At 53.2% G+C, this 57671-nt stretch carries 48 protein-coding genes, 1 tRNA gene and 1 pseudogene (2 of these 50 running past the window's edge); 23 read left to right on the forward strand and 27 right to left on the reverse strand.

Translation table 11 applies throughout. The features are described from left to right. A protein-coding gene (gene mtgA / locus C1N58_RS15715; RefSeq protein WP_033739165.1) for a monofunctional biosynthetic peptidoglycan transglycosylase crosses the window boundary here: on the reverse strand, nucleotides 1-717 show its 5' portion. 3 nt of this gene lie to the left of the window's left edge; only the first 717 of its 720 coding nucleotides appear in the window; the start codon lies at nucleotides 715-717; the stop codon falls past the left edge of the window. A gap of 873 nt (nucleotides 718-1590) precedes the next feature. After that, nucleotides 1591-3927 carry an aerobic respiration two-component sensor histidine kinase ArcB gene (gene arcB / locus C1N58_RS15720; protein WP_033739163.1) on the reverse strand — a complete coding sequence of 779 codons (2337 nt, stop codon included), beginning with the start codon at nucleotides 3925-3927 and terminating at the stop codon, nucleotides 1591-1593. 892 nt (nucleotides 3928-4819) lie between these two features. Here arcB and C1N58_RS15725 point away from each other — a divergent pair. Together C1N58_RS15725 and C1N58_RS15730 are read left to right on the forward strand one after the other, a co-directional pair. Next, nucleotides 4820-10351: a glutamate synthase-related protein gene (locus C1N58_RS15725; protein WP_394564318.1), complete on the forward strand. Its 5532-nt coding sequence runs from the start codon at nucleotides 4820-4822 to the stop codon at nucleotides 10349-10351. A 178-nt stretch (nucleotides 10352-10529) separates the two neighbouring features. Next, nucleotides 10530-12287 carry a sulfite reductase subunit alpha gene (locus C1N58_RS15730; RefSeq protein ID WP_006121726.1) on the forward strand — a complete coding sequence of 586 codons (1758 nt, stop codon included), beginning with the start codon at nucleotides 10530-10532 and terminating at the stop codon, nucleotides 12285-12287. Between the two features lie 107 nt (nucleotides 12288-12394). Here the strand turns inward: C1N58_RS15730 and sspB are convergent, their stop codons facing one another. The 5 genes from sspB to zapE form a co-directional block, all read right to left on the reverse strand. Further along, nucleotides 12395-12880: a ClpXP protease specificity-enhancing factor gene (sspB, locus tag C1N58_RS15735; RefSeq protein WP_058707932.1), complete on the reverse strand. Its 486-nt coding sequence runs from the start codon at nucleotides 12878-12880 to the stop codon at nucleotides 12395-12397. A gap of 3 nt (nucleotides 12881-12883) precedes the next feature. Continuing rightward, nucleotides 12884-13525: a stringent starvation protein SspA gene (sspA, locus tag C1N58_RS15740; protein WP_033739161.1), complete on the reverse strand. Its 642-nt coding sequence runs from the start codon at nucleotides 13523-13525 to the stop codon at nucleotides 12884-12886. Between the two features lie 316 nt (nucleotides 13526-13841). Further along, complete coding sequence (gene rpsI / locus C1N58_RS15745; RefSeq protein WP_006121723.1) at nucleotides 13842-14234, reverse strand: 30S ribosomal protein S9; 393 nt, start codon at nucleotides 14232-14234, stop codon at nucleotides 13842-13844. Nucleotides 14235-14249: 15 nt separating this feature from the next. Further along, on the reverse strand, nucleotides 14250-14678 hold the full coding sequence (gene rplM, locus C1N58_RS15750; protein ID WP_006121722.1) for a 50S ribosomal protein L13: 429 nt from the start codon (nucleotides 14676-14678) through the stop codon (nucleotides 14250-14252). A 225-nt stretch (nucleotides 14679-14903) separates the two neighbouring features. After that, entirely contained in the window at nucleotides 14904-16031 is a 1128-nt protein-coding gene (gene zapE / locus C1N58_RS15755) for a cell division protein ZapE (protein WP_058702619.1), read from the reverse strand. Between the two features lie 177 nt (nucleotides 16032-16208). Between zapE and zapG the strand changes: the two genes are divergently transcribed. The 3 genes from zapG (at nucleotide 16209) to degS (ending at nucleotide 19247) form a co-directional block, all read left to right on the forward strand. Next, nucleotides 16209-16610 carry a Z-ring associated protein ZapG gene (zapG, locus tag C1N58_RS15760; protein ID WP_394515292.1) on the forward strand — a complete coding sequence of 134 codons (402 nt, stop codon included), beginning with the start codon at nucleotides 16209-16211 and terminating at the stop codon, nucleotides 16608-16610. Between the two features lie 109 nt (nucleotides 16611-16719). Continuing rightward, nucleotides 16720-18096: a serine endoprotease DegQ gene (gene degQ / locus C1N58_RS15765; RefSeq protein ID WP_039338905.1), complete on the forward strand. Its 1377-nt coding sequence runs from the start codon at nucleotides 16720-16722 to the stop codon at nucleotides 18094-18096. 89 nt (nucleotides 18097-18185) lie between these two features. Next, nucleotides 18186-19247: an outer membrane-stress sensor serine endopeptidase DegS gene (gene degS, locus C1N58_RS15770; RefSeq protein ID WP_033739158.1), complete on the forward strand. Its 1062-nt coding sequence runs from the start codon at nucleotides 18186-18188 to the stop codon at nucleotides 19245-19247. A 126-nt stretch (nucleotides 19248-19373) separates the two neighbouring features. On the opposite strand, the gene epmA is transcribed toward degS, so the two are convergent. Further along, complete coding sequence (gene epmA / locus C1N58_RS15775; RefSeq protein WP_033739156.1) at nucleotides 19374-20351, reverse strand: elongation factor P--(R)-beta-lysine ligase; 978 nt, start codon at nucleotides 20349-20351, stop codon at nucleotides 19374-19376. A 134-nt stretch (nucleotides 20352-20485) separates the two neighbouring features. Between epmA and C1N58_RS15780 the strand changes: the two genes are divergently transcribed. After that, the gene (locus tag C1N58_RS15780; protein ID WP_054634606.1) at nucleotides 20486-21010 is read left to right on the forward strand and encodes a lipocalin family protein; all 525 of its coding nucleotides are present in this window, start codon (nucleotides 20486-20488) and stop codon (nucleotides 21008-21010) included. 49 nt (nucleotides 21011-21059) lie between these two features. Here C1N58_RS15780 and C1N58_RS15785 read toward each other — a convergent pair whose 3' ends face one another. The 3 genes from C1N58_RS15785 to efp all read right to left on the reverse strand — a co-directional run bounded on the left by C1N58_RS15785 (nucleotide 21060) and on the right by efp (nucleotide 22048). Further along, on the reverse strand, nucleotides 21060-21194 hold the full coding sequence (locus tag C1N58_RS15785; protein ID WP_006121715.1) for an entericidin A/B family lipoprotein: 135 nt from the start codon (nucleotides 21192-21194) through the stop codon (nucleotides 21060-21062). A 106-nt stretch (nucleotides 21195-21300) separates the two neighbouring features. Further along, a complete protein-coding gene (locus C1N58_RS15790; protein ID WP_006121714.1) occupies nucleotides 21301-21432 on the reverse strand; it encodes an entericidin A/B family lipoprotein in 132 nt (43 codons plus the stop codon). Between the two features lie 49 nt (nucleotides 21433-21481). After that, entirely contained in the window at nucleotides 21482-22048 is a 567-nt protein-coding gene (gene efp, locus C1N58_RS15795) for an elongation factor P (protein ID WP_006121713.1), read from the reverse strand. Between the two features lie 40 nt (nucleotides 22049-22088). On the opposite strand from efp, the gene epmB reads away from it, so the two are divergent. Next, complete coding sequence (epmB, locus tag C1N58_RS15800; RefSeq protein ID WP_162286127.1) at nucleotides 22089-23117, forward strand: EF-P beta-lysylation protein EpmB; 1029 nt, start codon at nucleotides 22089-22091, stop codon at nucleotides 23115-23117. Nucleotides 23118-23272: 155 nt separating this feature from the next. Here epmB and C1N58_RS15805 read toward each other — a convergent pair whose 3' ends face one another. The 4 genes from C1N58_RS15805 to C1N58_RS15820 form a co-directional block, all read right to left on the reverse strand. Then, nucleotides 23273-23623 (reverse strand): DUF4156 domain-containing protein, encoded by a 351-nt coding sequence (locus C1N58_RS15805; protein ID WP_006121711.1) that lies wholly within the window; start codon nucleotides 23621-23623, stop codon nucleotides 23273-23275. Between the two features lie 193 nt (nucleotides 23624-23816). Beyond that, entirely contained in the window at nucleotides 23817-25466 is a 1650-nt protein-coding gene (gene groL, locus C1N58_RS15810) for a chaperonin GroEL (RefSeq protein WP_006121710.1), read from the reverse strand. Between the two features lie 48 nt (nucleotides 25467-25514). Next, a complete protein-coding gene (locus C1N58_RS15815) occupies nucleotides 25515-25808 on the reverse strand; it encodes a co-chaperone GroES (RefSeq protein ID WP_006121709.1) in 294 nt (97 codons plus the stop codon). 229 nt (nucleotides 25809-26037) lie between these two features. Further along, entirely contained in the window at nucleotides 26038-26499 is a 462-nt protein-coding gene (locus C1N58_RS15820) for an FxsA family protein (protein ID WP_283788085.1), read from the reverse strand. 329 nt (nucleotides 26500-26828) lie between these two features. Here C1N58_RS15820 and aspA point away from each other — a divergent pair, with 329 nt between their 5' ends. The 6 genes and pseudogenes from aspA to C1N58_RS15850 all read left to right on the forward strand — a co-directional run bounded on the left by aspA (nucleotide 26829) and on the right by C1N58_RS15850 (nucleotide 32541). Beyond that, on the forward strand, nucleotides 26829-28265 hold the full coding sequence (gene aspA, locus C1N58_RS15825) for an aspartate ammonia-lyase (protein WP_033739147.1): 1437 nt from the start codon (nucleotides 26829-26831) through the stop codon (nucleotides 28263-28265). A gap of 114 nt (nucleotides 28266-28379) precedes the next feature. Beyond that, a pseudogene (locus C1N58_RS15830) lies at nucleotides 28380-29668 on the forward strand (anaerobic C4-dicarboxylate transporter). A 57-nt stretch (nucleotides 29669-29725) separates the two neighbouring features. Then, nucleotides 29726-30040, forward strand: coding sequence for a divalent cation tolerance protein CutA (gene cutA / locus C1N58_RS15835; protein ID WP_006121705.1), 315 nt, complete (start codon nucleotides 29726-29728; stop codon nucleotides 30038-30040). Continuing rightward, nucleotides 30016-31716 carry a protein-disulfide reductase DsbD gene (locus tag C1N58_RS15840; RefSeq protein ID WP_394564319.1) on the forward strand — a complete coding sequence of 567 codons (1701 nt, stop codon included), beginning with the start codon at nucleotides 30016-30018 and terminating at the stop codon, nucleotides 31714-31716. The genes cutA and C1N58_RS15840 overlap by 25 nt, the downstream gene beginning before the upstream one ends. Before the next feature lie 64 nt (nucleotides 31717-31780). After that, nucleotides 31781-32359 carry a division control transcriptional repressor DicD gene (locus C1N58_RS15845; RefSeq protein WP_006121703.1) on the forward strand — a complete coding sequence of 193 codons (579 nt, stop codon included), beginning with the start codon at nucleotides 31781-31783 and terminating at the stop codon, nucleotides 32357-32359. A gap of 106 nt (nucleotides 32360-32465) precedes the next feature. Further along, nucleotides 32466-32541, forward strand: a tRNA-Phe gene (locus C1N58_RS15850). Nucleotides 32542-32715: 174 nt separating this feature from the next. On the opposite strand, the gene C1N58_RS15855 is transcribed toward C1N58_RS15850, so the two are convergent. Beyond that, nucleotides 32716-33708 (reverse strand): OmpA family protein, encoded by a 993-nt coding sequence (locus tag C1N58_RS15855; protein ID WP_394564320.1) that lies wholly within the window; start codon nucleotides 33706-33708, stop codon nucleotides 32716-32718. Nucleotides 33709-34233: 525 nt separating this feature from the next. Further along, nucleotides 34234-34653, reverse strand: a complete 420-nt coding sequence (locus tag C1N58_RS15860) for a putative periplasmic lipoprotein (RefSeq protein WP_054634609.1) — start codon at nucleotides 34651-34653, stop codon at nucleotides 34234-34236. Nucleotides 34654-35462: 809 nt separating this feature from the next. Between C1N58_RS15860 and C1N58_RS15865 the strand changes: the two genes are divergently transcribed. After that, the gene (locus C1N58_RS15865; RefSeq protein WP_054634610.1) at nucleotides 35463-36170 is read left to right on the forward strand and encodes a DJ-1/PfpI family protein; all 708 of its coding nucleotides are present in this window, start codon (nucleotides 35463-35465) and stop codon (nucleotides 36168-36170) included. A gap of 837 nt (nucleotides 36171-37007) precedes the next feature. On the opposite strand, the gene C1N58_RS15870 is transcribed toward C1N58_RS15865, so the two are convergent. The 5 genes from C1N58_RS15870 to C1N58_RS15890 all read right to left on the reverse strand — a co-directional run bounded on the left by C1N58_RS15870 (nucleotide 37008) and on the right by C1N58_RS15890 (nucleotide 44023). Next, a complete protein-coding gene (locus C1N58_RS15870; RefSeq protein ID WP_394564321.1) occupies nucleotides 37008-38003 on the reverse strand; it encodes a glycosyltransferase in 996 nt (331 codons plus the stop codon). Nucleotides 38004-38374: 371 nt separating this feature from the next. Beyond that, a complete protein-coding gene (locus C1N58_RS15875; RefSeq protein WP_039338998.1) occupies nucleotides 38375-39679 on the reverse strand; it encodes an oligosaccharide flippase family protein in 1305 nt (434 codons plus the stop codon). Continuing rightward, nucleotides 39676-40674, reverse strand: a complete 999-nt coding sequence (locus C1N58_RS15880) for a glycosyltransferase family 2 protein (protein ID WP_394564322.1) — start codon at nucleotides 40672-40674, stop codon at nucleotides 39676-39678. Before C1N58_RS15880 ends, C1N58_RS15875 begins: the two co-directional genes overlap by 4 nt. A gap of 791 nt (nucleotides 40675-41465) precedes the next feature. Further along, nucleotides 41466-43799 (reverse strand): Fe(2+) transporter permease subunit FeoB, encoded by a 2334-nt coding sequence (gene feoB, locus C1N58_RS15885; RefSeq protein WP_394564323.1) that lies wholly within the window; start codon nucleotides 43797-43799, stop codon nucleotides 41466-41468. Continuing rightward, nucleotides 43799-44023 (reverse strand): FeoA domain-containing protein, encoded by a 225-nt coding sequence (locus tag C1N58_RS15890; RefSeq protein WP_033739127.1) that lies wholly within the window; start codon nucleotides 44021-44023, stop codon nucleotides 43799-43801. The genes feoB and C1N58_RS15890 overlap by 1 nt, the downstream gene beginning before the upstream one ends. A gap of 607 nt (nucleotides 44024-44630) precedes the next feature. Here C1N58_RS15890 and C1N58_RS15895 point away from each other — a divergent pair. Next, on the forward strand, nucleotides 44631-46292 hold the full coding sequence (locus C1N58_RS15895) for a methyl-accepting chemotaxis protein (RefSeq protein WP_058707857.1): 1662 nt from the start codon (nucleotides 44631-44633) through the stop codon (nucleotides 46290-46292). A gap of 43 nt (nucleotides 46293-46335) precedes the next feature. Here the strand turns inward: C1N58_RS15895 and C1N58_RS15900 are convergent, their stop codons facing one another. From C1N58_RS15900 to C1N58_RS15910, 3 genes are read right to left on the reverse strand one after another with little or no spacing between them, the layout of a single operon-like run. After that, entirely contained in the window at nucleotides 46336-46662 is a 327-nt protein-coding gene (locus tag C1N58_RS15900; RefSeq protein WP_054688363.1) for a YciI family protein, read from the reverse strand. A gap of 16 nt (nucleotides 46663-46678) precedes the next feature. Further along, complete coding sequence (locus C1N58_RS15905; protein ID WP_205950994.1) at nucleotides 46679-47305, reverse strand: FMN-dependent NADH-azoreductase; 627 nt, start codon at nucleotides 47303-47305, stop codon at nucleotides 46679-46681. Nucleotides 47306-47329: 24 nt separating this feature from the next. Then, nucleotides 47330-48106 carry an alpha/beta fold hydrolase gene (locus C1N58_RS15910; RefSeq protein WP_394564893.1) on the reverse strand — a complete coding sequence of 259 codons (777 nt, stop codon included), beginning with the start codon at nucleotides 48104-48106 and terminating at the stop codon, nucleotides 47330-47332. Nucleotides 48107-48222: 116 nt separating this feature from the next. On the opposite strand from C1N58_RS15910, the gene C1N58_RS15915 reads away from it, so the two are divergent. After that, the gene (locus C1N58_RS15915; RefSeq protein WP_394564324.1) at nucleotides 48223-49227 is read left to right on the forward strand and encodes a GlxA family transcriptional regulator; all 1005 of its coding nucleotides are present in this window, start codon (nucleotides 48223-48225) and stop codon (nucleotides 49225-49227) included. On the opposite strand, the gene C1N58_RS15920 is transcribed toward C1N58_RS15915, so the two are convergent. Beyond that, a complete protein-coding gene (locus C1N58_RS15920; RefSeq protein WP_394564325.1) occupies nucleotides 49228-50334 on the reverse strand; it encodes an endo-1,4-beta-xylanase in 1107 nt (368 codons plus the stop codon). Between the two features lie 347 nt (nucleotides 50335-50681). Between C1N58_RS15920 and C1N58_RS15925 the strand changes: the two genes are divergently transcribed. The 5 genes from C1N58_RS15925 (at nucleotide 50682) to C1N58_RS15945 (ending at nucleotide 54928) form a co-directional block, all read left to right on the forward strand. Continuing rightward, complete coding sequence (locus C1N58_RS15925; RefSeq protein WP_033739115.1) at nucleotides 50682-51644, forward strand: aldo/keto reductase; 963 nt, start codon at nucleotides 50682-50684, stop codon at nucleotides 51642-51644. 211 nt (nucleotides 51645-51855) lie between these two features. Continuing rightward, complete coding sequence (locus tag C1N58_RS15930) at nucleotides 51856-53190, forward strand: carbohydrate porin (RefSeq protein ID WP_033739112.1); 1335 nt, start codon at nucleotides 51856-51858, stop codon at nucleotides 53188-53190. Nucleotides 53191-53365: 175 nt separating this feature from the next. Continuing rightward, the gene (locus C1N58_RS15935) at nucleotides 53366-53677 is read left to right on the forward strand and encodes a cupin domain-containing protein (RefSeq protein ID WP_006121617.1); all 312 of its coding nucleotides are present in this window, start codon (nucleotides 53366-53368) and stop codon (nucleotides 53675-53677) included. 87 nt (nucleotides 53678-53764) lie between these two features. Then, the gene (locus tag C1N58_RS15940) at nucleotides 53765-54343 is read left to right on the forward strand and encodes a P-loop NTPase family protein (protein ID WP_394564326.1); all 579 of its coding nucleotides are present in this window, start codon (nucleotides 53765-53767) and stop codon (nucleotides 54341-54343) included. Between the two features lie 60 nt (nucleotides 54344-54403). Continuing rightward, the gene (locus C1N58_RS15945; RefSeq protein ID WP_033739108.1) at nucleotides 54404-54928 is read left to right on the forward strand and encodes a GNAT family N-acetyltransferase; all 525 of its coding nucleotides are present in this window, start codon (nucleotides 54404-54406) and stop codon (nucleotides 54926-54928) included. 36 nt (nucleotides 54929-54964) lie between these two features. On the opposite strand, the gene C1N58_RS15950 is transcribed toward C1N58_RS15945, so the two are convergent. Continuing rightward, nucleotides 54965-55777, reverse strand: coding sequence for an IclR family transcriptional regulator (locus C1N58_RS15950; RefSeq protein WP_006121620.1), 813 nt, complete (start codon nucleotides 55775-55777; stop codon nucleotides 54965-54967). A gap of 319 nt (nucleotides 55778-56096) precedes the next feature. Between C1N58_RS15950 and C1N58_RS15955 the strand changes: the two genes are divergently transcribed. Together C1N58_RS15955 and C1N58_RS15960 are read left to right on the forward strand one after the other, a co-directional pair. Continuing rightward, on the forward strand, nucleotides 56097-57623 hold the full coding sequence (locus C1N58_RS15955) for a sugar ABC transporter ATP-binding protein (RefSeq protein ID WP_006121621.1): 1527 nt from the start codon (nucleotides 56097-56099) through the stop codon (nucleotides 57621-57623). Nucleotides 57624-57645: 22 nt separating this feature from the next. After that, on the forward strand, nucleotides 57646-57671 hold the beginning of the coding sequence (locus C1N58_RS15960) for an ABC transporter permease (protein ID WP_394550077.1). Its footprint extends 1075 nt past the window's final position; the window shows 26 of its 1101 coding nt (coding positions 1-26); its start codon is at nucleotides 57646-57648; its stop codon lies beyond the right edge, outside the window.

Raw genomic sequence — 57671 nt, forward strand, 5'->3', positions numbered from 1 at the left:
GTCCAGATGATTGCGCTGCAGGAAGCCCTCTCCTCCCAGTTGGCGCATCTGTCGGAGTATCCATTGCTGGCGCTGGCGCACATAGCCTGACGGCGCGTCGGCACGAAAGCGCAGCGGGTTAGGTAAAACGGCCGCCAGTAACGCCGCTTCTGACATGGTTAAGCGACTGGCAGGCTTGTTGAAAAAACGCCGGGACGCCGCCTCAACACCAAAGGTCCCTTTACCAAACTCCGCGATATTCAGGTAAACCGTTAAGATACGGCGTTTAGTCCAAACGGTTTCCAGGCCGACCGTCAGACCCGCTTCCAGTCCTTTACGCATCCAGCTACGTCCATCCCACAAAAACAGATTTTTAGCCGTTTGCTGTGACAGCGTTGACGCACCGCGCATCCGGTTATCATCGCTGTCCAGTACAGACTGAATGGCTGCCACATCAAAGCCCCAGTGGTGAGGAAAGTTTTGATCTTCCGACGCGATAACGGCCAGCCTTATCCAGGGCGACATCGCCTGTGTCCCCACCCAATCCGAATGTGAGACATAGCTGAAATCGCCACGCAACCAGGCACCGATTTGGCGTTCAGCCATCACGGCAGAGAAAGGCACCGGGAGAAAGGAAAAAAGTAAAATACCTGCCAGCCACAGCCCTGCCCAAATCAGCAGAATGCGCAGCACAATGCGCTTTACACCCTGCCAAAGCTTCCCTTTATGCTTACTCATACAATCGTCTCATCATTATGTCGTTTTTTAATTAATTTCAGGTGTAATCACCCCTGATGATAAAAAGCGTTCCTGAAAAATTCGCCGTCCGGGCCTGTCACCTTTATGATATGGCAAAGAAAATGCATCTGCGATGCAACAATAGTATGAATGAGTTCAATAAGTTCCCTTAAAAAGGAATCGGTTCCATTTACGAAGTCTCACACCATTCCTTGCAGGGCGATGAGACTAATTCGTGATAATTGCAGCCATCAATGTTTCATAAAACTTATATTTTATTTCGGGCGCGCCTGAACACAGGTTGCAGCAATGCGGCAGGCATTAACGTACTTATGGCATTTCTTCACCGCAATACATGTTTTTTTATTAATACATTTCCCCAAACATTACAAACTTTTCTATTGGTAAAACCTTTTAAGCGCCAGGGCGGATGACGTTTTCCGAAACGTTTTGGACCTTCCTGACCCGATCCTTTCATTATTCTTTATTATCATAAGCTTATAGCCAATTTAGTTCGCATCAGTGACGAATCATTTGTGTTAAGAGGCTTAACACAGGCTTTGTTAACAAATTTGGGTTAAACCCGTACAAAAAACAGAACTTTTGTTCAAAAAACAATCAATGCAACGGTAAAATTGATTCCTTTCTTGACTATGTTGGCAAATTAATGTTTCCTGTATTTAAACGCTGTTCAACATCACAAATTTTAATGAATCTTGTCACAAGCTAATTCGAATTTGATAAGGTGTTGCATGTGTTAACCAATACCCGTTGTTGCCGTGAAAAACACTAAGCATAGCAGCAGCGACTTTTTCCCTGGTGTTGGCGCAGTATTAGCGCACCCCGGCCTCGGCTGGGGTCATTTTTTTTGGATCACCGCTGTTTCTCAGCCACCCACTCGCGCAATATCTGCACATCGTGCCGCCATTCACGCTTCAGCTCTTCCACCCATTCGCCCACGTTATCCCACCAGGCCGGTAATTCTGGGCTTTGAATTTGTTTCGCGATCTGTTGAAGATGCTGTAAGCCAACGGACCCTGCGGCACCTTTGATTTTGTGGCCCTCTTCAGCAATGCCTTTTTCGTCGCGTGCCATCAGGTTGGAGTCCAGTACCTCCAGGTAGCCCGGCATCATCTGTTCGAAGATGGTCAGGCTTTGCGTAATCAGACCGGGTCCCACCAGTTCCAGATACTGTTCAAGCATTGGAATGTCCAGCAAGGTATCGGACTGACGACTGCCCGGCGTCATAACGGCCTGATCATCGTTTCCGGGTTGGTCATCCCAAAACTTTTTGATGATGGCCGTTAACGCAGGTACGGCAAGCGGTTTACTGAGCACATCGTCCATGCCCGCATCAAAATACTCTTTTTTATCTTTCAATACGTTGGCGGTTAAGGCAACCAGCGGCGGCAAATGCGCATCAGGATACCGTTGACGAATGGCACGCGACACGTCCATGCCGGTCATATCCGGTAACTGAATATCCAGTAGCACCAAATCGAACTCCAGCGGGTCAAACATCTCAAGCGCTGCTTGCCCCGTCATGGCAACGTCAACGCTGCATCCCAGTTTTTCCAGAACCGAGCGTGCAACAATGACGTTCAGCTCAATGTCTTCCACCAACAGCACGTGCAGGGCCGGAAGCGGCAGCGTATCGTCAACGCCTTCATCTTCTACTTCCTCGGCAATACGCGGCGCTTTAATCACCACGGTAAAACAGGAGCCCTGGCCCGGTGCACTACTGACGCTGATATCCCCGCCCATCGCCTGCGCCAGACGGCGGGAGACCGCCAGGCCGATACCGGTTCCGGTTGCCGGTTTGCCGCCATGCTGATCGGTAACCTGATAATACATGGCAAAAATTTTGTCCTGCTCTTCCTCGCGAATGCCCTGCCCGGAATCCTGTACCTCAAAGCGCAGCGTTTCATCCTGTTCATAGGCAATACGTACGATGATTTCACCCTGCTGAGTAAACTTCACGGCATTGCCGATCAGGTTCCACAGGATCTGCCGTAGTCGTGTACCATCCGTTGAGATTTTATGGGGCAGCGGTAACTGCGGGGCCATGACAAACTTCAGGCCTTTTGGCTGCGCCAGCAAGCCAGAGAGATTCTCCAGATCGGCCAGGAAACTGGTGAAATCCAGCGGCTGGTTGTCCAGCTGTACCTTGCGTCGCTCGATTTTGTCCACTTCGATGACGTCGTTAAAAATATTGCCCAGGGTGATGGCAGAGACATGGATGGTTTTCAGGTACTTGAGCTGCTCCTGATTCAGATCGGTATCCAGCAAAATGCGGCTCAGACCGACAATGCCGTTAAGCGGCGTACGAAGCTCGTGGCTGATCGTAGAGATAAAGGTGGTCTTTTCCCGGCTCGCGTTCTCCAGCGCGTCCTGATAGCGTTTACGTTCGGTTATATCGCGGCCAAAGCCCATCAGGCCGCTGCGCTTACCGACCCGGTCATAATAAGGCACTTTACGAATTTCAAAACAGGCTTTCCGCCCATCGGGATACTGCAGCCACTGCTCATAGGTGAGCGAGACGTTATGACGAAAGACTTTTTCATCGGTTTCCAACACTTTAGTCGCCGTGTCATTGTCATAAATATCATGTGGCGTGAGCCCGATAAGCTGTTTTTCACTTTTACCGGTCAGCAGCTCCATGGCGCGGTTACAGCCTGAGAACTGCTTGTCGATATTGCGATAAAAGACCAGATCTGGCGATGCATCCAGAAAAGAGCGCAGGAAAGACGACTGTTGTTCCAGCTCTATTTGCGCCTGCTCGCGCCGCGCCACCTCTTCGCGTAGCTTAGCCATGACCTGCTCACGTGCCTGCTCCGCTTTTTTACGATCGGCAATTTCCTGATTGAGTCGGGAAATGGTCTCTTTCATCTGCTGATTCAGCTCAAGATCGCGCGTACGCATTTCTTCCAGCTTATCCACCAGCCTGGCAAGACGCTGGCGTGACTCTTCCAGCTGATCGACCACCACGGAAAGAAAATAAACCGCCCAGGGCGTGATCAACAGACCGAAAAAGACCGATCGCACCATATCAATACTTTCGACATGGCCACGCAGTACCATGGTCACCGCCATCTGCACAATCATGGCCAGCACGACCAGTGCAGACGCCAGCAGCAGCGAAAAACGGATCAGGCCAAGCTTGACCATTAAATCAACATAATATTGCGCCAGCAGGCGAATCTGTTTCATAAACACTCCCTGGGTGAGAACAGCCACATGATAGCGTATTTACGTCACCGTCGTCTTAGTGCATCCGGCGAGATCGCGACCGTCATGCACTTATATGGTGCAAAACGCCGTTGCTTCGCCGACGTTTGCCCCATTATTGCTAAAACCCTTGACTAATTGTGCTAACTCAATGAATCTGTAGGGCCGTCTGGTAAACAGGCGCGCGTATCCAACCTCTTCTTTTCCGTCTGACAAGGCTTTATTGTCACGACGCCCTGTTTTTCATGCATAGTCATTCACATTATTCGAAGTTTTAAGCAACGCGACCTGATTAATTTTACTAATCACATGCCCCTAATTGATTCAAATTTGCTGCTATAAGAAAAACAGATACATCCTGCGCTTCCACTGCCTGTAGCAGCATTTGATGCTGTTTAGTACCCTGTCGCCAGCATACTTCAGCGATTTCACGCCACTGGCACAGTGATAGAGTTCACATTTCCCTCTCTGCCGCTTAATGAAAAACTGACACAATTTAGACACAAAAGCATAATAAATTCATTTGGTTATCGACATAAAGACGTGATTAAACTGTGTCAGGCTCGCTATTTGACCTTGATTCGCTTTCCCGATAAGTTGGAATTCCGCTGAAAGCTTTCATGATGGGCAAGCGTCACGGCATATCTATGCAACATGACGCCCGCATGGTTTGAGTCATCTCCTTTCGAGAACGGAAACACCACGCGCTACACATCCACGGACTTATCCTCCTGCCGATGAAAAGTGCGTAAAACGAAATCGCGCAGGCTGTCAGGCGCGGAAATAAAAGAATGCGCGCTGGGAAGAGTGTTTAACCAGGCTCAGTGCCTGAAACAATGCAGGTAATGTCAAAAGCAGTTTAAGGAGACCCTCAATGTCCACTAAAAAACCTGAATCCTATGGCTTATATAACCCAGCAGCAGGAAGTGACAGCTGTGGTGTAGGTTTCATTACCCGTAAGGACGGCGAGCAGACCCACGACATTCTGCGTATGGCGCACAGTGCACTCTGCACGGTTCCGCACCGTGGTGGCATGTCCGCTGAAGGCGTGGGTGATGGCGCGGGTGTCAACGTCGATCTTTCACTACACTTTTTCCGTAAAATTACTGGTCAGGCGCTGGAAGCCGGTCGCTTTGGCGTGGGTAACTTCTTCGTTCCTAAAGATGCTGAACTGCGTGCCAATGCGGAGCGCCTGGTAGAAGAGACGCTGCGTCATTTTAATCTGCCGGTGATCATGAAACGCGAAATGCCGCTGGATAACAGCGTGACGCGTCCGGCCGCTGTCCAGTTTCAGTTGCCCATCGTGCAATGGATTTTTGCTGCGCCTCAGGATGTCAGCCACCAGAACGATTTTGAAAAACGGATTTATCGCGCCCTGCTGGCGATTGAGGCAGAGGCCTTTACGAAAAGTGAGTTTGGCGGTTTGTATCCGCTGTCGCTTTCGTCCCGTACCCAGGTATTCAAAGCCCGTCTGAATTCCAATGAGGTCATTCCTTATTTCAAAGATCTGACCGATCCCGATCATCAGGTCCGTGGGCTGTTTTTCCATACCCGCTTCTCAACCAATACCGATCCGCACACCACTATGGCGCAACCTTTCCGGTTAATGGCCCATAACGGTGAGCTGAATACCGATCGTAAAAACCGGATTGCTGAATCCGCGCTGGCCTCTGCGCGTGGAAAAACTATCGTTCGCCCGAAAGGTCAGTCAGACAGTTCCCGTCTTGACCAGAGCATTCACAGCCGCCTGATGGAAGACGATCTCGACTTAATCACCGCCGTAGTGTCGATGATGCCACCTGCATGGGAAAATGACACCGCGCTCTCTCCGGCGGTGCGTGACATGCTGGAATATTTCTCACTCTATGAAGAGAAGAACGACGGCCCTGCGGCGTTGATCTTTGGTAATGGGGAAGTGATTGGCGCACGTCTTGACCGTCTGGGTCTTCGTCCACTGCGTTCGGTTGAAACTGCCGAGTATATTGGTGCCATGTCGGAAGCCGGCCAGATTGCCTTTCCCCCGGAAAGCGTACTGCGCCGTGGTCGTATCGAAGCCGGCGGCATGCTCTATTTTGATCATCGCGAAAAACGCAGCTATACCACGCATGAAGCGCTGGAAAAGCTGGCTGCGGAAAAAGATTACGCTGCACTGCTCGGCAAATCTCGTGTCGATCTCAATGAGTTGCCTGTCATCCCTGCTGAGAAACAAGGGTCGCCTCTGCGCTATCGCGGCGATCTGAAAACCTATCAGCGCTTTGTGGCTTACTACTATAACCAGGAAAGCTTCAAATTCATGATGGACCCGATGCTGAACACCGGGGCCGAGAAAATCTCTGCTATGGGTTACGGCAACGCGATCAATGGTCTGTCCGATCACGAAGGCGGCATGGCGCACTACTTTTCGCAGCGTTTTGCACAGGTCACTAACCCACCGCTGGACTCCATCCGTGAAGCGGACGGTATGACGCTGCGCGTGGCACTGGGAGCCAAACCGCACCTGGGACGCAGTAAAGGCCGTCAGATTATTGTGCCGACGCCTATTCTGACGCACCTGGACATGCTACAGCTGCGCGAACAGAACGTCGCACCTTATGCCCGTTTTGACATGCTGTACGAACCTGTCACCGGCAAAGACCTGCTCAGCCGTACGGCCAACGCCACTGCGCTGGAGAAGGCGATTGACGATCTGGCTCAGCAGGTCGTGGATTTCGCGCGTTCCCAGGGCGGGATCGCCGTCCTGACCGACCGCCACATCTCGTCCACCCATGCCGCCCTGCCCATGCTGTTGGTGGTTTCTGCGGTGAACCAGCGCCTGGTCCAGGAAGGATTACGTCTTGACGTGTCCCTGGTGGTGGAGAGTGGGCAGATTATCTCTTCGCATCACATTGCCGCGACGCTGGGCTTTGGTGCCTCTGCTGTCTATCCGCTCGGCGTACAGATGCGTGCCGAAGAGAAATTCGGTGAAGGTGAAGAAGGCAATAAAGCCTTTAAACGCTATGCCAAAGCCGCCGAAAAGGCCCTGATGAAGACCATGGGTAAAGTAGGCCTGTGTACCGTTGAAAGCTACAGTAGCGGTGAGTTCTTTGAACCTAACTTCCTTAACACTGATGATCCGGTGCTGAAGAAGTATTTCCCGAATATCAAAACGCCTGTTGGTGGCGCGGGCTTTGCCACCATCGCGCAAATGGCAGTGGACTGGCATCAAAGCGCGCTGAAAATTCAGGGCGAATCAGAAGTGCCATTACTGGGGCTGTTTAAAGAGCGCGCAGAGGGCGCAGGCCACTCCTACGGCACCATTGCCGTGCGTACCTTTATTGATATGACGGAAGAGCCGATTCGCTTTGCGGACAAAGCGCGCGAAGAGGACAATTTCATTCGTCTGATGACGCTGGCCCGTCTGGATAATGCGTTTGGCATCAAGCCTGACACGTTCAAGGACAGCAGCTTTGAGCGCATTCCTGATGACGTGATGAATAACTTTGCCATCACAGCCGATTACCGTCAGTTCTCCAGCCTGATGTATGAAGAGCGTAAACGCCGCCCTGCTGCGCTGCGTGACATTCTGGCCTTCCCGGCCGATCTGACGCATATCGACAGCGAAGCGGAATTCCGCCGTAAATTGGGCCGTTATTCGCTGACCAACAACGGATTTGCTACTCGCGGCCTGGAATGCGAGGCCATCGAAGGCAGCCCGAACACCTTTATGCTGCGGCTGACCGATGCCATCGCCGGGCTGAAGCCGGAAAGCGAACGTCTGCTGAATCTGTCACGGGCTCTGAAAGCCCGCTTCAGTGACGAAATCGAATCGGCGGACGTGGTCGCAGGCGGCCTGAAAATCACCGCCGTAGGTAAAGCTGCCGACTATCTGTCGCGCATTTTTACTGCGCTGCCCTCACTGCCGTTAAGCGAAATTCAGCCTGCCTGTGAAATCACTCGTACTTTCGCCTCCGGGGCGATGAGTCACGGCGCGCTGGTGGCACCGGCACATGAAGCTGTCGCACATGGCACCAACATGGTCGGCGGCATGAGCAACTGCGGGGAAGGCGGCGAGCACTATTCCCGTCATGGCACTATCCGTGCGTCCCGTATCAAGCAGCTGGCGTCAGGTCGTTTCGGCGTCTGGGCGGCGTACCTGGCCGATCCGATGCTGGAAGAGCTGGAGATCAAAATTGGTCAGGGTGCAAAACCTGGCGAAGGTGGCCAGTTGCCTGCGGCGAAAGTCACCGTCGAAATCGCGGCGGCACGTGGCGGCACACCGGGCGTTGAGCTGGTCTCGCCACCACCGCACCACGACACCTACTCTATCGAAGATTTGGCCCAGCTGATTCACGACTGCAAAGCGGCGCGTGTTCGCGTCATTGTGAAGCTGGTGTCCTCTGAAGGGATTGGCACCATTGCTGTGGGCGTAGCGAAAGCCGGTGCTGACGTTATTAACGTCGCCGGTAACACGGGCGGTACGGGCGCCGCCTCGGTGACCAGTCTGAAATATACCGGTCGCGTCGCGGAAATCGGCATTGCCGAAGTTCATCAGGCGCTGTGTGCGAACGGCCTGCGCGACAAAGTCCTGCTGCGCTGTTCAGGTGCACAGCAGACAGGCAGCGACGTGGTGAAATCCGCGCTGCTGGGCGGTGACAGCTTTGAATTCGGTACGACTGCGCTGATGATGCTGAAATGCGTGATGGCGAAGAACTGTAACGTCAAATGCCCCGCAGGGTTAACCACGAATGCTGAAGCCTTTGATGGCGATCCGCGTCAGCTCGCACAGTATTTCCTGAATGTGGCACACGAAGTCCGCGAAATCCTGGCGCGTATGGGCCTGCGCTCGCTGCGTGAGGCCCGTGGGCGCGCTGACCTGCTCCATTTGATGGATCACCCGCTGGAAGTCGGCAAGCTGGATCTGCGCGCCATGCTCACCGTGGTGCCAGAGCTGAAAATCGACAAGCCGGTTTATCTGGAAAAAGATTTTGAGCTGGATGATGGCTGGGTGGAAGAACTCAACCAGCAACTGGTGACAGCGGGCAAGACATCGCTGCATTTAGGTCACGACGTCGTCCTGAACAACCGCAATAAAAGCGTGGGCGGTCAGTTGGCGATCGATATCGAGCGCATGCTGAATCATACCCTGACAGCAGAGCAACTGCAGGCGATGCCCTCTGTGCTGCAGGACGATCGCGGTCGTCGCTATCTGGCGCCGGCCACGGTGCATATTACGACCACCGGCTCAGCTGGTCAGTCCTTCGGTGCCTTCTGCAATGACGGCATGCTGATGCAACATCGTGGCACCTGCAACGATGGCGTGGGCAAAGGCCAGTGCGGCGGCGAGCTGGTGGTGTTATCACCGGGCGGCGGCGCACAGGACAGTGATGGCAACGTCCTGATCGGTAACTTTGCTCTGTTCGGCGCAACGGGCGGCCGCCTGTTCGTGCAGGGCCAGGCCGGTGACCGCTTCGCAGTGCGTAACTCTGGTGCCACTGCGGTAGTGGAAGGCGTCGGTGACTTCTGTTGCGAATACATGACCAACGGTGCCGTGTTGAACCTGGGCACCTTTGGTAAAGGCTTCGGTAACGGCATGAGCGGCGGCTTTGCTTACCAGTACGATCCGTACGGCTCCCTGGCTAACCATGCAGCGGGCGATTCCGTTCTGTTTGGTTCCATTGCCGATGCCGATGAGCTGGCACAGATTCATAAGCAGGCCGTGCTGACCATGCTGAACTGGCATCTGGACGCCACGCAGTCACCACGTGCGGCCTGGCTGCTGGAGCACTGGGAAACCGAATGTCAGCACTTCGTGTATGTGATGCCGCGCTCTCTGCTGCTGTATCAGGATGGCGGTGAAATCCTGAAGGCGAAATCCCGTAAGGATTTGCTGGAAGAACTCTCAACCGCGCTGGCAGCGCATCAGGTGGCAAAATTCAAAGCCGCGTGGCGTGAGGGCAAAACCATTGCAGACGGTGCCGTACCGGATTATGGCGCGACAGATACGGTCGAGATGTTTGTATTGCTCAATAACTACACCGTATTGAGCTTCGCGCAGCAGCTGGCTCTCGGCAAGTTACCGAAAGGCACCCACGTTGAGGATCCGGCGGTCGAGAAAGCGGTTCGTAATTTACTGATGACAGAGGACTTTTCGCTGGTCAGTAAACTGCAGCGCCATGCGCGGGCAGCCATTGAGAACTACAGCGACAGCGAATTAGCCAGCCTAATCGGTTCAAAACGCATGTCCGATTACAAAGCGGCACTGACGCAACGCAACATCCGTTCCATGGACAGCCTGGCCACCTATGGCTGGATCATGTATCAGGATGCCTGCAACCGTGAAATCCTTGGTCGTCTGCCTGATTTTGAAGAGTTGTTTGCACGTGCGGCATTACCTGAAATTGCGGCGGCGGTAGGGAAACTGGCCTGACAGCCGCGTCTGTAAACTGAACTGTGTTTAATCATGATTACCCGGAGGGTTTCGCGGTACCGGGCGGAGGTCAATCCCGAGCCTCTCTGTGGCAGACGGCCGCTGAGAGGACGGGTTTCGCCACACTCACGGCGGTGCGAAACATGATGGTTAAGAGCGGGATTGAGTAAAGGTATCCATGAAAATTCCATACATTCCTGAAGATGCACCTTTCAATGGTGATCAGAAATACTGGCTGGCGGGCTTTCTGGCTGGCCTGCACTCCCGTTTGCTGGTGTTAGAAGACAAACAGCAACCTGCCGCGGGCAACGCCGCCGCTGCAACGACCCAACTGCACATTCTTTATGGTTCGCAGACCGGTAACGCTGAAGCTCTGGCCCAGTCTGCGGCCAAATCGGCCCGTGCTAAAGGCCTGGTGCCTGTCGTTCAGGCGCTGGGCGATGTGGATCTCGACGTGTTTGCCACAATGCGCCACGTGCTGATCGTCACCTCGACCTACGGTGAAGGTGAAATGCCGGACAATGCCCAGCTATTCTGGGACGCCATCTCCGCCAGTACCGCACCGCGTCTGGAGCAGATGCACTTTGCCGTTCTGGCTATCGGCGACACCGGCTATGACGGTTTCTGCCAGGCCGGTAAATTCCTGGATATGCGCCTGGAACAGCTCGGTGCCAAACGTGTTGTTGATCGTATTGACTGCGATATTGATTATGAAGAGCCTTCGCATGCATGGCTGAACAGCACGATGCCACAGTTCGCCAGCAGCGCAGGCAGCAGCGGCACGGTTCTGGAGAGCGCACCGGAAGCCCCGGTCATCCCCGGCAGCAACAAATCTAATCCCTATGCCGCAGCCCTCATCACCAACAAGCGCCTGTCGAGTGAGCAGTCTGCGAAAGACATTCGCCATTTCGAATTTGATCTGACTGACAGCGGTCTGAAGTACGAAGCGGGCGATGCGCTGGGTGTGATCCCGGTGAACGAACCGTCGCTGGTCAGCCTGCTGCTGACACAACTGAACGCCGATTATCAGACGCCCGTCCCCGGCTTCGACAGAAGTCTTGGCGATCTGCTGACCTACCAGTTTGAAATTTCTGAGCCTTCACGCAAGCTGATTGAGTGGGTTGGACAGAACACCACGAACCAGGAACTGCGTCACGTACTTCAGCACGATGATAAAGATGCCCTGGGTGTCTGGCTGTGGGGCAAAGATACGCTGGACCTGCTGCAACTTGAGCTGACCCGCAGCCTGAGCGTGCCTGAGTTCGTCGCCCTGCTGCGTCCGCTGCAGCACCGTGCCTACTCCATTTCGTCCAGTTCCAAAGCGCATCCTAACCAGGTTCACCTGACGATTGCGGCTGTGCGCTATCACAGTGGCGGCCGCAACCGTAGCGGAGTCTGTTCAACCTACCTGGCCGAGCGCGTGCGTCGTGGCGAAAAGCCGGCGATCTTTATTTCGCCGAATAAATCCTTCCGGGTTCCGGCCAACGGCAATGCGCCCATGATCATGGTCGGCCCGGGTACCGGCATCGCCCCTTTCCGTGCGTTCCTGCAGGAACGTCAGGTGACCGGTGCGCAAGGCAAAAACTGGCTGTTCTTTGGCGATCAGCATCAGGAGCATGACTTCATTTACCGTGAAGAACTGACGGCCTGGCATGAGAGCGGTTTGCTGACGCGTCTCGATCTGGCGTTCTCACGCGACCAGGACAAAAAGGTCTACGTGCAAAACCGCATGCTGGAACAGGGCGCAGAACTGTACGCCTGGTTGCAGGAAGGTGGGTATTTCTACGTCTGTGGTGATGCCTCACGCATGGCGAAAGACGTGGATAATGCGCTGTATGAAATCGTACGCCAGTTTGGTGGTCTGTCCAGCGAGCGCGCGGCGGACTACATCGATCAGTTGAAGAAAGAAAAACGCTACCTGCGCGACGTGTACTAATCTCAGCCGCAGAAAGCAAAAATCCGGGTACGCTGTGCGCCCGGATTTTTTTCGCTCATCATTCTGACGATCAAAAAAAATGCCTGTCGGCTGACAGGCATTCTGAGTTATTTCACCACACGCAGTGCGGGACGACCGCCGCGCGGTGGCGGATCGTCATCAGGTGAGTTGTCGTCATCGCTGGCATCGTCAGGGCGATCGCCATCAATCACTGACATGACCGTCTCTTCCTGATTTTCCGGGAACGTCTGGGATGCCCCTTCATAAGCCGGTTCAGGCTCAAACATGGTCCCCGCACCGTTTTCACGCGCATAGATGGCCAGAATGGCCGCCATCGGCACGTTCACCTGGCGCGGCACGCCACCAAAGCGGGCATTAAACGAGACTTCCTCGTTACCCAGCTCAAGATTGCCTACAGCGCGCGGCGCAATGTTGAGGACAATCTGACCGTCCCGGGCATATTCCAGCGGAACCTGAACGCCCGGCAGGTTGATATCGACCACCAGATGCGGCGTCAGCTGGTTATCCAGGAGCCAGTCATAAAAAGCCCGCAGCAAATAGGGGCGACGGGCCGTAAGTTGCGACATTTCCATAAATCAGCCCCGGGCTTGCAGGCGCATTTCACGTTCAGCTTCAGTCAGTGAAGCAAGGAAGGAGTCACGTTCAAATACGCGGTTCATATAGCCTTTCAGCTCTTTTGAGCCCGATCCCAGCAGATCGATGCCCATTGACGGTAAGCGCCACAGCAGCGGTGCCAGGTAGCAGTCAACCAGGCTGAACTCGTCGCTCATAAAGAAAGGTGAACGTCCAAACAGGGGGGCAATCGCCAGTAACTCTTCACGCAGCTGCTTACGCGCCGCTTCGGCTTCCTGACCGCTGCTGTTCTCGACCTTTCTCATCAGGCTGTACCAGTCTTGCTCGATACGGTGCATCATCAAACGGCTTTCGCCACGCGCAACCGGATAAACCGGCATCAAAGGCGGGTGTGGGAAACGCTCATCAAGGTATTCCATGATGATGCGTGATTCATACAGTGTCAGTTCGCGATCAACCAGCGTCGGCACAGTACGGTACGGATTGAGGTCAATCAGATCCTGCGGCAGGTTATCCATTTCGACCTGCTCGATCTCTACGCTGACACCTTTCTCGGCCAGCACAATACGCACCTGATGGCTAAAAATGTCAGTAGGACCAGAAAACAGCGTCATTACCGAACGTTTGTTGGCAGCGACAGCCATGAAAACCTCCCAGTTTGTTCACAAAAAGTTACTGCGAATGGCCAACCACACGGCGACTCACCTGCTCATAGAACTCGCTCGCAATCCGCGCTAACCACTCCCGACTGATGCCAGGCGCATAACGCGCCAGCTTGCGGGCGCAAAGTGACAGGGAGTTTACCAGATTTTAGGCAGCTTGTGGGCGGGGGAATGCATTTTTGCGGGTAAAATGCGAACAGCATTGTTGTTTTCTGTGACTGCGCCGCCTGGCATGAAAAGCAAAAAACCCGCCGAAGCGGGTTTTTTGTGCCAACTGTGACTGCCGAAGCAGCAACAATTAACGTTTGGAGAACTGAGGACGACGACGTGCTTTACGCAGGCCGACTTTCTTACGTTCAACCTGACGAGCATCGCGAGTAACGAAGCCTGCTTTACGCAGTTCGCCACGCAGTGACTCATCATACTCCATCAGAGCGCGGGTGATACCATGACGGATCGCGCCTGCCTGACCAGAGATACCACCACCTTTAACGGTGATGTACAGGTCCAGTTTGCCAACCATATCAACCAGTTCCAGAGGCTGACGCACGACCATGCGTGCAGTCTCACGACCGAAATACTGCTCCAGAGAGCGTTGGTTGATGACGATGTTACCGCTACCCGGCTTGATGAAGACGCGTGCGGATGAGCTTTTGCGGCGACCAGTGCCGTAGTTTTGAGTTTCAGCCATTGCCTTTAATCCCGATTAAATGTCAAGAACTTGCGGTTGCTGTGCCGCATGGTTGTGCTCGTTACCTGCGTAAACTTTCAGTTTACGGTACATAGCACGACCCAGCGGGCCCTTCGGCAGCATGCCTTTAACCGCGATCTCAATCACGCGCTCAGGACGGCGAGCAATCATCTCTTCAAAGGTCGCCTGTTTGATACCACCGATGTGACCAGTGTGGTGATAGTAAATCTTGTCAGAACGCTTGTTGCCGGTGACAGCAACTTTCTCAGCGTTCAGAACGATGATGTAATCACCTGTATCAACGTGCGGAGTGTATTCCGCTTTATGCTTACCACGCAGACGGCGTGCCAGTTCAGTCGCCAGGCGACCCAAGGTTTTGCCAGTTGCGTCAACAACATACCAGTCACGTTGGACGGTTTCTGGTTTAGCTGTAAAAGTTTTCATCGAAAAGCTTACCCAAATTAAGTTACACGTTGGTGAAATCCCAAACGCTTAAGTAAACGAATGAGGCTCACACGACCATTTTGACCAGCAAGCCACCCCTTCGGATAGCGTTACCGGCGCGCAGAGGATTTGGGAAAAAAATCCAGTGCCGTAACGTGGGGTCGCAAGATTATAGAGAAGTCGATTACAAAAATCGAACTCTATTTTCATTTATTACCCGGAATCTCAGGGTAAATGCGCCAGCCGCAGATACTCTTCGCTCTGCATTTCCTGCAAACGCGACAGGCAGCGCTGGTATTCAAATTTCAGGCGCGTGCCCTGATAAATTTCGAACAGCGAGGTTTCCGCGGCGACGACCAGTTTGACATGGCGCTCGTAAAACTCATCCACCAGCGCCAGAAAACGCCGCGCCTGATCTTCCGTTTTATAAATCATGACCGGCACATCAAACAGCAGCACGCTGTGAAAGCGGCGCGACAGTTCGATGTAATCGTGCTGGCTGCGCCCTTCCCCACACAGGGTTTTGAAGTCGATTGCCACCACGCCTTCACTGACACCCAGCGTGGGCATTTTGCGATGGTTGATCTCCAGCACCGGTGCGCTGTCGCGTTTTTCCCCTGACAGCGCCTGGAACATGCGATCCATATCGGCGTAGGTTTCTGGCCCTAAAGGAGACTTCCACAGATGCGCCGACGTCAGCGTGCGCAGACGGTAATCAATGCCCGCATCAACGTTCATGACGTCACAATGTTGCTTGATCTGCTCAATGGCCGGCAGGAAACGCGCGCGCTGTAAACCGTTTTTATAGAGGTTATCGGGCGGAATATTCGAGGTGGCGACCAGGCTGATGCCCCGTTCGAACAACGCTTCCATTAACGTGCCCAGCAACATGGCATCCGTAATATCGGACACAAAAAATTCGTCAAAGCACAAAATATCGGTTTCGGCTTTGAAGCGATCGGCGATGATCAGCAGCGGATCGCTGTGCCCCTGCAGTTCGGTCAGCTCTTCGTGCACGCGCAGCATAAAGCGGTGAAAGTGTAAGCGCAGCTTGCGGTTGCCAGGAATAGACTGAAAAAACAGATCCATGACCCAGGTTTTCCCGCGCCCCACGCCGCCCCACATATACAAGCCACGTACCGGCGTTTTGACCTGGGATTTCTCTTTACCCATCAGCTTCGACAGACGACCAAACAACCCCTGCGAGGCAGGTTCAGTCGTCTGCTGGCGGGCGATGAGCCCTTGCTGGATAGCATCTAAGCGGGTGATCGCTTCACGTTGTACATCGTCGGGCTTAAAATCGCCCTGCGATAGCGCCTGCTCATAGCGGGCAAGCGGAGATGAGGTTTGCATGGTTCGCTCAGTGTCCCTGAATGTTGTCTTATTCACACATCGTTTGTCGAAAAAAAGGCCGCTCTACACTAAGGCATGGCGCTCCAGAGTTCCACATCCATAAGATTAACGGGTATAGTGACTATTATTAAGTGGTGCAACGCCCTACGGAACAACGGAAATAACACGGGAGTCATTATGACCTGGGAATACGGGCTAATTGGTTTAGTGGTAGGTATCATTGTCGGCGCAGTAGCTATGCGTTTTGGCAACAGGAAACTGCGCGAGCAGCGCAGCATGCAGTATGAGCTGGATAAAACGAAAGCCGAACTGGCTGATTATCGTGAAGAGCTGACCAACCACTTTGCGCAAAGCGCCGAGCTGCTTGACAACATGGCACGCGATTACCGTCAGCTTTACCAGCATATGGCGAAAGGATCTAATGACCTGCTGCCAAACATGCCTGGCGACAAAAATCCCTTTGCCTGGCAACTGACCGAAGCGGAAGCCGATAACGATCAGGTACCGGTTCAGATGCCACGCGATTACTCAGAAGGCGCTTCCGGTTTACTGCGCGGTGAACGCGCCGTGCGCGACTAAGCGTATCGGGCACAGCCACGCTGTGCCCGCTGTTTTTGCGAACCCCGGCCGCAAACGGCTGTCTCACTGATTTATTCCCCCCACTTTTTGCAGCGAGAGCGTTGTAGCAATGAAAAAACAAGCACGACTGTTAAGCGCGTTAGCCTTGAGTATTGGAATGAGTCTTGCCGCTGCGCCCGGCGCAATGGCGACGCTACCTGCACAGATTCAGGGGCAGCCACTGCCCAGCCTGGCACCGATGCTGGAAAAAGTGTTACCTGCCGTGGTCAGTGTCCATGTTGAAGGCACGCAGTCTGATTCACAGGCCCAGGATATTCCTGAACCCTTAAAGCGTTTCTTTGGCCAACTGCCTGGCGGCGGTCAGTCTCAGCCGCAACCGTTTGAAGGACTGGGTTCCGGCGTCATTATCGACGCCGCGAAGGGCTACGTGTTAACGAACAACCACGTGGTCAACGGCGCCGATAAAATCAATGTCCAGTTGGGCGACGGCAGTGAATATGACGCCAAACTCATCGGTCACGATGAACAAACGGATATTGCCCTGATTCAGATCCAGGGCGCTAAGAACCTGACGCAGATTAAAGTCGCGGATTCCGACCAACTTAAGGTGGGCGATTTTGCCGTCGCTATTGGTAATCCCTTTGGGCTGGGCCAGACGGCTACGTCCGGGATTATTTCGGCACTGGGCCGCAGCGGACTGAATCTTGAGGGGCTGGAGAACTTTATCCAGACGGATGCCGCCATCAACCGCGGTAACTCCGGCGGTGCGCTGGTGAATTTAAACGGCGAACTGATTGGTATTAACACCGCCATCCTCGCCTCCAGCGGCGGTAATATCGGCATTGGCTTTGCGATTCCAAGCGATATGGCAATCAACCTGGCCGATCAGTTGATTAAGTATGGCGAAGTCAAACGCGGTCAGCTTGGCATTAAAGGCACGGAAATGACTGCGGATATGGCCAAGGCGTTTAACGTCGATGCCCAGCGCGGTGCTTTCGTGTCTGAAGTTCTGCCGCAGTCGGCGGCACAGAAAGCCGGTATTAAGTCGGGAGATATCATTGTTTCTGTGAATGATAAACCCATTACCAGTTTTGCTGAGTTGCGCGTAAAAATCGGCACCACGGCACCCGGCGAGAAAGTGAAGCTGGGCCTGCTGCGTGAAGGCAAACCCGTCAGCGTTGAGGTCACTCTTGAGCAGAGTGCTCAGACAACCGCCAGCGCACAACTGCTGTCACCGGCTCTTCAGGGTGCCACGCTGAGCGATGGTCAGACGAAAACCGGTGATAAAGGCGTGAAGATTGACGGCATCGAAAAAGGCACGCCGGCTGAACAAGTGGGCCTGCAAAAAGATGATGTGATCATTGGCGTTAACCGCACGCGCGTTCAGAATATTGCCGAAATGCGCAAAGTGCTGGAAGCCAAACCACCAGTGCTGGCGCTGAATGTCGTGCGCGGTCAGGAAAGCATCTATCTGTTATTGAGATAAACCACGCATAATGGCGGACACAAGCACGTGTGTGTCCGCCTCGCGCATGGTATTCTCCCCAACGTTCTCCCCTGACGTGATTTAACACCATGTTTCTTAAACTTTTGCGTTCAGTGGTGTTGGGACTGATTGTTGCGGGCATCTTGCTCGCAGCGTTGCCCGCACTGCGTTTGGGCGGTGCTGCCCTCTATAGTCAAAATGACAGTAACGATGAAACGCCCTTTGGCTTCAATCAAGGGGTGCGCCGCGCTGTGCCTGCCGTGGTCAACGTTTATAACCGCAGTACGCAAGGGAACAATAACCGTGGTATCACCACGCTGGGTTCCGGCGTGATCATGAATGCCAAAGGCTATATTCTGACCAACAAGCACGTCATTAATAATGCCGATCAAATCATCGTCGCCCTGCAGGATGGCCGCTTCTTCGAGGCGACGCTGGTTGGGTCGGATGCGATGACCGATTTAGCGGTGCTGAAAATCACCGCGCCGAATCTGCCGGTGATCCCCATTAATCCCAAACGTGTCGCACACATTGGCGATGTCGTGATGGCCATTGGTAACCCCTATAACCTTGGGCAAACGGTCACGCAGGGCATTATCAGCGCAACGGGTCGGGTCGGGCTGAGCTCGTCAGGCCGCCAGAATTTCCTGCAGACCGATGCCTCCATTAACCAGGGCAACTCCGGTGGCGCGTTAATCAATTCGCTGGGCGAGCTGATGGGAATTAACACTCTGACCTTCGACAAAAGCAGCGACGGTGAAACGCCCGAGGGAATCGGTTTTGCCATTCCCACCGCACTCGCGTCGAAAATCATGGATAAGCTGATTCGCGATGGCCGGGTTATACGTGGCTACATCGGTATCACAGGGCGCGAAGTGCCCCCGCTGCACGGTCAGGGAAACAGTCTGGACAGAGTTCAGGGGATTATCGTCAGCGTCGTTACGCCCGGCGGTCCGGCGGATAAAGCCGGTATTGAGCCTAACGATGTGTTGCTGAGCGTAAACGGAAAACCGGCTATATCGGCACAGGAAACCATGGACCAGGTTGCCGAAATCCGTCCCGGCTCAGTGATTGATGTCCAGGTGCTGCGTAATGATAAGAAGCTGACCCTGCCGGTGACGATTCAGGAGTTTCCGGACAACAGTCAGTAGGCAAAACATTTTGACGGGAACGCCCGTCCCACGGAAAAAAACAGACAAGGCCGCGCGTTGCGCGGCCTTGTCTGTTTCTGGCTCAGGTCAGTAGGCTTCTCAGCGTAAGCTGGCGCGAAGCCTTAACTAGCAGCGGTCTACCGGAAAGGCGATAACCTCACTCAGCGAGTCGGCCTTCAGTGCCAGCATAATCAACCGATCTATGCCCAGCGCTACGCCTGAACAGGCTGGCATGCCATGTTCCAGCGCCGCCAGCAGGTAATGATCAATCGGGTGCTGCGGCAGCCCGCGTGCTGCACGGCGGCGATTATCCTGTTCAAAACGCTGACGCTGTTCACGGCTGTCCGTCAGTTCACGGAAGCCGTTCGCCAGTTCAATGCCCTTGTAATAAACCTCAAAGCGTTCGGCAACGCGATGGTCTTCTGTGCTGATCTCCGCCAGTGCCGCCTGGCTGGCCGGAAAGTGATAGACAAAACAGGGCTTATCCTGACCAATTTTGGGTTCCACGCCCAACATAAACAGCAGCATCAGCAAGGTATCGCGATCCTCTTCCCGATTCGCCAGCTCGCCCTCACCCAGCTTTTCTGCGGCCTCCCGCAATTGCGTTTTATCTGCAGAAAGCGGGTCCAGATCAAGATGACGAATAAATGCCTGCTGATATGAGAGGGATTCCGCGCTGTCGCACTCCAGCACCTGCTGAAGCAAATCGTCCACTTCGTTCATCAGCCGGTACATATCATAATGGGGGCGATACCACTCCAGCATGGTGAATTCAGGATTGTGGTGCCGTCCGGCCTCTTCATTGCGGAAACAACGTCCCATCTGATAAATCGGCCCGCTACCGGCTGCCAGCAGGCGTTTCATATGGTATTCCGGGCTGGTCATCAGCCAGAGGTCGCATCCGTCGGACATGCCGGGGCCGACAAACCGCGTCTGGAAAGGCACCAGATGGATATCGGTGACGGTCGCCTGACTCATGGCTGGCGTATCCACTTCCAGTACGCCACGATCGGCAAAGAAACGACGCACTTCAGCCACAATGCCTGCGCGTTTAATTAAATTGGCAATGGACGCGCCCGGTTGCCAGCTTGCCGTTTCACTCATGGTGATGACTCCTGATACAAATAAGGGTGGGAAGTCTACTCGCAATGGCGGTGCCAGACAATCATGGCGCAAAACTGTCCAATAAACTGGCCGGGTCCTATAATTAACAGGTTAAATAACAAAGGAATCTTTTTATGTCTCCATGGAAAACACTGGTCGCCAGCCTGAGTACCTTCTTGTCCGTTGCCTGCTCAACCACACCGCCGAAGAATGTTACCGTCGTTGAACACTTCGACAGTGAGCGTTATCTCGGTCAATGGTATGAGATTGCCCGGCTGAATCACGGCTTTGAACGCGGTCTTGAACAGGTGACGGCAAACTACAGTCCTCGGGAAGACGGCGGCCTTAAGGTGGTTAACCGCGGCTATAACCCGAAAAAGCAGCGCTGGCAGGAGAGCGTGGGCAAAGCTTACTTTACCGGCGACAAACAACGCGCCGCGCTCAAAGTTTCTTTCTTTGGCCCCTTTTATGGTGGCTATAACGTTATTGCGCTGGATCCCGACTACCGCTATGCGCTGGTCTGCGGACCTAACCGCCACTATTTATGGATTCTGTCCCGCACGCCGCAGTTGGACAACGACGTGAAGCAAAAGCTGGTACAGCAGGCACGTCAGGCCGGTTTCCCGGTGGATGAGTTGATTTGGGTAAAACAGGGATAGAAGAGAAAATAAAGCCGGTACGAAAGACGTTCGTACCGGTTTTTGGAGCTTACTGCGCGCTACGTTGAATCGCCTGACCGCCTGCTTCAACGTCTTCGCCAACGCCACGCGTGGTATTACAGCCTGACAACAATGCCGATAACATCACCACAGAAAAAATCGCAACAATACTTTTCTTTAACATAAGCCAGTTCCTTTTTTACGTTGCATTAAAAGTACAGCTTTTAAAGCATAGACCGATTACGCCACGCTGCGAGCCTAACCCGCTGAAAAAAGGAAATTCTGCCGTGTTACTTCGCGGCGCGAGAAATAGCCCCACCCAGGTGAGAGACATCCTCGCCAAAACCGTGAAAGGTATTACAGGCGCTCAGTCCAGAAGAGACCAGCAACGCCAGCGCGATAAGTTTTGCCAGTTTTTTCATTGTTGAAACTCACATAAAAAAGGCGCATCACAGGATGCGCCTCTCAGGATTATTTTACGCGTGAAACGTATTCGCCAGAGCGGGTGTCCACTTTCACCACCTCGCCAATCTGAACGAATAAAGGCACTTTAATGACGGCGCCGGTAGACAGCGTGGCAGGCTTGCCGCCTGTACCCGCGGTATCGCCTTTCAGGCCTGGGTCAGTTTCAATCACTTCCGCTTCGATAAAGTTCGGTGGCTGAACTGCAATCGGTTTATCGTTCCACAAGGTTACGATACACTCCGCATTGTCCTGCAACCACTTCTGTACTTCATCCAGCACTTTAGCTTCAACCTGGTACTGCTCAAAGCTTTCCGGGTGCATGAAGTAGTAGAAATCGCCGTCGTTGTAAGAGTACTGCAGCGTCATATCCTTCACGTCTGCGCCTTCGGCAGAATCGGTTGATTTGAAGGTTTTCTCAACGCGTGAACCGGTCAGCAGACGACGCATTTTTACACGTGCAAACGCCTGACCTTTACCCGGCTTAACAAACTCGCTTGATTCGATGGCATAAGGCTCGCCTTCGAACATGATTTTAAGACCGGTACGGAAATCGTTGCTAAGATAAGTCGCCATAAAGGCCCTCTGTAGATATTAACTGGTAATAGCCAAAAAAATGGCACACATTGTAACCCTAAATTCCCCTTCCAGAGAAGATTGGTTGCAGCAACTTGCTGATGTTGTCACTGATCCTCATGAATTACTGCAACTTTTAGCGCTCGATCATCTTCCGGATCTGGCTGCTGGTAGCGATGCACGTCGGCTTTTTGCCCTGCGCGTGCCGCGCGCATTTATCCAGCGGATGAAAAAAGGCGATGCGCAGGATCCCCTTTTGCTTCAGGTATTGACCAGCCGCCAGGAATTCATTGAAGCGCCAGGTTATAGCACCGATCCGTTAGATGAGCAAAACAGCGTGGTGCCGGGATTACTGCACAAATACCAAAACCGGGCCCTGCTGCTGGTCAAAGGTGGCTGCGCCGTGAATTGCCGTTACTGCTTCCGCCGTCATTTTCCTTATCAGGATAATCAGGGCAATAAGCGTAACTGGCAGGCAGCGCTTGATTATATTGCCGATCACCCTGAACTGGATGAGATCATCTTTTCTGGCGGCGATCCGTTAATGGCGAAAGATCATGAACTCGCCTGGCTGATTGAGGCGCTGGCTGCCATTCCCCATCTGAAACGGTTACGCATTCACAGCCGACTGCCGGTGGTGATCCCTGCGCGCATTACGCAGGCGCTCTGTCAGACGCTGGCGGGAACGCGCCTGCAGGTTCTGATGGTCACCCACATCAATCATGCCAACGAGATCGATGATGCCCTCTGCGACGCCATGACGCGCCTTAAGCGCGCTGGCGTAACGTTACTCAATCAGAGCGTGTTGCTGCGCGGCGTGAACGATCGGGCGCAATGCCTTGCGGCGTTGAGCAACGCACTGTTTGATGCGGGCATTCTGCCCTACTACCTGCACGTACTGGATAAAGTGCAGGGCGCGGCGCATTTCTATGTTTCGGATCAGGACGCGCGTGCCCTGATGCGCGATCTGCTGCCTTTGGTCTCCGGTTATCTGGTACCGAAGCTGGCGCGCGAAATCGGGGGGGAGCCCAGTAAAACCCCCCTGGATCTGCAACTTCGGCAGGAATAATCCGGCCCTGACAAGCCCTGTTTCGGCACTGAAGCAAAGCCTCGCGGAACGGTTGCACTTCAAACAAATACAGCCTCTTTCATTTCATCAGCGCATAAAAAAACGACCGGCACGCGGGCCGGTCGTCTCAGAAATCTTGCCAGTTCATTGCCCGATCAGTTAGGGCACTTATAAACCTGGCCGGTCATTTTACTGTCGAGTGGTGCAAACGCTGAAAGCAGGTTTTGTGTCGGGCTGGTCGCACCGTAAATCACGTTACCGCCCATTTCTGCTGCACGGTTACGCAGATCGTTAGCCGCACCACGCAGTGCGCTGGTTTCACCACCGGCTCCGCTTAACCAGTTACTTTGTGAGCCGGTCAGGGTGCCCAGAAGCTGACACTGTTTGCCAGGCTGCTGATCGGTAAAGGTGACGCGCTGACCTGCAGAAGAGAGTTCGGTTGAGCTGCTGCAGCCCGCAAGCAATAACGCGCCAGCCGTCAGACCGAGCAAGAGGTTAATCCGCATTATAATCCCCATTTATTATCATCAGAGTCGGATGGCAGCGTAGCAGAAAAACACGCATTTTTTCTGCACATTCATTGCCCTAATCCGTGCCAACGTAACCGTTGCGCCACTACTTATACCTTTTCCTCAGCAAAAGAAAAACCCCCGACCGTTTCCGATCGGGGGTTCCTGTGACGCAAGGGTCAGGGGGCAATTACATCATGCCGCCCATTCCGCCCATGCCACCCATACCGCCAGCGCCTGCACCTAAATCTGGCGCATCGCTTTTCGGCAGGTCAGTGACCATACATTCGGTGGTGATCATCAGGCCAGCAACCGACGCCGCGTACTGCAGTGCAGAACGGGTCACTTTGGTTGGGTCCAGAATACCGAAGTCGATCATGTTGCCGTATTCTTCAGTCTGCGCGTTGTAACCGTAGTTACCGTCGCCCGCTTTCACGTTGTTGGCAACAACAGAAGGCTCTTCACCGGCGTTAGAAACGATTTGACGCAGCGGAGCTTCCATTGCGCGCAGCGCAACTTTGATACCCACGTTCTGGTCTTCGTTCTGGCCACGCAGTTCTGACAGCTGTGCTGCCACACGAACCAGCGCCACACCACCACCAGCAACCACGCCTTCCTCAACCGCAGCACGGGTTGCGTGCAGGGCATCTTCAACGCGCGCTTTCTTCTCTTTCATTTCAACTTCAGTCGCTGCGCCTACTTTCAGTACGGCTACGCCGCCTGCCAGTTTAGCCACACGCTCCTGCAGTTTTTCTTTGTCGTAGTCAGAGGTCGCTTCTTCGATCTGCTGACGAATCTGGGTAACGCGGCCCTGGATGGTGCTTTCTTCACCCACGCCATCGATGATAGTGGTGGTGTCTTTATTGATAACCACACGCTTCGCCTGACCCAGATCTTCCAGCGCAGCTTTTTCCAGCTCCATACCGATCTCTTCAGAGATAACGGTACCGCCAGTCAGGATAGCGATATCCTGCAGCATCGCTTTACGACGATCGCCGAAGCCAGGTGCTTTAACCGCAGCCACTTTCACGATACCACGCATGGTGTTCACCACCAGGGTAGCCAGCGCTTCGCCTTCTACGTCTTCCGCGATGATCAGCAGCGGTTTGCCTGCTTTCGCAACGGCTTCCAGCACTGGCAGCATTTCGCGAATGTTAGAAATTTTCTTGTCAGCCAGCAGGATGAACGGGGATTCCAGTTCTACTGCGCCTGTTTCTGGCTTGTTGATGAAGTACGGAGACAGGTAACCGCGGTCGAACTGCATACCTTCAACCACGTCCAGCTCGTCTTGCAGACCGGTGCCTTCTTCAACGGTGATAACACCTTCTTTACCCACTTTTTCCATCGCCTGCGCGATCAGGGTACCGACGGTTTCATCAGAGTTTGCAGAGATGGTACCCACCTGCGCAATCGCTTTAGAGTCTGAGCAAGGCACAGACAGTTTTTTCAGTTCTTCAACTGCAGCAACAACCGCCTGGTCGATACCGCGCTTCAGATCCATCGGGTTCATGCCCGCCGCAACGGCCTTCAGGCCTTCGGTGATGATGGACTGCGCCAGTACGGTTGCCGTGGTGGTACCGTCGCCCGCCGCATCGTTGGCTTTAGAGGCAACTTCTTTCACCATCTGCGCACCCATGTTTTCGAACTTGTCTTCCAGCTCGATTTCACGCGCAACAGAAACGCCATCTTTCGTGATGGTCGGTGCACCAAAAGATTTATCCAGAACTACGTTACGGCCTTTAGGACCCAGGGTAACTTTTACTGCATCTGCCAGTACGTTTACGCCACGCAACATTTTTACGCGTGCGTCATTACCGAATTTTACGTCTTTAGCTGCCATTTCAAATTTCCCTTAAATTCGTTTCGTTCAGTGAATTACGCGTAAAACTTACGCTTCAACAATCGCCAGAATGTCGCTTTCAGAGATGATCAGGACTTCTTCATTGTCGATTTTCTCAGTTTTGGCACCGTAGCCTTCGCTGAAAATCACAACGTCACCCACTTTCACATCCAGCGGCTTCACTTCGCCACTTTCAAGAATACGGCCTTTACCCACAGCCAGCACTTCACCGCGCGTGGATTTGCCTGCAGCAGAACCGGTCAGCACGATGCCACCCGCTGACTTAGCTTCCACTTCTTTACGCTTCACGATTACGCGATCGTGTAATGGACGAATTTTCATTTGATAGCTCTCCTTTGAGAAGTCCAATCATTCATTTTTGGGTTGAATACCGGGCTGTGTGGCTTCCGGCCTCGTGACCAGAGAGATAGGGCCGCGCTTTCCCTCTTTCAAGGGGGGAACCTACAAATTTTTTTTGCCTGATGATGCGACTGATGACTTTTTGAACAAAGGTGGCAAACGGGCGGGCGAACAAACAAAAAGCGCGACCCGACGTCGCGCAGGGTGGGAATTAACGATCCTTAGGATCGTCATGGTGTTCAAGACGATCGGTATCTTTACGTTCGTACTCGCCATCCATGGTATAGCCACTGTCCGGGCCCGCTCCCGGCCCGCGCCAGACGCGCAAATGCGGCATCAGCTTCAGCGTGAGGTGCTTTTGCACCAGTGGCAGCAGCAGAAGCAGCCCCAGCATATCGGTAAAGAAACCAGGCAGCAGCAGCAGGAAACCGGCAATGATCAGCGAAACGCTTTTGATCATCTCCTGTGCCGGGCTTTCATTACGTGCCAGCTTCTCCTGCATCAGCATAAAGTTTTTCATGCCCTGATTTTTGACTAAAGACACGCCAATGCAGGAGGTGAAAACCACCAGCAGCATGGTGAGCAGCACGCCCAGGACGTGTGCAACCTGAATGAAAAGTGAGATCTCAATCCAGGCCAGTACGAAAAAGATCACTAACGGTAACCAGCGCACCGGATTCTCCTGTGAGTCAGGCTGCCCGGTCGTTAACCCGACAGCGTGGAATATGGATGTGAAAAAGGTAAAAAAACAGAGATGGTTATTCTGATCGTCAATTTCAACCGCACCCGGCAAATTTTTGCTTACGGGTTATTTTTGTGAGCGATTTCACATATTGTTAACGTAACGCGGCCAGACAGGTGATCTCTGTTCGCGCTTTGCGTCTCTGTCAGAATAGGATCGTGCTCACCTGCCTGAATACGGATAAAATAGCGGTTCTGGCGCTTCCCCACAAAACAAACACATCATCTGCGATGGTTAGCAGTGACAACAAGAAGGTTATCATGGCGAACAACATTCGTATCGAAGAAGACCTGTTAGGCATGCGTGAAGTTCCGGCGGATGCTTACTATGGCGTTCATACTTTGCGTGCGATTGAAAACTTTTACATCAGCAACAGCAAAATCAGTGACATTCCTGAGTTTGTTCGCGGCATGGTGATGGTGAAAAAAGCCGCGGCGATGGCAAACAAAGAGCTACAAACCTTACCGCGTGATATCGCCAACACCATTATTCAGGCCTGCGATGAAGTGCTAAACAACGGTCGCTGCATGGATCAGTTTCCGGTTGATGTTTATCAGGGCGGCGCAGGCACCTCGGTGAATATGAATACCAATGAGGTACTGGCGAATATTGGTCTGGAACTGATGGGGCATCAAAAAGGCGAATATCAGTACCTGAACCCGAACGACCACGTAAATAAATGCCAGTCCACTAACGATGCCTATCCGACGGGTTTTCGTATTGCCGTTTACAGCTCACTGCTGAAACTGCTCGACGGTATCAGTCAGTTAGCGGACGGGTTTCAGCGTAAAGCGGATGAATTCCAGACCATTTTAAAAATGGGTCGTACCCAGCTACAGGATGCGGTGCCGATGACGCTGGGCCAGGAGTTCCATGCCTACAGCGTTCTGCTGAATGAAGAGACGAAAAGCATTTTGCGCACTGGCGAACTGCTACTGGAAGTGAACCTGGGCGCAACCGCTATCGGTACGCGCCTGAACACGCCGGACGGTTACCAGCAGCTGGCAGTGCAGAAACTGGCGGAAGTCAGCAACCTCGCGGTCGTGCCCGCCGAAGACCTGATCGAAGCCACTTCAGACTGCGGCGCCTATGTCATGGTGCATTCATCGCTCAAACGCCTGGCTGTCAAACTGTCGAAGATCTGTAATGACCTGCGCCTGCTTTCTTCCGGCCCACGCGCGGGCCTGAACGAGATTAACCTGCCGGAGCTGCAAGCCGGTTCCTCCATCATGCCTGCCAAAGTGAATCCGGTGGTGCCTGAAGTCGTCAATCAGGTGTGCTTTAAGGTGATTGGTAACGATACGACGGTCACGATGGCGTCGGAAGCCGGCCAGCTTCAGCTCAACGTCATGGAGCCGGTCATCGGTCAGGCGCTGTTTGAATCGATCAGCATTCTGACCAACGCCTGCTATAACCTGCTGGAAAAATGCGTCAACGGTATCACGGCGAACAAAGCGGTCTGCGAAGCCTACGTGTTTAACTCCATTGGGATTGTGACCTATCTGAACCCCTATATCGGCCACCACAATGGTGACATCGTCGGTAAAATTTGCGCCGAAACCGGCAAAAGCGTGCGCGAGGTGGTGCTGGAGCGCGGCCTGCTGACCGAAAGCGAGCTGGATGATATTTTCTCTGTGCAAAACCTGATGTATCCGGTTTATAAGGCGAAACGCTATACCGATGAAAACGAACAGTAAGGCGTAATTGCGCTTACTGGTGTAAAAGGCACATCGTAATCAAAACGATGTGCCTTTTTGTTTGTTAAAAGGATGGGTTTACTTTTCGGCTCATCATCATTTCGGGAGTGGCACATGTTCCTGGTTGAACTGTTTATCGTGGTACTGGCGATCTGGCTGGGCGCGCGTCTTGGCGGGATCGGTATTGGCTTTGCGGGTGGCATGGGCGTGCTCATCCTGACGCTTGGCTTTGGTATGAAGCCAGGCGCCATTCCGTTTGATGTGATTGAAATCATCATGGCGGTCATCGCGGCGATTGCGGCCATGCAGGTTGCTGGTGGCATGGACTACCTGGTCAGCCTTGCCGAACGCCTGCTGCGTCGTCATCCCCGTTATGTCACCTTTCTTGCCCCGCTGGTCACCTATGTGATGACGCTGCTGGCGGGCACCGGTCATACCGCCTTCTCTACCCTGCCGGTCATCGCCGAGGTGGCGAAAGAGCAAGGCGTGCGTCCTTCTCGTCCGCTGTCGATGGCGGTTGTCGCATCTCAGGTTGCCATTACCGCCTCGCCTATCTCGGCGGCGGTCGTCTTCTTTGCCACGCTGCTCGAACCTCGCGGCGTAAGCTACATCATGCTGCTGGCCATCGCCATTCCGGCTACCATGGTTGGGCTGTTTCTTGCCGCGCTGGTCACTAACTTCCTGGGAAAAGAGCTGAAAGATGACGCCGTTTATCAGGCTCGCCTGGCGAAAAGCGAAGTGGCCCTGCGTGGGGAAACCGTCTATCACGCCAGACCCGGCGCCAGAAAGTCTGTCCTGCTTTTCCTGGTCGGGATTGCTGCCGTGGTGATCTATGCGACCATTACCAGCGAAAGCGTAAACCTGATCGTCAATCCGCCCCTGCCGCGCAACGAAGCGATTGTGGTATTTATGCTCACTATTGCCACGTTGATTAGTCTGACCTGTAATATTGACAGCGGCGCGATTCTGAGCGCCAGTACGTTTAAATCCGGTATGAGTGCCTGCGTCTGCGTCATGGGCGTAGCCTGGCTCGGCGATACCTTCGTCAAAGCCCATCTGGCTGATATCCAGATGCTGGCGGGGGATACCTTAAAAACCTATCCGTGGATGCTGGCGCTGGTATTGTTCTTTTCTTCGATGCTGCTCTATTCTCAGGCAGCAACCGCGAAAGCCCTGCTGCCTGCGGCGTTAGCCCTTTGACAGCTATCGCTTCTTTTGCCGCCGTGTCAGCGCTGTTTGTGTTACCGACCTATCCCACACTGTTAGCCGCCGTTGAGATGGATGACACTGGCTCGACCCGAATCGGTAAGTTCGTGTTCAACCATGCCTTTATCATTCCCGGCGTGCTGGCCATCACCCTGTCTGTCGTGTTCGGCTTTATTTTTGGTGGGCTGCTGCTGTAGTCCCGACCGCACAGTGAACGTGCTATCATCGACGCGATTTTCAACAGGAGCCTCATGATGAATGCCGTTGTCATCCTCTGCACCGCCCCTGACCAGGCGTGCGCGCAGCAGCTTGCCACCCAGGCGCTGAAGGCCAGACTGGCCGCCTGTGTCACCCTTTTACCGGGTGCCACCTCGTACTACGTCTGGCAGGGCCAGCTCGAGCAGGCCAGCGAAGTTCAGATGTTACTCAAATGCGATACAGCTCATCAGCAGGCATTGCTCGATCTGCTTAAGCGCTCACATCCTTATGACGTACCAGAACTGCTGGTGCTTCCGGTTCAACATGGAGACAGTGAATACTTGTCATGGCTGCACGCATCGCTCGCTTAATTACCCTGATACTGGCCCTGTTTATCTGCCTGCAGGCGCAGGCAGACCTGTTTGCCCCCAAAACCACCAGCCGCTTTTTGCCCGTCGACCAGGCTTTTGCTTTTGATTTCGACCAACAGGGCGCACAGCTCAATCTGCACTGGAAGGTTAAAGACGGCTACTATCTCTACCGCCAGCAAATCAGGGTCGTCGCCAACAATGCGCGTATCGCGCCTGTGGCCTTGCCAGCGGGTCAGCCACACGAAGATGAATTTTTTGGTAAGAGCGAGATTTATCCGCAGAACCTGAACGTGCCCGTCACGCTACAACAGGCTGCCAGGGGCAGTACGCTGAGCGTGACGTATCAGGGCTGTGCTGCCGCTGGCTTCTGTTATCCACCTGAAACGCGCAGCATTCCACTCACACCCGTTGTCGCCAGCGAGGATGCAGACTCAGGGGAGCGCCCGCCCGCCACCGCCAGCCCGCTCCCCTTTTCGCCATTGTGGGCGCTGCTGATTGGTATCGGTGTGGCATTTACGCCCTGCGTCTTACCGATGTATCCCCTGATTTCGGGCATTATCCTTGGCGGTAAGCGTAACAACTCGCTGGGTCGCCTGTTCGCGCTGGCCCTGGTTTATGTGCAAGGAATGGCGCTTACCTATACCCTGCTCGGCGTGACAGTCGCCGCGACTGGCCTGCGTTTTCAGGCGGCCTTACAGCATCCCTATGTCCTGATCGGTTTATCCGTGCTGTTTGTAGTGCTGGCCATGTCGATGTTTGGCCTGTTTTCGCTACAGTTACCCGCCAGCGTACAAACCCGTCTGACGCTGTGGAGCAACCGTCAGCAGGGCGGCTCACTGCCCGGCGTTTTCCTGATGGGCGCGCTGGCAGGTTTAATTTGTTCCCCCTGCACCACCGCGCCGCTCAGTGCCATCCTGCTCTATATCGCACAGAGCGGTAACCTGCTGGCGGGTGCCGGTACATTGTGGCTGTATGCCATCGGTATGGGCTTACCGCTGATTGCCGTGACGCTGTTCGGTAGCCGCTTCCTGCCTAAAAGCGGCCCCTGGATGCAGACCGTTAAGGAAGGGTTTGGGTTCGTTATTCTCGCGCTGCCGGTTTTCCTGCTGGAACGGGTGCTGGGTGAGCTGTGGGGCGTGCGCTTATGGAGCCTGCTGGGCGTCGCCTTTTTTGCGTGGGCCTTCAGTGCCAGCCTGCGCGCCAGCGGCGGCAAATGGCGCATCGTGCAAATGCTCATGCTGATCGCCGCCCTGATCAGCGCTCGCCCTTTGCAGGACTGGGCGTTTGGCAATGACGCGCCACAGCAAACTGTCGCGCACCTTCCCTTTCAGTCTGTTCAAACGGTTAGCCAGTTAGATCAGGCGCTGCAACAGACACAGGGCCGCATGACGATGGTGGATTTGTACGCGGACTGGTGCGTGGCCTGTAAAGAGTTTGAGAAGTATACCTTTAGCGACAGTGCGGTACGTGCCAGTCTTAAGGATGTCCAGCTGTTACAGGCTAACGTCACGGCGAACACGGCTACCGACAATGCGCTGTTGCAGCATCTTCACGTGCTGGGGCTGCCCACGATTTTATTCTTTGATACTCAGGGAAAAGAAATTCCCGGTTCACGTATCACCGGTTTCCTGAAGCCAAAGGATTTTGACGAACATTTGCAGAAACTGCGTGAGTAAACAACACTGGAACCTGGACACAGCCCGTTGACCTGAACGGGCCTGCATCGCAGAGGAGAACGGTTTGCAACGTGAACAGATACTTGACCATGCATTAAACGTGCTTGAACAAAATGGCTTAGCGTCCACCTCGTCGCTGAAAATCCTGGCCGAAGAGATGCGACTCAGCGAGCAGCAACTTGAGCAGTTCTGGGCTGACCGCGACGCACTGCTCTACGACGCATTGCAGTTTCATGCCCAGCAAATCGACAGCTGGCGACAAGAGGTATTACAAAACAGCGCACTGCGACCCGAACAGAAGTTAATGGCGCGCTACGAAGGGTTAAATGAGCATGTCACCAAGGGACGCTTTCCCGGCTGCCTGTTTATCGCCGCCTGCAGCTTCTATCCGCATCCCGATCAACCCATTCATCAACTGGCAGAAAAACAGAAGCGCGCCTCCTGGGAATTTACCCACACTATTTTAAATGCGCTGGGTCTGGATAACCCGAGTATGGTGGCTGATCAAATGGAGCTGGTGCTGGAAGGCTGCTTAAGCAAGCTGCTGATCAAGCGCAATGTGCAGGATGTGGATGTCGCTAAACGTCTTGCGGAAGATATATTAAGCATTGCCCTGTGCCGTAAAAATGGCGCACTGGCGTGAGTTTCAACGCCTTTGACTGAAATTCAGGCAATCAGTCACGTTTTGCAGGGTTTTTTCATGAAAGCCGTTGACGGCATGCGGCCTTTACGGTTTAATGCGCCCCGTTGCCCGAATAGCTCAGTCGGTAGAGCAGGGGATTGAAAATCCCCGTGTCCCTGGTTCGATTCCGGGTTCGGGCACCACAAATTTGAAACCCTCGCTTCGGCGGGGGTTTTTGCGTTTAAGGGTTTCAGTAAGCATCCAACCAGATGCACATCACACGGCAGCGATGAGGCAACGAGGTGATGTTGCGACCAGTTGCACGTTGTCACTTATACTGCCGTAGGGGCGTTTCAAATACAGTAAAAGGTTTGGATTTAAGGTTGTTTAACCAGTTCAACTCGTCGATTCTGAGCCCTGCCCTGCTCATTCGCATTATCGGCCACCGGATCGGCTGCTCCAAAACCCGCGAACGATAACCTGCCCGCGTCAATGCCCTTCTCGGTCAAGGCCTTAACCACAGCGTTGGCACGCCCTTCAGACAGGGTTTGATTATGGGCTGGGTTACCGGTGTTATCCGTGTATCCCCTCACCTTTAGTTTCAAAGCCGGGTCGGTATGGAGTAGCGCAACTACCTGCTCAATCTGAGGCTGAGAATCAGGCAAAATTGTCGTTTTATCAGTAGCGAAATTAACATGTAACGCCACTTTCCCCACCTTCTTAATCTGTTCTGCCATCTCGTTCGCAGGCAATACGCGCGCGGTAATATCAAGAGGTTTCGTTTCGGCAATCAATAAACCGCCCCCAAACTCGTAGGTGCAAAGGTGAATCCAGATATTTCTGTCTGCCCGGTGAATAACGAACACCGTCACATCATTATTCCAGATATCCCCCAGGCCACTGTTGTACTTGGTCGTGAAATCACGTGGCCATGCTTCAATCTTTTTTAATGCTTCGGGTGGGATTCTTCCGTTAAAAACACTCTCCCCCCCTAACGACGTCACCACAGATTCAATATTACGACTCAACTCCAGCTGTGAAAATGTTTTGTTCTGAACGGCACTAATATGGGCCGACCAAACCTTGCCTTCCACAGGTTCAAGATGATCGCCAGTCCAGAACGGGATTTGATCGAATTCGGTGATATCAGGTTGGGTAGACGTTTCATAACCCGCAGGAAGGGCTATATAGGGAAATGCCCCTGGTGGCGCGGAAGAGACAGGCATCGCTGAAGGGTCAAACGTCTTGCTGGCTGTCTGTTTAATGCTTGGGGAATTTACGCTATCCTCCGCCATGGCTCGCGAAATACTTAAATTAGTCGCGAATGCCAGAAGCATTAAAATGAAGGAAATGATCGCTGTTTTCCACACAGAAATACCCCTTTATCAAAATTAATATGTCTTACGCAGAATCTATAGCATTATTCTGAATGATGGGATGTCTTGACAGCGCTTTACCTCTCCTCTTGAGAAAGTTTTTAACACGACACATGATTAAGACTTATCAATACGATAAAAAATGACTCATCACAATAAATTGATACCGTGTTATCGCATGCATAGCCTGTTACTCAGTGAGTGTTACCCATAAACGCTACCGTCATCTCTGGCAAAACCTACCCACCATCAAATAGAAAAAACGTGACGAGTGTAGTTGTGATAAAAGAATGAAAGGGCACATCCATTCAGGATTCAAACCGGTTCAGAGCATTCTTTATAAATTATTGTGGATGACACGCCGAACTGTGTTCTTTCTAAAAAGTCTGACCTGACAACGTCAACCCTTTGAAATAAATAACGATAATTCAAAGTTAGAAATTAAAAAAGCACTATACCTTTCACTATAAAATAATCAGGAGTGACTGTTTGCTTCCCCACTCCTGATTGTAGAGAAAATCACATAAACCAACTACTTACTGTTTTATTTTTATTAAACCTGATGAACAAATGTGATGCACGGTAATTCGTATCACCGCTCATTTTTCCAGATGCTTTTGCCATTGAATCTGACGCACTACTGGCGCTTGATGCCATTCCCAATGCGCTCGAAATAGCACTTGCACCCGGCACATAACCCATAACGCTGGATGCCGTATCCAAATTACCACTCTTATCATAAATCCATTCGTAATCACCGTCGGAACTTACGTTCTGGTCGTCTGGCGTTCCGTATAACGCCTGAACCTCGGCCTGCGTGGTTTTATCAGGAATAATATGTGAGGTCACGTAGCTCCTACTAAATTTATCTTCGCCTCCCACAGAACTACATCCGGCAAGCAACAACATCATTGTTACAGCAATCAAAATAGTTTTCATCCTGCATCTCCATGACGTTCATTTAAACCCAGAGATAGTTATTAACATGGAGTCAAAATTAAGTAAACAATATTAGTTTACATAAAGCTTACATTAACTTAACACTCAAACCACTCATGTCGGACAGTAAAAAGAAAAAAATCAACAATAAGAACTATAAAAAAAATCCAATCCAGACTTTAAATCCGGAAAAAACAGAAAAACCGAAACTTTATTTTACATAAGAAATGAGGAACTCATGGTGACATGTTTTGACGCTGAAAATCCTGCGCATCGCTACAGAGTCGTCGAGGACGCTGACGATCGTTAAAGGTAACGCCAGTTAAAACTCAGTGACACCACACTTTCACTATGGATAAATTTATATTAGGCTTTAATCCGAAAAAAATTTAACCACGTGCAGTAAAAAAATGAATATGAGCCGAGTCAATAAAATGCATCGGTGAAGAAAATAGCGTTCTTACACTAGTATTTTATTATCATAATTGCTATGTTCTTGTGGCATAACGCTATGTTCAAAAAAGACTTTTCATCAATTTTATCATCAGTATTTACTGAGTAAGTGAAAATCGATGATTGATTAGCGGGCTTGACTGAGGTGTTTCAGTTTATAAGCAATAAATAACCACCTTAAGGTAGGAATTTTACCTATCAGCGTTCTGTTAGTAGGCACGCCAGTAATCTGCTTTGCGTTGACAGCTTAATGTGGCGTTTGACGCTTTCTGAATGGCAGCGTATTGAGTCTTCATTAAGAACGTTGTCATTCAAAAAGCATCAATTGAAGATTTTTAGCCTTCAGGAACCCTCTCATGAATGACATCGCATCCATTAACATCGGCCTTCTGCTCTTCCCCGCGCTGACACAACTTGATCTCACCGGTCCTTATGAGGTGTTTGTCCGTGCGCCTCATGCGCGGGTACATCTGATCTGGAAAAATTTACAGCCCGTGATATCAGACCGTGGCATGGCGATCTTACCTACCACTACCTTTGCAACGACGCCGCCGCTGGACATCATTTGTGTGCCCGGCGGCCCCGGGCAAATCGAACTGATGGCGGATGAGGATGTGCTTACGTTTGTCCGACGCCAGAGTGAGCAGGCCAGACTGATCACCTCGGTCTGCACGGGGTCGTTGGTGCTGGGTGCTGCCGGGCTGTTACAAGGCTATCAGGCGACGACGCACTGGGCATCCTTGGATCAACTGGTGCTTCTGGGTGCCGAGCCTGTAAACCAGCGTGTTGTGCGCGATCGAAATCGTATCACCGGCGCAGGTGTCACCTCTGGTATCGACTTCGCGCTTACTGTTGTCGCCGAGCTTTACGGCCCTGAGATTGCTCAAAATATTCAGTTGCATATGGAGTACGATCCCGCGCCGCCCTTTACCAGTGGCTCGCCGCGGACCGCGCCGGCTGAGCAGTTGCAAAAAGCGCAGGACCAGATAGCTCCCTTTATTGAAAAAAGACGCCTGGCGACGCAAAAAGCGGCGGCCAGGCTGGGTGATAACCGATTGGCGTAAGCGATGACTTTCAACTGTGCGACAACAAACGCTGTCACTGCCGCAACCAGAAAGCCACCAGTCATCTGACCCGCATGTCGTTGATTTCCCACCTGCTCTCCGCTTCGTGACGCTCGGGAATCGGTAAGAATGAAAAGGACATTCCCATGTTACTTAAACCCAGAGAAGCCCGTCAGAATAACATCGTGCTGCTCAGCACGTTGGAGGCGCGTCTCTACGTCGAGCATTTCGAATCCCTCTGGCAATCCAGAACTGAACTAAATGCGTTTCTTCATGAGGAGCATGCAAAGACACCTGGGCGTGATCTTCAGGATGCTGGCGTTATCTGCTACGTGGCAGAAACGGAGCGGCCGACGAGACGGATAAGCGTTATGGACAGCAGATATTTTCCGAGGTCGTCAGCACGGCTCGGGCGCGTGGTCATAACTTCCTCTCAGACGTGCTGAGAAGTCACACCCGGGCCTGCCAGTTCTGTGACGCGTCGAAAATAGTGCACATTAAAGGAAGCGCTTTCACAACAGCGACTCAGCAGGTTGCGCCGGCTATTCCGGGCCTGAAGGTCAATGCATAACGCCATCTCCAGCCTCGCCTTGCGTTTGCGCGCGGTCATCTTCGTTATGACGTTCACGATCAGGCTGCGGAATGAATGCAATGCCTGCCCTGCATCGGGGACCGGCGCGACAGTGAAAACGCGGCCCCTTTTCAGCATTGCGACATTTGACCCAACGTGGAATAGCAAAATACTGGCGCGATGACAGAGCCCCCTACGGAAATTCACCTCGCCAAAACATGCGCCATTTCCGTCGAGGGCCCGACACTGAATGACAACGCCGGAAGTTAAAAAAACCGTAATCTGAACAGCATATACAACACCAGATAAGCCACTCTGGCATTCACATTCATGACGTGGTACTTCACTTTCTCGCTTCTGTTTAATAATGCCAGTACGTTTGCCGGATAGCGTTTCTCTTTGATGCGTTTGATACTTTTCCGGATTTCATTAATGTTAAGCGTGGTGTAATACATGGCGGTAACGATTTGCATATCGAGGGTGAGCTTACGTTTGGTGACACCGGTAGAGAAAAGCGACAAATCCTCGTTTTTATATTTAACAAATAACCTTTCATACAGATCAGTCAGGTAACGCTTACGATCCAGCAATTCTTCATACGGGACGCGTCTTTTCGACAGCGAGTTTTCCACATCATCATAGTGATAAGATGCACTGTCAAAAATAAACAGGTTATCGACATAGTAAAGACAGTTGAGATTAAACAGCAGGTCTTCACTCATCGATATCCCTTTAGTGAAGCGGAGATGGTGATCCTCAAGCAACTTTCTTCTGTAGCACTTGTTATGGAGATAGCCAATGTTATCACTTAACTCAAGCTCATCCAGCACAGCAGGAATAGACTGATGGCCGAAATGGCCATAGGTGGAAAGGCTACCCACGCGCGAGCACCTGAGGTTCCCCACCAGTAAATCAACAGGTTGTGAAACGCTCGGAGAAAGGTGCTGATGAAACATAGCCAGAAAGTCATCATCCACCCAGTCATCGGCATCAACAAAAATAACGTATTCTCCCCTAGCCACTTCCAGGCCTGCATTTCGCGCTGCGCTGACGCCGGCATTACTCTGCGAGATAACATTAAAATTTTTATAGTGTTTAAATTCATCAAGAACAGAGGCGCAGTTATCTTTGCTGCCATCATTCACCAGGATAACTTCATAATCTTTGCATGTCTGAAGGAGAAGACTTTGCAGGGTACGCATAATCGTCTTTTCAGCATTATAAACAGGTATTATTATACTGAATAAATATTTATCATTCATTTCAAAACCTCGTAACCAGCCCTAATGCCTGCCGCCCTTAAAAAGGCGAAAAGATCATGAAAATAAAAGCCTTTCCTTTTCCTGATAACCGAAAAGAAAATAAGCATCTAATTATTTATTAACCCACTCTGAGATTATAAAAGCGCGAAATTAAACTGACCGTAAACGGGCATTATTCGGATCATGAAGATACGCTTTCATTTTTATTAAGCGATAATTAAAAAAAACGAACAGGCAGGGTACATCCTCCCGCCACATGGCAGGATATTAACGTTACTCACGCGCAGATAAAAAACGCGTTATATTAAAGATACCGTTCAAGACGTTTTATTTAAATGTCTTACAATGCATATCTTTAAGAAATATCTGCATCACCGCCCAGAAAAGAGCGAGCGATTAATAAGAAACCATAGTTTTCCGGGTTGAATGAATATTTTGTGAATCTTCATCATCGGCTGCCCACGGAAAAAATAGTTTAACAGCGTAAAGGCCATAAACTCAGTAATCACCACACTTATGGCGCCGCCAGTAATGCCGAAGGCTGGCACCAGTGTCACCGTCGTGATCAGACATACCGCCAGCACACAGAACGTTTTTTTGATCAGGTAGCGATAGCCATTGTATTTAATAATGAAGCGATCCATGACGCTGCTTAGTACACCAAACATGGCGCCGATGCTTAATAACACCATCGGAGCAATCGCTTCGGTGTAAGCTGCGCCGTAGAAATGCCGGATAAACCAGGGGCCGATCAGGGCAATACCGCCGATAACGGCCCCCGACACGGCAATGACCATTAGCTGTAGCTTCTGCGCGCGGACAATCGCCACATCAGGATCACGTTCGGCAAACAAAGCAGGATAAAACGAGGCAAGTAAAGCGTTGGGTAAAAAGACCCAGGCCACCGACAGCGTCATCGCGACAGAAAAGATGCCCGCCTCTTTTAACCCTAAGAACCATGAAACGCTGAGCTGGTTAAGCCGGGTATAAATCGTAATCGCAATCACCGACAGCACCAGGGATCGTCCGGCCTGCAAAATATAACCGCTGTAACGTCGGATATGAGTGAGTCGGGGAAGCGGCGGCTTCTCATGCGTACGTCGTTGGTGCCAGCTAAACACACAGAGTTTGATCAGGAAAGGAATGAAGGTAGCCAGCACAATGGGAATGGCCAGCAATTCCGGTTTGAGCTGGAACCAGGAAATCCCATAACGGATAGCCAGACTGATCAGGAGACCGGTAAGGTTAGCCATCACGTTCAGCTTCGCATTCAACACCGCTTCATTGTAGATATTAACCAGATCGATAGCCGAGAACAGACAAGCCAGTGCCGCCGCGCAGATAAAGACAAACGCTTGCGAGTTCATCTCTTCCCGCATCACCACAATGCCAATGGTAGAGAGCACACAGTAAAGGCTAAACACCAAAATGACAGCCGGCACCATAAGGCGGATGCCAGAACGGTGATTCTGGGCAATGCGCTTGAGCAGGATGACGTCGCAGCCCATCATCGCCACAGACTGGATAAACTGAAATATCAGCATGGAAATGGCGATCACACCAAACGTGACAGGCCCGACGTACTTAGCGACGAAGGACGTTACAAACATCAGGCCAAATACCGCAACCAGCTTCTCAATGATCATCCATAACGAGTTTTGCAGCTTTTGTTTCACGAACGCGCCCTCAACAGAGTCTGTACGGCATGACGCAGCCCGGACACCAGGCGTGGAGACAGGTAGAAAAGCGTAAAATAAAGGCTCCAGGCGTCTGGGAGCACGCCCGCGGCAATATAGGCACGATAGTTTTGCCGGTAAAGTTCAATATACTGCCTGACGAATGCCGCGCTGAACGTCCCACTATACAGGGCTTTATAGATGTGCGAGGCCGTAACCTTCAGAAATAAGAAGTAGTAATAGCGTTCCTGCGGCCGTAGCAAGACGCGTTTAATCCCTGTAAAAGCCCGGACGTAAGTGAAGTGTTTTTCTTTGAGCGCCGAGCGCGTTGCGGAATCGTGTGACTCAACATAGTGGTAGACGACCCGAGGGCTGAACACGACCTGTCCCTGCGGGGCACCGGACAGGTAGCTGATCACAAACAGCAGATCTTCAAAGTTGAAGATATCTTCCCGAAAGCGCAACTGCTGCTGTTGCACGATCGTCCGGCGGAAAAACTTGTCACAGATACCGTGTTTCGGCGTGTGGTAGAGCAGTTCACCGATCGCCTTATCAGCGCGCAGACTGCGCAGTGCGGTCTCTTCAGGCTCCCCGGACAGCGGCTCGCCGTCATGAGAAAAGGTGCGGGATTCGCCTACGGCCAGAATGACGTCTTCATTCATCAGCCCCAGCCAGGTATCCAGCACACCTGAAGGCAGAAAGTCGTCGGCATCGATGAAAGAGAGGAATGTGCCACGCGCAGCATCCAGACCGCAGTTACGTGCCGATGAAACGCCGCCATTGGGCTTATCTATAACCTCTACGCCAGGATAATTCTGGTATTTTCTCATTAGCTCAAGTGAATTATCACTTGAACCATCATTGACTAAAATAAGCTGGCAATGCTCAGCATGAGGTTGCTGAAGAATACTCTCGACGCAACGTTCAATAAACATCGCGCCGTTATAAACAGGCACGATAAATGACACTAAAGGGGCGTGTTGATCATTAAACATATAACCTCTGGTGTGACATATTTATTAAAGTGTAGCGCAGGGAAAGTGTCGGTTAGTTCCAGCTATTTTTATTCGTAAAAATTTTTCGCTACTCTAAATCAGTCATCTGTATGCACATCGCCAATTTTTGTATCAAAATATGTATAGCATGGAACCAGAAAATAAAAGACAGCATAAACATGAAGATGAAGATGAAGATGAAGATGACATCAAAACTAAGAGTATTCTGTAATTTAAAATGGCGTTACTGAACCCTGCGGAAATACAGAGATCCTGCCTGTGATACTCTACTCAGGCGCGGACCGTTTCCGCAATAAGCCACCTTCGCAATGTAAAGCGTAAAGAGAACATTCAGACAATAGCCAGTGAAGTGAAAAATGGAAGACACTTTTCCCGGAAAAAATTAATAAGAACTTCCTTATAAAAATCGACATATTTCAGATGACACATTAATAAAAAACAACGCGTGTCCAGTAAAAATAAATAAATATGCCAGAAGAAACAGAAGTGTTTAATTAACGTTTAACTTTTTGGGGCATATAAAAAATCTCAGCGCCTGAAAATATGCGTGGACTGGCACACCCCGGGGCTGCATGGACTGGCTTTCTGCGGTGAGATTGATTCCGCCCGGGTCGCGGAGAGAATCGCTAAATATGCTTCCGGCATTGCCTCTTCGTTCAACGGCGACCGAGGAAGCCGTGCGATCAGGCTGGTAACCTTATCGTCATTGCTTTCCGGCGGCTCCGTCTGCCCACGGTTATCATGGGCAGCCGCACGCATCCCCGTCGTCCTCAGTCGCTGGCGTGCCGGTGCTCAGCACATCCCGCACAGCCGCCACATCCTGTCTTACGCGATGAGGTGAGCGGTGCGGAAACCGGCTTCGTGCGCGCACGTCCACCTGCGTGGCGCAGCAGGCTAATAACCAGACCGTTAAGCACGACCACACTCATCAGGCACAGCGCGCTAAACCCCGGATGCAGGCGAAAACTGACACTCTGATAAAACAGCGTAGCAACGGAGTACGCAACGTTCAGGCCCCAGAAAAAGGAAAACAGCATCCAGTTTTTCCCGGCTTCCCGGGCTATTGCGCCCATCACCGATACGCAGGGAACGTAGAGCAACACAAACAGCAAATAGCTGTACGCTGCGAAGCCGTTGCCGAATTTCGCACTCATCACGCCCATTTGCGTCGCATTGATTGTACTGTCACCTTTACTCGCTTCAATGGGGTTGGCCAGCGCACGCAGGCTGAATGCGCTCTTCAGGCTGTCACCGGTTTCTTTCAGCGCGTCACCTAACTCACCCGACAGCGAAAAGTCCTGCGGGCGAAACGCGCCGCTTTGAACATCTTCGCCGACATAAAGACTGTTCAGCGTACCGACCACGACTTCTTTCGCCATGATGCCTGTCACCAGCCCGACCGTGGCCTGCCAGTTGTCTGATGTCACGCCGACTGGTCGCAGGGCTGGCGTGACGACTTTACTCACAGTAGCCAGCGCAGAATCATTGATATGGTCTACGGTTGCCCCACTAAACGAAAAGTTGCTGAGTAATCCGATCACCATGCTGACCACAATAATGACGCGACCTGCGCGTACGATAAACATCTTTAAACGTTGCCAGGTCTGGATCAGCAGGCTTTTCACATGGGGGCGATGGTAGACCGGCAGCTCCATAAGAAAAGGTGACGCTTCGCCGCGCAGCAGCGTATTTTTCAGGATAAGCCCAGTGACGATGGCCACGATAATGCCCAGCACGTACAGAGAGAAAACCAGGCTGGCGCGCCAGGCGCCAAAAAAGGTGGCGGCGAAAACCGCAAAAATCGCCAGCCGCGCACCGCAGGACATAAAGGGCGCAATTAGCACGGTAAGTAAGCGCTCACGGGGTGTATCCAGCGTACGCGTGCCCATTACTGAAGGCACGTTGCAGCCAAACCCGACGATAAGCGGTACAAAGGATTTCCCCGGCAAACCCAGCGACTGCATCAGGCGGTCAATTACAAACGCTGCACGCGCCATATACCCCGAGTCTTCAAGAAAAGACAGAAACAGGTACATCAGGCCGATCTGGGGCAGAATCGGCAACACCGTATTAATCCCGGCCCCTATGCCCTGCGCAAGGAAGACCGTTACCCAGTCGGGAAAGTGGCAGGTATAGCCCAGCCACTGCGCGCCATGAATAAACAGCGCCACCGATCCGCTGTCGAACAAAGGCTGGAAGGCTGCACCGATGTTAATTGACAGCACAAACATCAGATACATCGCGCCCAGAAAAACCGGTATTCCCAGGAACCGGTTCAGCACAAGGTTGTCCAGCCACTCAGTCAGCGCAGCGGGTGCGGCTTTATTGAGGTTACAGACCGCGGCGCAGAGCGCGTTGATAGCCTGATAACGACAGTTCACCACATGCATTGCCGGATCGCCGCCCGCCGCCTGCCTGATCGCCGGCAGTTGGGGGACGACTGTGGGACAGATGCGCTGACTGTTAATGTCACCTGCCAGCAACTGTAGCGCCAGCCAGCGCTGCTTTTGCCTGGCGATGTTCGCAGCCATCATCGTTTGCAGGCGCGCGATGGCCGTCTCAATTTCACGAGGATAAACCAGAGGTTGTGGCGGTCTTTCTCCCTGCCAGTCGTCAATGGCGCGTTTAAGCGAGGCGATGCCTTCGCCACGTGTTGACGTCAGCGCCACGACCGGGCACCCCAGCCGGGCTGACAGCGCTGCCCTGTCGATGATGATATTCTGGCTGAGCGCGATATCCTGCATGTTTAACGCGACGATACAGGGCATGCCCAGCTCCAGTAGCTGAAAAGTCAGGAAAAGATGACTCTCCAGGTTTGAGCTGTCTACCACATTAATCACCAGGTCGGCGTGATCCTCAAACAGATACCCACAGGCGATACTTTCATCGATGGCGCTGTCCGCCGAAAGCGTTGTAAGCGAGCGCGTGCCTGGCAGATCAACCAGCCGTACATCCGTTTCAGCCGTAAAGAACTGCCCTTCCTTGCGTTCTACCGTCACGCCCGCCCAGTTCCCTACGCGCTGGCGGGCCCCGGTAAGCTGATTAAATAACGTGGTTTTACCGGTATTCGGGTTGCCGATCAGACCCAGGGTTAATGTTTTCATCAGCGGACTTCTTCCAGCAGAACCGAAGCCAGATCGCGTTGCCGCACCGCCAGACTGAGGCGACGCGTACGGATATGAACGGGATCGCCCAGTGGTGCAGTACGGATAATGTCAATCAGCGTGCCGGGCAGCACGCCCATGGTTAGTAATTTTTGCCGCCAGGCGGGATCAACAGAAGACTGGTAGCCTCTGACACGATAGGTGGTGTGTGTTTTGATTTTCACAGATATATCCCAACCGTTAACAACTAAGGCAGGAATTATACAAATGATAACTATTCTTGTTTCTTGATCTGGATGGGGGTGATGCGCAGGATAACGACAAAAACACGCTGATATGCCATTTCACCCTGACGGCCCGCTCGGGTTAAGGGCCATCCGGAAAGAAGCATTGCGGAAGATTGTCAGAAACATCCCTCAGCGGCAAACAGGCTGAGCGGCCTCAGCAGTGGGCAAATAACAGATGGTGTTGCCATACCTATTTTCAGCCCCCTGTCTGTGAAGCACGGCTTATACAGCGAAGACGGACACAACGTCAGATTGCGGTCACGTATGAGGGCAGCGAAAAATAATAACGCGCAAATGTCTCACCCAGGCCTTCATCTTATTATTGCGCGAAAAAACGTAACTCCCGGTACATTTCTGCATAAACGGACCCTTGATCACCCCGTTTTTGTGACTATGCCAACCCCTTAAAAAAACACGCTTTTCCTGAAAGCGTCATTTTATTTTTAAACTAATCGTTATAGATCACATTATTTATGGCGTCACTATTAAGGTAATCCGTTAAATACCGATATACCTGTATCCACGTTTATCAGGTATCGCCGCCATGTTTAAAAACCTTAAAATTACAACGGGCATTATTGCCGTATTGTTTTTGTTCAGTGCGCTGTTAATGCTTACCGGGTCGCTTTTTTATTCGTCTGTCAGCCAGGCGGGACGCAACTTTTCTCACACTGAACAACTGACGCTACAACAACAGCAACTGAGCGACAGTGTGCAGACGCTGATAAAGACGCGTGTCACCGTCAGCCGGGTGGCTATTCGTTTTCTGAAAAACCAGAAGGATCCGGCATCTCTGGCCTCAATTGCCACACTGCTGGACACAGCGAAACAATCTGCTGAAAAAGCCGATGAGTATTTTTCAGCCTACAAAGCCGCCCCGCCCTTACCCGGACAGCATGCGGAACTGACCCAAAACGTGCAGACGGCTTACAGCAAAATGCACGATACCATGCTCGCGTCGGTCGAGTTCCTGCGAAATAACAACTATCAGGCTTACGGCAATCTTGATGCACAGGAAGCGCAGGATCAGCTGGATAAGGCTTATCAGGCCTGGCGGAGCGCTAACTATCAGCTGATGAAGGAAATCGCCGCAGAAAACGATCACAACTACACCAATATGCTGTGGACCTTGTTGATTATCGCAGTTATTGCTCTGGTGACCGTTGCCAGCGTATGGGCTGGCCTGCGGACACTGCTGCTGAAACCTCTGACTCTGGCAACCGACTACATGCGCGCGATCTCTGCCGGGGATCTGACCCGTGAGATCGCCAGCGACAGTCACAATGAAACCGGACGGCTCCTCAGCCAACTGGAAGAGATGCGCAGCGCGCTGGTGGTGACGATTCGTTCTGTCGATGATGCAACGCAGTCCATTTTCACCGGCGCAGCAGAAGTATCTGCCGGCAGCATCGACCTCTCTGCCCGCACTGAGCAACAGGCGGCCGCACTGGAAGAGACGGCAGCCAGCATGGAGCAACTGACCTCGACAGTAAAACTGAACGCGGAAAATGCACAGCAGGCCACCGCGATGGCGAACGATGCCGCGGTGATGGCGTCGCAGGGCGGCCAGATTGTGGCGAAGGTGATTTCCAATATTGAGCAGATCAGTGAAAGTTCCAAACAGATTGCCAGCATCATCGGCATTATCGACAGCATTGCGTTCCAGACGAATATCCTGGCGCTTAACGCTGCGGTCGAAGCCGCGCGCGCAGGCGAACAGGGGCGCGGTTTTGCTGTAGTCGCCGGTGAGGTGCGTTCACTGGCGGGACGCAGTGCAAGCGCGGCGCAGGAGATCCGCACGCTGATTGAACAATCGACGCAGCGTGTCAACAGCGGTTCGACTCATGCCTCCGAAGCGGGTGATGTCATGGGAAGCATTGTGCATTCCGTTAACAGCGTGACCCAGTTGATGGCTGAGATTGCCTCGGCCTCGGCCGAGCAGACACGCGGTATTGAACAGGTGACGAAAGCGGTATCGGAAATGGACGGCGTCACACAACAAAACGCGGCGCTGGTAGAGGAATCGGCCAGTGCGGCAGCCTCACTGGAAGATCAGGCTACGCAGTTACGTCAGTCGGTCTCCGTGTTTAACACGGGCAGAAAACCGACCACAGGTCTGGCGACGTCCCGCAGCACAGCTTTGAAAAAACCCGTTATGACGCCTGTGCCTGCCGCACCGTCAGCGGATAACTGGCAGTCATTCTGATCGACCTGCCGCGGAGCGATGCCCTGCTCCGCGGCAAACGGCTTCAGGCGCGGTGGGCCATATCAACGACCTTCGTTTCACTGCCCCAGTCGGCGTCAAACACAGAAGAAACCAGGGCTGGATGAACGCCCGTAACAGCCACATCAACCAGTCCCAACGCCACAAAGGGATCCTCGGTCAACCTGTCGCGAACAGCCTGCTCATCAGAGGCGAGAAACAGCACAACGCCGCCCTGCTGATTTTCCAGCGGTCCGGCCAAAACCACCTCGCCCGTCTTGATGTGCTCCATCAGCCAGCTTTTATGACCCGCGCTGTGTTTTTCACGTTCGGCGGCGGCACCACGATAACTCAGCGTAACAATGTAAAGCATAAGGTTCTCCTGTGGATTACAACGCAAGTGACTGGATGAGCGTGCTGGCGGCATTAAACGCGTTGCCGATTTCACGCTGTTGAATGGCTTCCCCTTTTGAAGCCCCTTCTGCACGGATAACATGAATATGCTCAACGCCTAAAAACCGAAAAAAAGCGGCCAGATACCGTTCCTGAAAATCCCACTCTTCAAGGGAACCGCCGTGGTAAAAGCCGCCCCGCGCCGACGCCACGATTACGGTTCGCCCACCTGACAATCCCACCGGGCCTTGTGCCGTATAACTGAATGTTTTGCCTGCCTGCGCGATCCGGTCCAGCCAGGATTTTAGTTGGGCAGGCACCGAAAAGTTGTACATCGGCGCACCGATGACAATCACATCACTGGCAAGAAACTCCGCCACCAGCAGGTCAGATAAGCGATGCTGTTCTGCTATGTACTCACTGACGTTGTCGTCGTTTCCCGCTCTGAAACCTGCCACGATGGCCGCGTTAAGAGGACGGATTTCCTCGGCCACGACATCACGGTAAGTCGCCTGAGCAGCGGGGTGCTTTGCCAACAGTTTTCTGACGATGTCCGCGGTAAGCTGCCGGGTAACCGACGGCGCCTGGAAAATACTGGCGTCAATATGAAGTAATCTGTTCATGGGATTCCCCTGAGAGTGATGGTGCTATGAGGATGGAAGGGTTCTGGCCGCGCGATCGATAAACGCAGCCACCTGTTCAGGATGTGAAACCAGCGATAAATGACTAGATGCGAGACGCTGAACGCGTGCGCCAATATGCGCAGCAATGTCAGACTGGACACGGGGCGGCAGCGCCCGGTCTTGCGTGGTCAACAAATACCAGGTGGGTTTGATTTTCCATGCGGCTCGCATCACCTTGTCAGTGAAAGCGCTCGCCGCAACAGGTTGTTGTACCGCAGCCAGTTCGCGCACCCGCGCATCAGGCAAGTCGCCGGCCAGCATTTCACCAAACTGTTGGGCATTATCCAGCCAGATCATCCCGTGTTTATCCGGCCTCATTGCCGTCATCGGGGCATGAAGTCGTTGCAACAGCCCGGCAGCAGATTCATTACTGTCGGGCACCAGCGCAGAGAGAAAAACCATGCCCCTTACGCGCGAATCGTTGCCAGCATCAGCCACCACCACACCGCCCCAGGAATGCCCAACCAGCAGCACCGGGCCTTGCTGACGCGCAATGACCGCCTCCGTCGCCTTTACGTCATCCTGCAATGAGGTCAATGGATTCTGAACGGCGGTGACGTGATAACCTTTGTGCTGAAGGCGTGAAATCACCGCCCGCCAGCCTGAGCCGTCAGTAAACGCCCCGTGGACTAAGACGATGTTTTTCACCGTCGCCTGCGCAGCGAGCGGCACATTCAATAACGTCAGCCCCAGCAGCACCGCATGCTTTAATCTTTTCGCCTTACTGCTCTTTCGCCGCATCTCGCCTGTTCCTGTGGTCGTTTTCATGCTGACCATGGTAGATCGGGCGAAAAGAGCGTGTAAGATGGCGAATAAGACAACTAACAGGCAAAACTCGCCATAAGGAGTGACTGGCTATGCGCATAGCGATTGTGGCGCTTGAAGGCAGCCTGCCTTCTGCCGTCAACGGCTTTTGTGACACCTTATGGATTGCGCGCCAGGTGATTGCGTCTCGCCCCGATACTGCGGCGCAACTGACCCGCGCGCCGCTGGAGGTCCAAATCGTAAGTGCTGATGGCCAGCCCGTGCGCGATGCGCAGGGACGATGGCTACATGTCGATGCTGATTTCAGCCAGGCAGAGGCGTCAGATATCGTCCTGGTCGGGGGAATGGCGTTGGGCCGCGATCGGTTTCCGCACCATCCGGAGGCGGTCATACAGGCGGGGACCTGGATAAAAAAAATGTACCATCAAGGTGCCATCGTCGGTGCCGCCTGCGCGGGCTGTCTGGTGCTGGGCGAAGCGGGGCTGCTCAGTCGTCGGCGTTGTACCACCACCTGGTGGCTGTTTCCGACCCTGCGGGAGCGCTATCCGGATGCGCGTCCGGTATGGGGACAAACGCTCGAACAACAGGAAAATATCATTACTACAGGTGGCCCACTCTCGTGGAGCGCGCTCACGTTGCATTTGCTGCACAGGATACTGGGGGCGGACGTCTCCAGACAGGTTGCTGATATGGCCGTTGCCGATGCCCAGCCCGTGTCGCAACGTTTGTATGCGCCGCCCGGGTTTATTAACACTCAGCACCCGTTGCTGATGCGGGCGGAAGAGATTATTCGCTATCAACAGCCAGGCATCACGGCAGAACGGCTGGCCTCTGCGTTACATACCAGCGAACGTACGTTGCACCGTAAAATGAAAATGCTGACCGGCGAAAGTCCTAAGGCGTTTATTACCCGGGTCCGCATTGAAGATGCCTGTCTTCTCCTGGAGAACCCCACCGTAAGCATCCGTAAGGTGGCCGCCGATTGTGGCTATTCTGACGAAAGCAGCTTTCGCAAAGCGTTTAATCAGGTGATGGCGATGACACCCGCGCGTTATCGACAGTGGATTGCCGCCAGAGCGGCGCCCGCAACGCGTTAATCAGCGTAGCGCATGCAGCGCTGCCCAACTGGCGTCTTTGATTTGGCCGTCTTTAGCAAACAGCAACGGTCCGGTGGCCAGCCCATCGCTTGCCTTCGGCGTCGCCGCCGTCCGGTGGGGCGTGTCCCAGACACCCCACGTGAGCACTGCGTCGACACCGGCTTCCAGCACAAGCGAAAGATAGCGCTTATAGGTGCTGGCGACCGCCATGGCGCGGCGCGCCATCGGCAGGCGGCTGTCATCAACATCCAGTTCGGTGATATACACGGCCAGGCCCAGCGCTTTCACTTCACGAATAAATGTCGCCAGTCCCGGACCAGACGCGTACTGCGGACCGGCCTTGAGATGAGACTGAATCCCCAGCGCACCGATGGGGATCTGTCTGTCCTGCAAATTGCGTAGCAGCGCCAGCACAGCGTCGCGTTTTCGTTGCGCGTTGTCATGGTCGCTTTCCAGCCCGTAATCGTTATAGCAAATGACGGCGTGAGGATCGGTCTGATGCAGCGCGTCACAGGCGATATCCAGATAACGCGTCCCCAGACGTTGATACCAGAAACTGTTGCGCCATCCGCCAGGCAAACCGTCAGACAGGTTGATAATCTCGTTCGCCACGTCCCAGCTCTGTATCTGTCCCCGATAGCGCCCCGCGACGGTATGAATATGGTCTCTCAACACTTTTTCCAGCAGCGTGGCATCGCGAATCGCCAGCAGCCAGTCCGGCACCGCGCGGTGCCAGCAAAAGGTATGCCCGCGTAGCAGCAGGCCCTGCGCTCTGGCAAAGGCGGCAAGCGTATCCGGGCCAGAAAAATCGTAGCGATTCTGCTCAGGCTGCACGACCACCCACTTCAGCGCGTTTTCCGGAACAATAATATTGGCCTGGCTGGCCACAAACTGCCGGTAATGCGCATCGGACCGCAAACGCTCGGGCCGGACCGCGAACCCAAACAGAAGATGACGCTGCGCGGCTATGCGCTTTAAGGGGGGGAAAGCCGGTTCGGCCGCGAAGGCCTGTATCGGCAATGCGGAACCCAGCAACAGCGCCGCGCTGCGTTTTAAGAACCGACGTCGCGGCGTGGATGTGAAGCCAGACAGATTATGAGGTTTCATCAGTGCCACGTCTCCTGTGACGTTTTGCCCGATCATCGTGAAGGTCGCATCACACCAGCCCGGTATTCTTATAACCCCAAGCCCTAAGGCCCGTCAGCAACGATTTTGTCCACGTCGGTAAAGCCAGATTTCTGAATGTAAAATCCCTCGCTTTACGGTATCGGGTTTTCTGGCATTCGCGGGGCTGTGTGCCTGCATGTTTCAGGACGCGCGCTGCCGTGCCAGCGGTAAAAGTGACCTTTGCTACCTTGTTATGCCGCACAGGCTGACAAACCGAATGAAAGGCTGTCGAATTACCTTTGCTAAGCTGATAAGTACACCTGATACGTTTAATAAAGGAGAATGCTATGACGCAGCCTAAAACCCGCCCCCTCGGCAACAGCGGCCTCTCTGTGCCGCTTCTGACCTTTGGCGGCAATGTCTTTGGCTGGACGGTAGACGAGAAAACCTCGTTTTCTCTGCTCGACGCGCTGGTGGAAAAAGGCCTGTTCTTTATCGATACCGCCGATGTCTATTCACGCTGGGCGCCCGGCAATCAGGGGGGCGAATCCGAAACCATCATCGGCAAATGGCTGAAGAAAAGCGGTAAACGCGACAGGATAGTGCTGGCGACCAAAGTCGGCATCGAAATGTCACCGGAGAAGCAGGGACTGAAACCTGGGTATATTCGCCAGGCCGTCGAGGACTCGCTGCGCCGTCTGCAAACCGACGTGATCGACCTCTATCAGGCGCATCGCGATGATGAAACCACGCCACTGGCCGACACATTAACCGCCTTTGACGCCCTGATCAAAGCCGGCAAAGTCCGGGCTATTGGGGCCTCTAACTACAGCGCCGCGCGACTGCAGGAGGCGCTGGACATCAGCAAACAGCATGGGCTGGCGCGTTACGAAACCCTGCAACCGCTCTACAACCTTTACGACCGTGAAGAATATGAAAGCGAGCTGGAACAGGTAGCGCGAGAGAATCAGCTTGGCGTGATCAACTACTACGCGCTGGCCAGCGGCTTTCTCAGCGGCAAATATAAAAAACCGCAGGATGCCAGCAAGAGCGCGCGCGGTCAGGGTATTGTAGATAAGTACCTGAATGAACGCGGTAAACGCATTGTTGAAGCGCTGGAAGACGTGGCGGCGTCACATGATGCGTCAGCCACGCAGGTGGCGCTGGCCTGGCTCATCGCGCGCCCAAGTATTACCTCCCCTATCGTCAGCGCGACCTCCTTGTCGCAGCTTGATGAACTGGTCAAAGCCACTGAGTTGACGCTGAGCAAGCAAGAAATTGAAGAGCTGTCCCAGGCCAGCAAGCCATAAATCCCTCAGGGATGCCGCGGCATCCCTTTTACTTTGCCTCGCAATAAATGCCTTTTTAGTTATAAAAATATTCATTCAGCGATAACTGTCACAATTGCGTTAATTCCTTACCACTTTGCAGTTACATACGCACAGATTTGCAAAAATTGACATTTAGTCAGCATTATTCTCTGCCCTGTCTTTTCCTGTCATTTCATAAAGAATAACGCTGATGAATACAAAAAAAGCAGTGCAGTTTATGCCTCGCCTGGCCGCTGGCAGCCTGATGTTTGCGATGCTGAGCGCCTCCGCGCTGGCCGCCGATGCCTTTAGCTATGACTCACCTTACCTGTTTGGCGACTGGGGCGGTAACCGAACGCAGTTAGAAAACGACGGCATTAAGTTAGATGTTAACTACACCATGGAAAGTGCCGCCAATCTGGGTGGCGGAGCTGACAGCCATACCTCGATGCGCTACAGCGACCAGTGGGCGTTTGGTGCCAATTTCGATCTGCAAAAACTCCTCGACTGGCAGGATACGCAGTTCCAGGTCACCATTACCGATCGCAATGGCCGCAACATCTCCGATCAGGTGGCCGATCGCCGCACCGGGATGCTCTCTTCTACCCAGGAGGTGTACGGTCGTGGCCAGACGTGGCGCCTGACGCAATTCTGGTTAAGCAAAGGCCTGTTCGATAACACGGTCAATCTGAAAGCCGGACGCGTTACCGTCGGCGAAGATTTCGATAACTTCGACAGCAAGTTCCAGAACCTGGCGTTTGGCAGCGGCCAGGCCGGTAACTGGCGCGGCGATCGCTGGTTTAACTGGCCGGTTTCGCAGTGGGGCGGCAGGCTAAAAGTCAACGTCACGCCAGAGGTGTTTTTCCAGGTCGGTTTCTACAATCAAAACCGTGCGAATTACGACCGTGGCGATGGTTTCCGGCTGGATACCAGCAACTCAGAGGGGAATCTGGTGCCGGTCGAGTTAGGCTGGAAACCGACGTTAGGCCCCGACAAGTTGCCGGGTAACTATCGTATCGGCTATTACTACTCGTCCGCAAATGGCGACAACTATGGCAGCTGGCGTGACGGCGCTTACCAGCGCAAAAATCATGCTTACGGCGGCTATGTCCTGTTGCAGCAGCAGTTGACGGCGCAGGGCGGCGATGCCAGCCGGGGTCTGGGCGTGACGGTTCAGGCGGTGATGAACGACCATAAAACCTCGAAAACCGATAACTATCAGTCCGTCAGCTTCACCTGGAAAGGACCGTTCGATGCCCGTCCGCAGGATGAGATTGGCATTGGCGCGGCGCGTATTCACGTCAACAGCGCCTACACGCGTTCGCTGCGTGAACAGAACGACGCCAGCGGGCAGACCGATTTTAACAGCCCGACCTATCTGCCTGTTCAGGACGGTTCGGAGTACAACTATGAAATCTATTACAACGCGCAGCTGACCAAATGGCTGCAACTGCGTCCTAACCTGCAATACGTTGTTGCGCCGGGTGCCGTTAGCGACGTGAAAGATGCCTTTGTCGGCGGAATCAGCGCTAACGTGAATTTCTGATCCGCCCTTCAGACCTGCCTGCAGGGCAGGTCTGCTTTCCTGCCTGCCCTGACGCTTTTATCCCGTACCTGCTCTGTTGATTCGCCTCAGTTTTCCGCAATTTTTTGCAAGCCCTGCCTCACTACACGCGGTATAACCTCATCCATGTCTTACCACTGCGTATAACGGAAAAACCATGAAAACCTATATCAGCAAAGCGTTCTCAGCCGACCGGGCCTGGGGTGCACTCGACATCGCTAACTTTGATGGCACAACCGTACGGCTTCACTGGACGGATCAACCCTACAAGTGGCACATCAATGACGGTCAGGAAGTTTTTGCGGTGATGGATGGCTGTGTAGAGATGCACTACAAGGAAAACGGAGACATCAGGACAGTGCGCTTGCAGACAGGGGATATTTTTTATGCCAGCGTGGGCACGGAACATGTTGCCCATCCACAGGGCGAAGCGCGCGTACTGGTGATCGAGAAAGCGGGATCGGTCTGACCCCAACCGGCCCTGAGGCACGATGGCTGGCGCACATTTTCCGCGTATACTGAGGCGCAAACACAGCCTTGACGGAGGTTTCGCCTGATGACACCGTTGCCGCCGCTTGCACATCTGGGTCCGCGCATTTGTATCATGGGCCCCTCAAACAGCGGTAAATCTACCCTGGCCGTGGCGATTGCGGAAAAGCAGTCGCTGCCCGTTATTCATCTCGATCAGCTTTATCACCAGCCCAATACCGACTGGCAGCCCAGAGAGCACGCCGTGTTTTTACAGCTTCACCGCGAGGCAATCAGTGCAGAACGCTGGGTTATCGAAGGCAATTATACGCGCTGCCTGCCCGAAAGACTGGCGCGCGCAACAGGCTATATCCTGCTGGATCTCGCAATGCCTGTCAGTTTACTGCGTTATATCCGGCGCTGCTGTGCCACCACGCCGCGTGCCGGGGCGCTGCAAGGCAGCATCGATCACATTAATCTCGCCATGCTCAGGCATATCACCTGGGTGACGCCGGGCAATCGCCGTCGCTATCACCTCCTGTATCAGGGACTTAGCCTGCCCAGGTGCCGTCTGGTAGGTGCAAAAGCGATAAACCGCGCCTGGCAGGAGTGGTATCTGACGCCCCGTCCTGCGACAGGGATCTTACCCTGCAAAACAGGCCGGTAGCCTTTCCTGCCTGTCTTTTGTATTGTCATGATCCTTACTGGCTCACTCCGGAATCGCAGAATGCACATCACGCTCGCGCAGGATGACCACATTCCCGCCCTGCAACAGATTTATGCTCACCATGTTATGCATGGCACGGGCAGTTTTGAACTGGATCCGCCTGATGAAGCCGAACTCGCCAGCCGGTTAGAAAAAATCCGTGCCGCCGGACTGCCCTGGTTTGTGGCCATCGAAGACGGCCAGGTTTGCGGTTACTGTTATCTGGGCTTTTATCGTCCGCGCCCGGCTTATCGTTTTACCCTGGAAGATTCCCTTTATATCCATCCGGCTTTTCAGGGGAAAGGTGTGGGTAAACGCCTGCTGGCGCACGCGATTGACTGGGCTGAAAGCAGGGGCTTTCGCCAGATGGTCGGGAATGTGGGCGACAGCGCCAACGTGGCCTCCATCGCTCTGCACCGATCGGCGGGCTTCACCGTGGCCGGTACGCTAACCTCCGTAGGCTACAAACACGGGCGCTGGCTGGACACGGTATTGATGCAGCGGACACTTGGCGCGGGCGACAGTATCCCGCCTGAAAACGGATAGCGCAGGATGCGTGCCAGGCGGGCCGCTGCCCAGGGCTCAGGCGGAAGCGCCCAGCTCGTGTGAGATCGCCTGGGCGGTCGCTACCACCTTCGCCATCAGGTTTTTTGCCCCAATCTGTTGCAGCTTGGCCGTCGGCAGCGAGACCGACACCGCATAGGGAACGCGCTGCTGAATATCAAATACCGGCGCGGCGATACAGGTCACGCCCAGCTCGTTCTCTTCGCGATCCATCGCGGTGCGCTGCTGCAGAATATCTCTCAGTTCCTGCTGCATCTCAGGCAAGGTAGTGATGGTGTTTTTTGTCAGTTGCTCAATGCTGTCCTGATGGCTTTGCCAGTAGTGCAGCAGGTACTCTTCACTGCCCCAGGCCAGAAAAATTTTGCCCATCGCCGAGCAATAGAGCGGCATATGCTGCCCGATGTAGGCGCGTGTGCGCATCATGCCGGTGGTGGGTTCCAGTTTATTGATCAATACAACATGATCGTCTTCACGGCTGGAAAAGTTAACCGTTTCGCCCACGTCCAGGTTGAGCTTTTCCAGATGCGGTCCGGCTACGTGGATGATATTGAGCGATGACAGCGCTTTCTGACCGACCGAAATAAATTTGGTCGTCAGGCGATAACTGCCAGGCGACGGGGCCTGGGTGACATAGCCACTGCTGTGCAGCCCCTGTAACAGGCGATGGACGGTGCTTTTATTCATGCCGGACAGCTCAGCGAGATGTGCCAGCGGGCAGCCGTTCGGGAAATTGCTCAGTAACTCAATTAACTGAAGGCCACGAAACAGACTCTGTGTTCCCAACGGCTTATCGTTTTTATTTTCCTTCGCTTTATCCACTTTACCCACCATCCGCCGATCCTCTCCGTTTCTGACTTCCTGAGCGCACTATCGCATGATGTTAACTCATGGCATAACAACTGGGAATCTTTCGCTTTTTTAGTGTGGCCTGGCGATCGCATTCCGCCTGGCAGGAATTGCGCTGTTCATCACAATTTCAAAACAATATTTTAACCCTATGTTTCTAATGAGGAAATAGTCGCCTCGCTTCTTTGCTTTTCCGCATTTTCAGGGATAGTATTTTTTGGAATAGTATTTCACATGTTGAAATCAGCAAGAGCGCGTCACCACGCTTGCTGCCACTACTCACCAGGCGTCACGGGAGGCTGGAATGCAAACTAACCCGGATAAACCGGTCCTGACACTAAGCCATATCACCAAACGTTTCGGGGGGAACCCTGCCGTCAATGACGTAAGCCTGGATGTCTTTCCGGGCGAAGTGGTCGCGCTGTTAGGTGAAAACGGTGCGGGTAAATCGACTCTGATTAAGGTACTGGCCGGCGTTTATACCAGCGACGAAGGCCAGATAACCTTTAATGGCAACCCCATCCCCTCAGCGGCCGCGCTAAAAACCGCCACCAGCCAGCCTGTCGCCTTTATTCATCAGGATCTGGGGCTGATCGAGTGGATGACGGTGGCGGAAAATATGGCGCTGATCATGGGCTTCAACCGTCGCCTGGGCCTGATTAACTGGCGGGCCGTGCGTGAACGGGCACGTTTAGCGCTGGAAGACGTCGGTATTCAGCTCGATCCCGATGCCCGCGTATTTGAACTGTCACGCACGGAAAAATCGCTGCTGGCCATTGCCCGCGCGGTAGCCGTCAACGCGCAAGTACTGGTACTGGACGAACCGACCGCCTCGTTACCCGCCAATGACGTACGGCATCTGTTTAGCGTGATAGAACGCCTGAAAAGTCGCAACGTCGGCATGATTTACGTGACTCACCGTCTGGATGAGGTGATTGAAATTGCCGATCGCATTTGTGTGATGCGGGACGGTAAACGCGTCGCAGAGGGCAACACGGCAGACTACAGGTTGCACGATCTGGTTGAAATGATTGTCGGCGAAGCGCTGGAAAGCAATCAGCGCCTTGTGCTGCCTGAGGGGCGTCCGCCCGTGCTGTCACTGAATCAGCTCTGCATCGATGAAGTGGGCCCGGTCTCGTTCAGTCTGCAACCCGGCGAAATGCTGGCGCTGGCCGGCCTGCGTGGTGCCGGTCAGGAAGAGATTGGCCGGATGCTGTTTGGCCTGAAACAGGCTACCCAGGGCCAGGTCATTTTTCGCGACAAGCCCTGCCATTCCCGATCGCCTCGCGAGGCTATGGCGGCAGGCATCTCGTTTGTGGCAGGCGATCGCACCGGTGAAAGTCTGGTTATGTCGATGAGCGTGCGTGAAAACCTGTTTCTCAACCCCTGCGCGAGCGGGCACCGGGTGATGTCCCATTATGGTCGCCGCGCGGAGGTAGGTGCCAGCTGGTGGAAAGTGCAGCTTTTCGACGTGCGCCCTAAAAACGTGGATCTGGATATCAGCGCCCTGTCCGGTGGCAACCAGCAAAAAGTGGTGATGGCCCGCTGGATGCACCTCAATGCCCCGTTGCTGATTCTTGAAGATCCCACTGCGGGCGTCGACGTGGGCGCGCGGGAAGAAATTTATCACCTGCTCAACAAAGCGCTGGCAGACGGCGTGGCAGTGCTGGTGATCTCGAATGACCTGGAGGAAATCGCGCATATCTGTAACCGCGCGCTGGTGTTTAACCGGGGCCAGGTAGTGGGTGAACTGAAAAACGAACAGGTCACTTTTGCTAATTTACTGGAGCTGGCCTCAGCCAGCTCTGCTGCCCCCTTCGCTACCGTCTGAAAAGGCAGTCAGGAGAAACGCTATGTCTAAAACCTCGGTGAAATCTAC

It is taken from the genome of Pantoea sp. SGAir0180, from assembly GCF_043546245.1.

Coding starts and splice junctions, on each gene's coding strand:
- sspA (WP_033739161.1), bottom strand. CDS start 13,525: ATGGCTGTCGCTGCCAACAAACGTTCGGTAATGACGCTGTTTTCTGGT.
- efp (WP_006121713.1), bottom strand. CDS start 22,048: ATGGCGACTTATCTTAGCAACGATTTCCGTACCGGTCTTAAAATCATG.
- C1N58_RS15925 (WP_033739115.1), top strand. CDS start 50,682: ATGACGCAGCCTAAAACCCGCCCCCTCGGCAACAGCGGCCTCTCTGTG.
- C1N58_RS15930 (WP_033739112.1), top strand. CDS start 51,856: ATGAATACAAAAAAAGCAGTGCAGTTTATGCCTCGCCTGGCCGCTGGC.
- C1N58_RS15780 (WP_054634606.1), top strand. CDS start 20,486: ATGTCTCCATGGAAAACACTGGTCGCCAGCCTGAGTACCTTCTTGTCC.
- C1N58_RS15905 (WP_205950994.1), bottom strand. CDS start 47,305: ATGAACAGATTACTTCATATTGACGCCAGTATTTTCCAGGCGCCGTCG.
- C1N58_RS15910 (WP_394564893.1), bottom strand. CDS start 48,106: ATGCGGCGAAAGAGCAGTAAGGCGAAAAGATTAAAGCATGCGGTGCTG.
- epmA (WP_033739156.1), bottom strand. CDS start 20,351: ATGAGTGAAACGGCAAGCTGGCAACCGGGCGCGTCCATTGCCAATTTA.
- feoB (WP_394564323.1), bottom strand. CDS start 43,799: ATGAAAACATTAACCCTGGGTCTGATCGGCAACCCGAATACCGGTAAA.
- C1N58_RS15815 (WP_006121709.1), bottom strand. CDS start 25,808: ATGAAAATTCGTCCATTACACGATCGCGTAATCGTGAAGCGTAAAGAA.
- zapG (WP_394515292.1), top strand. CDS start 16,209: ATGACCTGGGAATACGGGCTAATTGGTTTAGTGGTAGGTATCATTGTC.
- C1N58_RS15840 (WP_394564319.1), top strand. CDS start 30,016: ATGGCTGCACGCATCGCTCGCTTAATTACCCTGATACTGGCCCTGTTT.
- C1N58_RS15940 (WP_394564326.1), top strand. CDS start 53,765: ATGACACCGTTGCCGCCGCTTGCACATCTGGGTCCGCGCATTTGTATC.
- C1N58_RS15900 (WP_054688363.1), bottom strand. CDS start 46,662: ATGCTTTACATTGTTACGCTGAGTTATCGTGGTGCCGCCGCCGAACGT.
- C1N58_RS15725 (WP_394564318.1), top strand. CDS start 4,820: ATGTCCACTAAAAAACCTGAATCCTATGGCTTATATAACCCAGCAGCA.
- C1N58_RS15805 (WP_006121711.1), bottom strand. CDS start 23,623: ATGCGGATTAACCTCTTGCTCGGTCTGACGGCTGGCGCGTTATTGCTT.
- degQ (WP_039338905.1), top strand. CDS start 16,720: ATGAAAAAACAAGCACGACTGTTAAGCGCGTTAGCCTTGAGTATTGGA.
- C1N58_RS15935 (WP_006121617.1), top strand. CDS start 53,366: ATGAAAACCTATATCAGCAAAGCGTTCTCAGCCGACCGGGCCTGGGGT.
- rplM (WP_006121722.1), bottom strand. CDS start 14,678: ATGAAAACTTTTACAGCTAAACCAGAAACCGTCCAACGTGACTGGTAT.
- cutA (WP_006121705.1), top strand. CDS start 29,726: ATGAATGCCGTTGTCATCCTCTGCACCGCCCCTGACCAGGCGTGCGCG.
- C1N58_RS15955 (WP_006121621.1), top strand. CDS start 56,097: ATGCAAACTAACCCGGATAAACCGGTCCTGACACTAAGCCATATCACC.
- C1N58_RS15880 (WP_394564322.1), bottom strand. CDS start 40,674: ATGTTTAATGATCAACACGCCCCTTTAGTGTCATTTATCGTGCCTGTT.
- sspB (WP_058707932.1), bottom strand. CDS start 12,880: ATGGAAATGTCGCAACTTACGGCCCGTCGCCCCTATTTGCTGCGGGCT.
- aspA (WP_033739147.1), top strand. CDS start 26,829: ATGGCGAACAACATTCGTATCGAAGAAGACCTGTTAGGCATGCGTGAA.
- C1N58_RS15860 (WP_054634609.1), bottom strand. CDS start 34,653: ATGAAAACTATTTTGATTGCTGTAACAATGATGTTGTTGCTTGCCGGA.
- C1N58_RS15950 (WP_006121620.1), bottom strand. CDS start 55,777: ATGGTGGGTAAAGTGGATAAAGCGAAGGAAAATAAAAACGATAAGCCG.
- zapE (WP_058702619.1), bottom strand. CDS start 16,031: ATGCAAACCTCATCTCCGCTTGCCCGCTATGAGCAGGCGCTATCGCAG.
- C1N58_RS15790 (WP_006121714.1), bottom strand. CDS start 21,432: ATGAAAAAACTGGCAAAACTTATCGCGCTGGCGTTGCTGGTCTCTTCT.
- C1N58_RS15920 (WP_394564325.1), bottom strand. CDS start 50,334: ATGAAACCTCATAATCTGTCTGGCTTCACATCCACGCCGCGACGTCGG.
- degS (WP_033739158.1), top strand. CDS start 18,186: ATGTTTCTTAAACTTTTGCGTTCAGTGGTGTTGGGACTGATTGTTGCG.
- C1N58_RS15785 (WP_006121715.1), bottom strand. CDS start 21,194: ATGTTAAAGAAAAGTATTGTTGCGATTTTTTCTGTGGTGATGTTATCG.
- C1N58_RS15730 (WP_006121726.1), top strand. CDS start 10,530: ATGAAAATTCCATACATTCCTGAAGATGCACCTTTCAATGGTGATCAG.
- rpsI (WP_006121723.1), bottom strand. CDS start 14,234: ATGGCTGAAACTCAAAACTACGGCACTGGTCGCCGCAAAAGCTCATCC.
- epmB (WP_162286127.1), top strand. CDS start 22,089: ATGGCACACATTGTAACCCTAAATTCCCCTTCCAGAGAAGATTGGTTG.
- C1N58_RS15945 (WP_033739108.1), top strand. CDS start 54,404: ATGCACATCACGCTCGCGCAGGATGACCACATTCCCGCCCTGCAACAG.
- C1N58_RS15870 (WP_394564321.1), bottom strand. CDS start 38,003: ATGAATGATAAATATTTATTCAGTATAATAATACCTGTTTATAATGCT.
- C1N58_RS15895 (WP_058707857.1), top strand. CDS start 44,631: ATGTTTAAAAACCTTAAAATTACAACGGGCATTATTGCCGTATTGTTT.
- groL (WP_006121710.1), bottom strand. CDS start 25,466: ATGGCAGCTAAAGACGTAAAATTCGGTAATGACGCACGCGTAAAAATG.
- arcB (WP_033739163.1), bottom strand. CDS start 3,927: ATGAAACAGATTCGCCTGCTGGCGCAATATTATGTTGATTTAATGGTC.
- C1N58_RS15915 (WP_394564324.1), top strand. CDS start 48,223: ATGCGCATAGCGATTGTGGCGCTTGAAGGCAGCCTGCCTTCTGCCGTC.
- C1N58_RS15865 (WP_054634610.1), top strand. CDS start 35,463: ATGAATGACATCGCATCCATTAACATCGGCCTTCTGCTCTTCCCCGCG.